Source organism: Nocardia salmonicida NBRC 13393 (assembly GCF_001613085.1).
GTDB lineage: Bacteria > Actinomycetota > Actinomycetes > Mycobacteriales > Mycobacteriaceae > Nocardia > Nocardia salmonicida.
The window spans coordinates 1-57,671 of sequence record NZ_BDBR01000057.1; the positions used below are offsets into that span (position 1 = coordinate 1).

At 68.5% G+C, this 57,671-nt stretch carries 29 protein-coding genes and 2 pseudogenes (1 of these 31 running past the window's edge); 27 read left to right on the top strand and 4 right to left on the bottom strand.

Annotated elements, in window-relative coordinates:
- The 14 genes and pseudogenes from NS1_RS35300 to NS1_RS35365 all read left to right on the top strand — a co-directional run.
- Positions 1-680 (top strand): annotated as a pseudogene (locus NS1_RS35300) (hypothetical protein); the annotation flags it as partial.
- A complete protein-coding gene (locus NS1_RS35305) occupies positions 680-1,504 on the top strand; it encodes an ESX secretion-associated protein EspG (protein WP_062991631.1) in 825 nt (274 codons plus the stop codon). The pseudogene NS1_RS35300 and the gene NS1_RS35305, both read left to right, overlap by 1 nt.
- Entirely contained in the window at positions 1,488-2,267 is a 780-nt protein-coding gene (locus tag NS1_RS35310; RefSeq protein ID WP_062991633.1) for a YbaB/EbfC family nucleoid-associated protein, read from the top strand. Before NS1_RS35305 ends, NS1_RS35310 begins: the two co-directional genes overlap by 17 nt.
- A gap of 33 nt (positions 2,268-2,300) precedes the next feature.
- Positions 2,301-3,926: a hypothetical protein gene (locus NS1_RS35315; protein ID WP_062991634.1), complete on the top strand. Its 1,626-nt coding sequence runs from the start codon at positions 2,301-2,303 to the stop codon at positions 3,924-3,926.
- The gene (locus tag NS1_RS35320; RefSeq protein ID WP_062991636.1) at positions 3,923-4,708 is read left to right on the top strand and encodes an ESX secretion-associated protein EspG; all 786 of its coding nucleotides are present in this window, start codon (positions 3,923-3,925) and stop codon (positions 4,706-4,708) included. Before NS1_RS35315 ends, NS1_RS35320 begins: the two co-directional genes overlap by 4 nt.
- A complete protein-coding gene (locus NS1_RS42075; RefSeq protein ID WP_255284818.1) occupies positions 4,701-5,180 on the top strand; it encodes a hypothetical protein in 480 nt (159 codons plus the stop codon). Before NS1_RS35320 ends, NS1_RS42075 begins: the two co-directional genes overlap by 8 nt.
- 5 nt (positions 5,181-5,185) lie before the next feature.
- Positions 5,186-5,485, top strand: a complete 300-nt coding sequence (locus NS1_RS35330; protein WP_062991638.1) for a YbaB/EbfC family nucleoid-associated protein — start codon at positions 5,186-5,188, stop codon at positions 5,483-5,485.
- A 125-nt stretch (positions 5,486-5,610) separates the two neighbouring features.
- Complete coding sequence (locus tag NS1_RS35335; RefSeq protein WP_063816359.1) at positions 5,611-5,928, top strand: type VII secretion target; 318 nt, start codon at positions 5,611-5,613, stop codon at positions 5,926-5,928.
- Positions 5,925-7,202 carry a hypothetical protein gene (locus tag NS1_RS35340; protein WP_062991640.1) on the top strand — a complete coding sequence of 426 codons (1,278 nt, stop codon included), beginning with the start codon at positions 5,925-5,927 and terminating at the stop codon, positions 7,200-7,202. Before NS1_RS35335 ends, NS1_RS35340 begins: the two co-directional genes overlap by 4 nt.
- An 11-nt stretch (positions 7,203-7,213) precedes the next feature.
- Positions 7,214-7,519: a PE family protein gene (locus NS1_RS35345; RefSeq protein WP_062991642.1), complete on the top strand. Its 306-nt coding sequence runs from the start codon at positions 7,214-7,216 to the stop codon at positions 7,517-7,519.
- Positions 7,520-8,548 carry a PPE domain-containing protein gene (locus NS1_RS35350; RefSeq protein ID WP_062991644.1) on the top strand — a complete coding sequence of 343 codons (1,029 nt, stop codon included), beginning with the start codon at positions 7,520-7,522 and terminating at the stop codon, positions 8,546-8,548.
- A complete protein-coding gene (locus NS1_RS35355) occupies positions 8,545-9,339 on the top strand; it encodes an ESX secretion-associated protein EspG (RefSeq protein WP_062991646.1) in 795 nt (264 codons plus the stop codon). Before NS1_RS35350 ends, NS1_RS35355 begins: the two co-directional genes overlap by 4 nt.
- Before the next feature lie 80 nt (positions 9,340-9,419).
- Positions 9,420-9,737, top strand: coding sequence for a WXG100 family type VII secretion target (locus NS1_RS35360; RefSeq protein WP_056820920.1), 318 nt, complete (start codon positions 9,420-9,422; stop codon positions 9,735-9,737).
- Positions 9,738-9,751: 14 nt separating this feature from the next.
- Positions 9,752-10,045 (top strand): hypothetical protein, encoded by a 294-nt coding sequence (locus NS1_RS35365; RefSeq protein ID WP_056820918.1) that lies wholly within the window; start codon positions 9,752-9,754, stop codon positions 10,043-10,045.
- A 57-nt stretch (positions 10,046-10,102) separates the two neighbouring features.
- On the opposite strand, the gene eccE is transcribed toward NS1_RS35365, so the two are convergent.
- Positions 10,103-11,788: a type VII secretion protein EccE gene (gene eccE, locus NS1_RS35370; protein ID WP_084504755.1), complete on the bottom strand. Its 1,686-nt coding sequence runs from the start codon at positions 11,786-11,788 to the stop codon at positions 10,103-10,105.
- Between the two features lie 130 nt (positions 11,789-11,918).
- On the opposite strand from eccE, the gene eccB reads away from it, so the two are divergent.
- The 4 genes from eccB (at position 11,919) to NS1_RS35390 (ending at position 15,316) form a co-directional block, all read left to right on the top strand.
- The gene (eccB, locus tag NS1_RS35375; RefSeq protein WP_062991673.1) at positions 11,919-13,328 is read left to right on the top strand and encodes a type VII secretion protein EccB; all 1,410 of its coding nucleotides are present in this window, start codon (positions 11,919-11,921) and stop codon (positions 13,326-13,328) included.
- A gap of 103 nt (positions 13,329-13,431) precedes the next feature.
- On the top strand, positions 13,432-14,478 hold the full coding sequence (locus NS1_RS35380) for a hypothetical protein (RefSeq protein WP_062991650.1): 1,047 nt from the start codon (positions 13,432-13,434) through the stop codon (positions 14,476-14,478).
- Positions 14,475-14,933 carry a YbaB/EbfC family nucleoid-associated protein gene (locus NS1_RS35385; RefSeq protein ID WP_062991653.1) on the top strand — a complete coding sequence of 153 codons (459 nt, stop codon included), beginning with the start codon at positions 14,475-14,477 and terminating at the stop codon, positions 14,931-14,933. The genes NS1_RS35380 and NS1_RS35385 overlap by 4 nt, the downstream gene beginning before the upstream one ends.
- Before the next feature lie 29 nt (positions 14,934-14,962).
- Positions 14,963-15,316 carry a YbaB/EbfC family nucleoid-associated protein gene (locus NS1_RS35390; protein ID WP_056820907.1) on the top strand — a complete coding sequence of 118 codons (354 nt, stop codon included), beginning with the start codon at positions 14,963-14,965 and terminating at the stop codon, positions 15,314-15,316.
- 19 nt (positions 15,317-15,335) lie between these two features.
- Here NS1_RS35390 and NS1_RS35395 read toward each other — a convergent pair whose 3' ends face one another.
- The 3 genes from NS1_RS35395 to NS1_RS35405 are packed head-to-tail and all read right to left on the bottom strand — an operon-like array spanning position 15,336 to position 19,545.
- A complete protein-coding gene (locus NS1_RS35395; protein ID WP_062991655.1) occupies positions 15,336-16,559 on the bottom strand; it encodes a hypothetical protein in 1,224 nt (407 codons plus the stop codon).
- Positions 16,477-19,221 (bottom strand): WXG100-like domain-containing protein, encoded by a 2,745-nt coding sequence (locus tag NS1_RS35400; protein WP_062991657.1) that lies wholly within the window; start codon positions 19,219-19,221, stop codon positions 16,477-16,479. Before NS1_RS35400 ends, NS1_RS35395 begins: the two co-directional genes overlap by 83 nt.
- Before the next feature lie 9 nt (positions 19,222-19,230).
- Positions 19,231-19,545 carry a hypothetical protein gene (locus NS1_RS35405; RefSeq protein ID WP_062991659.1) on the bottom strand — a complete coding sequence of 105 codons (315 nt, stop codon included), beginning with the start codon at positions 19,543-19,545 and terminating at the stop codon, positions 19,231-19,233.
- A gap of 249 nt (positions 19,546-19,794) precedes the next feature.
- On the opposite strand from NS1_RS35405, the gene NS1_RS35410 reads away from it, so the two are divergent.
- The 9 genes and pseudogenes from NS1_RS35410 to NS1_RS35445 all read left to right on the top strand — a co-directional run.
- Positions 19,795-21,300 (top strand): aspartate ammonia-lyase, encoded by a 1,506-nt coding sequence (locus NS1_RS35410; RefSeq protein WP_084504757.1) that lies wholly within the window; start codon positions 19,795-19,797, stop codon positions 21,298-21,300.
- 52 nt (positions 21,301-21,352) lie between these two features.
- Complete coding sequence (locus NS1_RS35415; RefSeq protein WP_062991662.1) at positions 21,353-22,855, top strand: MFS transporter; 1,503 nt, start codon at positions 21,353-21,355, stop codon at positions 22,853-22,855.
- 360 nt (positions 22,856-23,215) lie between these two features.
- Entirely contained in the window at positions 23,216-23,509 is a 294-nt protein-coding gene (locus NS1_RS35420) for a hypothetical protein (protein ID WP_157125576.1), read from the top strand.
- Between the two features lie 146 nt (positions 23,510-23,655).
- On the top strand, positions 23,656-24,315 hold the full coding sequence (locus tag NS1_RS35425; protein ID WP_062991675.1) for a response regulator transcription factor: 660 nt from the start codon (positions 23,656-23,658) through the stop codon (positions 24,313-24,315).
- A 6-nt stretch (positions 24,316-24,321) separates the two neighbouring features.
- Positions 24,322-25,701: a sensor histidine kinase gene (locus NS1_RS35430; protein WP_056820898.1), complete on the top strand. Its 1,380-nt coding sequence runs from the start codon at positions 24,322-24,324 to the stop codon at positions 25,699-25,701.
- A gap of 103 nt (positions 25,702-25,804) precedes the next feature.
- On the top strand, positions 25,805-27,454 hold the full coding sequence (locus NS1_RS35435) for a hypothetical protein (protein WP_157125577.1): 1,650 nt from the start codon (positions 25,805-25,807) through the stop codon (positions 27,452-27,454).
- Positions 27,455-31,324, top strand: a pseudogene (locus tag NS1_RS42675) (WXG100-like domain-containing protein); the annotation flags it as partial. It abuts the gene before it with no gap.
- A 4,413-nt stretch (positions 31,325-35,737) separates the two neighbouring features.
- Positions 35,738-56,680, top strand: a complete 20,943-nt coding sequence (locus NS1_RS35440; protein ID WP_373864385.1) for a C2 family cysteine protease — start codon at positions 35,738-35,740, stop codon at positions 56,678-56,680.
- The coding region annotated (locus NS1_RS35445) for a WXG100-like domain-containing protein (RefSeq protein ID WP_157125578.1) crosses the window boundary (this coding region is incomplete at its 3' end): on the top strand, positions 56,677-57,671 show 995 of its 2,036 nt. Its footprint extends 1,041 nt past the window's final position. The genes NS1_RS35440 and NS1_RS35445, both read left to right, overlap by 4 nt.

The window sequence follows — 57,671 nt, forward strand, 5'->3', positions numbered from 1 at the left end:
CCGGCGGCGGAAACGGCTCGGGCGGCGGCAGCGGCTCCGGTGGAACAGGTTCCGGCGGCGGAAGCGGCTCCAACGGATCAGGTTCCGGCGGCGGCCAAGGATCAGGCGGCGGCAGCAAGGGCAGCGGTAAGAAAGAGGACGACAAGAAGGACGAGAAGAAGAGCGGCGGTACCGGCACGTCGACCGGCAGCCCCGGGCAGGCAAGCGGACCGACCGGTCCGGCGACCGGGGCGAGCGGTTCCGCTGGGTCGAGTGGTGGAAGCGGCTCGACCGGAGCCGATCTACTCAGCTTGTTCTCCGAAGTCCTGCAACTTATCTCGTCTGGTCTGCCAAGTCTGGTCCAGCTGGGCAATCAGCTGATCGCCCAGCTCGGCCCTGGTCTGCAAGCCCTGGCCAAGGCCGTCGAGAACGGCTCGATGACGGTGAAGGACGCGATCGCGGCCGCCGCCGAACAGATCGGCGAGGATATCGGCGAGCTCGAGCTCGCCCTGCTTCCGCCGGGCGCGACCGGTCCGATTCCGGTGCTGGAACCGATGATTCGAGCGTTGCTTCCCGAGGGTGATCGAGGCGCGGGCGCGCCGGTCGAGCCGGTGTTCACCACCGCTCAACTGCGCACCGAGGCCGAGCCGAGGTCGAGCGTTCCCCTCGGGCGCCAGGTCACTGTGGAGGAACAGCGTTGATGGAAAAGACATGGCACCTCACCGGCCTCGAGTACCGCGTCTTGCGACAGCGATTGCTCGATCGAAACACGAACTGGCCCTTCATCTTCCGATCGGAAGTTCGACGCGCCTACGAGTACGAGTTCGTCAAGGCGCGGGTGTGGGGCGAGCTGCGGGCCAACTGGGACCCCGCGCTCGCCGAGGTGCTGACCAAGGCTCTCACCGCCGACGTGCGAATCGCTGTGCTCGGTCGCGACAAGCGCGATCCAGCGGACTTCAGCGGGAACATCACGGTGACGGCCAAGCGTTTCGGTGATCGGGCCCTGGTGATGCAAGGGTTTCACACAACTACCCGCGACAGTCACGACCAGCTCGTCTTGACCGAATGCGACGCGAGCGCCCTCACCGCACTGCTGGTGGCCGAGCTGCCTGATGTGGCGGCAGGCAGTCGGGGTCGCGTCGTGCTGCCGAGTCACGACAGCGCGGCCGAGTTCGACCATTGGCACGGGCGAAGCACCCTCTACGACGAGGGCGACGGCGACCACGAAGTGCGCGGTCGTGACTGGCAGCGCGCCCCCAAGGCGACGGTCGGCCGGATTCTGATCACGCACGGACACTCCGCGTTCGGGCCGCGTGGTCAGGTGAGGAAGGCGGTGTTCTGGGAGGACCACGTCGATGACGGTCGATATCTGATCGATATCGGTCCGCCGGTAGCCGCCATCGGCACCGATGCCGCCGGGCTGGCCAAGGCGATCGATCGGCAGATCGGTGAAGTGCTGTTGGTGCGTGGCGATGAGGCGCGCACCGGGTTCGTCCGGGGGAGCGTGTATGACGACGGGGAGTGAGCGCGGCGCGGCCGGTGACCGGCTGCGGGGTGAGGCCGCGCAGGTGCTCGACGAGGTGATGGAGCTGATCAGTGGCATCGCGGCCGCCCAAATCCACCAGCGGCAGTTGACCGCGACGGTGTCGGTTGAGGGTGAGCGGATCACCGTCGTCGCCGACGCGTCGGGCGCGGTCGATCGGATCGAATTCGCCGACGACATCGACGAATTGAGCTACGGCCAACTGGCAAGGTCTACGCTGCGCGCTGCTCAGCAGGCCGCCGAGCAGGTCCGCGCCCGAGCCGATGAGCTGCTCGCGCCACTGCGCTCGCTGCACGCGCGCCTGCCCAAGCTCAGTGATCTGGTCGACTGGCTGCCACCGCAGGACGAACTGCCATCGCCGCCGCGAGCCTCGCTCACCCCACTCGATGAGCGCGGTCCGCGCCCGGACCCCGTGCCCGGTCTCGACCCGGAGACGGTGGAACTCATCGAGCTGCAACAGCAACGCGCTCTGCTCCACGCGGTCGGCGCGGCGCAGGGTGGCCGGGTGACGGTCGCGGTCAACGCCGACGGGGTGATGATCGACCTGCGCCTGTCCGGCAATGTCGGCGATCTCGACTACGACGAGCTCGCCGAGGTGATCGTCGAGTGCTCACGCGTCGCGGTCGCCGCGGTCGCGCGCAAGGTCGCCGCGCTATACGGCACCGGCCGCGATGACCGGCCGCACTACGAAGGGCCGGCCGCGATGGTGGCCGAGCTGAATCTGTTCCGGGACCAACTGCGCTGAGGCGCGAAGTTTCTCACCAACACGGGAGTGGCAATGGCAGCTGACGAGAACGGTCCCGGCGGATCACTGTGGACCGACCTGCCGAAGGCGGCGGGTAACGGCCTGTTGCTGCTGGAACCGGGGGCCGCGCAGCGGGCCGCCACCCATGTCGAGACCATGCTCGAACTCGTCGTCGGCGCGCAGGACTGGATTCATCAGAACGTCGGCGTCGCGAGTCCGCCGGTGGCGGCGAGTGTTTCGGGTCAGTTGATGTGGACGATCTTCAACGTGAAGTTCGGCACCCAGCTTCTCGATCGAGTGAACAGCCACCGCGACATTCTCACCGTGATGGGAGAGACCTTCGTCGCCGCCGGCCAGAAGTATCAGCGCACCGAGCACGACTCGGAGGTCAGCTTCGACGAGATCTCCTTCGATGAGCCCAAAGGCACACTGCCAACAGGTGTCCCGCCCGTACTGACGGTGCCGAACGCGCCGACCGCGCCATTGCTGGGCACCGAATACGACGCTTTCAGCTTCGGTCCTGAGCTCGGCGCGCAACTGAGCTGGGAGACGCTGTGGGTGGTCTGCAACGGGATCGACGCGCCCGCCGTCGCGGCCGCCGCAAGCGTGTGGTCTTGGCTTGCCACGCATTTGGACACCGGCTTCACGACCCTGCGGACCAGCATCAACTCGGTGTCGGACCAGTGGAAAGGCGCGGGCGCGGAGCGGGCGATCGCCGCGACCGATCACTACGTCACCGTCTCCCAACAACTGACAAAGGATATGGGGCTGATGAGCGACGCGCTGCTTTTCACTTCGGGCTGGCTGCAACAGACCAAGACCAACGCCATGCCGCCGACCCCGCAGCCGCCGCCGGGGACGAGCATCACCGCGCAAATGCTCAACAGCGTCAACCTGACGCGGTATCAGGAGAACTTCCAGACCTACTACTCCAACAACTACGTGACGACAACGACGCGCATCGTCAAGCTCCCGGTGCCGACCGCGATCAACCCGCCGCCCATCGAATCCTACGACCCGCCGGAGAACCTGCCGTCGAACGAGACGCACGAGGAGGACGGGAACGAGACCTCGTCCGGCGGCGGTGGTGGTGGTGGCACATCACCTGGTTCGGTGCGCGATGACACCCCGGTCGATCAACCGCAGCGCGAAGGCGGTGATGGTCCATCGGGCAATCCGTCGCCGCTGACCGGAGATACACCGGGGGAGGGCACGAGCCCGGAACTCACGACGCCGGAGTCGACACCGGGCCTGTCGGAGCTGCTGAACCAGGACCTGAATCCACTGAACACCCTGGCCACCAATGAGCCCGAGATGCCCATCGGCGCACCTCTTCTGACGAACCCGATCCTCCCACGCGGTGGAATGCCGGTGCTGAGCGGAGGCGGGGGACCGCGCGGCGGTGTGGTCGCCAAGCTGGGCAATATCGAGCCCAAGCTCTTTCCCCGGGCCGCTGCCATACCGGAGGCACGGTTCGCCGGTCGAGCGGGCCCGGCCGGCGGATACGGACCGGGCATGCCCTTCGGTGGGATGCCCGGCCGCACCGGCAATGGTGACGAGCGTGAGAAGAAGCGTGAGGAGTACCTGAACTCGACCGAGCACCTCGATGAGGCGCTCGGCGTGCCCGAGCGCAGTGTGCGGCCGGTGCTCGACCGATGAGCCGCACCTGGCACCTCACCGATGTCGAGCTGATCGCCGCGTGGGACTCGCTGTTCAAGGATCGATTGCCGCCTCCGTTGTTCGCGCTCTATCGCGGCGAGGACGCCGATGGTTGGCAGCGCCTGGCTGTCGCCGCGCTCGACGTGCTCGCCGAGACCGACGACGGCGCGCTGTACGCCGCGCTGAACCGGGTCGCCAACGCGGACGTGGTCGTCACGGCGGAGGCCTTCGATCCACGCGATGCAGGCGATCCACTACGGCGGGTGCGCGTCATCGCAGCGAGACAGGGCGAGGGCGCGACCCTGATCCAGCAACTGCCCGGTGAAACCATTTGGCACAGTGGTGGTTTCACGGTCAGCTCGGGGTCGGGCGCGCGGCTCGCCGCCGCCGTCGTCGGGGCGCTGCCGTTCTGCGCCGCCGGGCGCGGACCCCGGTTGGTACTGAGTACCGCCGGGCGGGCGTACGGCACCGACTCGCGCTGTCGGGCGTCGCGGGTCTACGACAACGAGCTGGATGGCGAGCGGGCGAGCGCGACCTGGCTGAGTCAACCGGTCGAGTGCCTCGGCATGATCGAAACCCGGCTCGGCGCGTCGATTTTCGGTCCGCGCGGGGTGCGTCCCTATCGGATCGACTGGCGGGATCTGGTCGGCGACGGACGCTACGCGATCCTGACCGACGACGAGCAGATCGCGACCCCGGTCGACCGCGCGCACCTGGCCGAGTTGATCGGCGCCGATATCGCGACGGTCGACCAGACATTGGAGGACGAACGCTATGTATGACCGCGACATCGAACCGGATGCCTGGGACGCGGGGCTGCCCTTCGACGGATTCGCCACCGGCGATCCGGAGCCGCCGGCTACCGGCCCGGACTCGGCCGGTCCTGCGGGCGAGACCGTCGAAGGTGAGTTCGCCGAAGGTCGGTTCGCCGCCTACACCGTCGATGAGGCGGCACTGCGTGGCGGCGCGATCACGGTGCGTACCACCGACTCCGGCCTACCACTCGCGGTACGGGTGAACGCCGACCAGCTCCGGCGCAGCCCCGCCGACCTCGCCGCCGACCTGCTTGTGCTGTGTCGTCAGGCCGCCGACCGCGCGGGCCTGCGGCGGCGGGCCTACCTGGCCGACCTCGGCGTACCGCCGGACGCGCTCGACCTGCTCGGACTTCCGGTCCTGGCGCAGGTCGAGCAAGCCGAACTCGGCTTTGAGGCCGACCACGACTATGAGCCGCGCAGCTGGCTGGATCGGGCATAGGACAGATGTCGACTGATTTCGAGACACTGCACAAGACCGCGCGTGCCCGCCTCGACACCCTGCGTCGGCTCGATGACTCGCTCACCGCGCTGCGCGTCGCGCACACCGACGCGAGCGGCGCGATCACCGTCACCGTCGACGGCGGCGCGAAACTGCTCGATATCACACTCACGCAGGCGATTTCGGAGATGACTTCGGCCGAGTTCGAACGTGCTCTCGTCGAAACCGCCGCGCTCGCCGCGCGGCGAGCGCTCGCCGGACGCGCTGCGTTGGTCACCGAATTCAACGCCGAGATGAACGAATAACGCGCACGTGAACAGCTGGGTTCGCGCGATCCGAGCGGTTGCCGCCGACGTGTTTCTCACTAGATTTCCTGCTCGAACCCACTGTTTTCGAGTTCGCAGATCATCAGCCCGAGGAGGGTGCCGCGATGAACGTAGTCCATGTGGAGCCGCAGACATTCCGTCAGTTCGGCGACCTGTCCGAAGCCGGCGCGGTGGCGCTCGCCGCTGCGGGAGTGGCCGACCAGGTCGCGGTAATCGCCGCCGCGGTACCGGTTTTCGGTCTGATCGGCCAGGAGTTCCTCACCAGCTTCGCCTTCGCCCAGGCCAACCACTTCACCGCCGTCATCGACCTGGCGCAGACCCTTGCCGCCACCGGGCACACCGCGCACGCGGCCGCCGACGCCTACGAGACGAGCGAGCGGCACAGCGCCGAGTCGTTCACCCCGCTCGGTCGAGCGAAGTGACCTCCCCGCAAGCGGTACTCGCGGGGATCGGGTTGCCGAACTTGCCGCAACTGCCTGCCCTGCCGCCGCTGCCGGGGTTGCCGCCGCTGCCCGTGCTCGACCCCGCCGCGCTGATCAAGCCGGTGACCGATCTGTTCGGCGGCTTCGGTGACGGGAATCTGAACGGGACGGGCGCGGTGAGCCCGCAGGCAGTATTGCAGACCGTTGTCGACTCGGTGAGTACCGCGACGCAGCTGCTGTCGACGGGGCTGCAGCTGTTGCAGTCGATGGAATCGGCTGGGGCGAAAGCCGCAGCCGGGGCCGCGACCGAGACCATGGCAACCTCGGCCACGATCTCGGATCAAGCCATGCGCGTCGACCTGACAACGGCAGCCGCCGCGGGCACCGTCGCGACGGGATATGCGCAAATGGCTATGGTGGCAACGCGATTCGCGATGACATCGGTCGCGCTCGGGCCGACGCTCGTCACCCCGCCCGGACAGGCGGCGCTGTTGGCGAGTGCGATCGAGGCGGGGTCCGAGGCGATGGCCATCACCGCCGAGACCAAAGCGCGACTGGTCGGGCATACGGCCGAGATGACCGAGGCGGGCAAGCCGGTGCCGGTCAAGAAGCCGAAGGTGCCCAAGGTGGCGAACAGTGCGCGCGCGGTGGCGACTACCGCCTCGCCCACGACCGGAACGGTCAGTCGAGTTGCCTCGACCGCTGTGCCGGAACCACTGGGGGCGCAGACGACTTCGACAGCGGGCCAGGTCGACCTGCAGCAGGTGTTCAGCCAGCTCCAGCAGGTAGTTGCCCCGTTGCTTTCCCTCGTCGGGCAGGTCGGCACACAGGTGCTCCCACAGACCACATCCGGTACCGAGAAGCCGGCGGCGACGACAACCCCGAAGAGCGATCTGACAACGGCTGCGGCACAGCCACTGTCGACCGCCACGTACGGTGCGGGGCCGGTGACGCCCGCCGCGACACCGCTCGGCGCGTGGCAGGTCGACGGGGTGCTCACGGGGCCGACTCTCGGCGGCGCCGGGGTTGCCCCGGGCGCCGCGGTGACTGTCGGTGAAGTGCTGCCGCCGCTGCTGCCCGGATCGGGAACCGGCGGGCTCGCAGGGCTCGATCGCGCCCGATCCGGCGGCTCGCATGAGGAGTTCGTCGACGCCCGCCACGTCGACGAACTGGTCGGCGGACCGCCCGCTGACGCCTCGACGCCGGTCATCGGCGTCACCCCGACCGGCGACGCCGCCGGGCAGACCAACGACGACATCAAGTTCAGCCTCTAGGAGGATTTTCCATGAGCCGCATTGAAATCGATCACGAACTGGCCAGGACGGCCGCCGGCCGACTCGACCAGCTGGCCGACGGCCTCGAGGGCAGTCTGCGCCTGCGGACCACGTCGCTGAGCCCGGTCGCCGCCGCGCTCGACCCGGTCTCGCGGACAACCGCGCAGACCATCGGCACGGTCGGTGACTCGTTCCAGCAGTCTTACGCGGGCGGGATCGACCAACTGCGACAGGTCGCTGCCAACCTGCGGGCGCACGCCGACTTGGTCGAGAGCACCGAGAACGATGGCGGCGATCTCTTCCGGTCGCTGATGTAAATGCTCGAGCCGCCGCAAGCCGGGTTCACCGGCACGATGTGGAATGCCGTTCCGCCGCAGCAACTCGCGACCGAGCTGGGCACCGGGCCCGGCCCCGGGCCGATGGCCGAGGCGGGTGTGGCATATTCCGCGCTCGCGCTCGGCCTCGCCGGGGCAGGCACCGAGTACCGCGCGTTGCTGACCATGATCGGCACCGCGTGGGCCTCGGAGTCCAACGGTGACGGGCTCGCCCAATTGGCGCTGCTCGCTGACTGGTTCGACGACATCACCGCGGCGGCGACCGAGAACGCGGCCGTCGCGGCCGAACAGGCGGTGTCCTATGAGATCGCGCACCTCGCTATGCCGCACCTCGGCGAGCTGACCGCCGCGATCGACGCCGCGAAGGAACTGGTGAGCGGGACGTTGCTCGGCGCCCCGCTGGCCGGGATGCTCGATCAGGCCGAGCACCAGGTCGACGAGCTCGGCGACCTCGCGGCGAGGGTGATGGCCACCTATGAGTCCGCGAGCACCCAACTCGCCACCCCGTGGGAGCAGGATCCCGCGCCCATGGTCTCGGCGGCGGCCGCGCTGCTCGCCGAGCAGGCGTTCGCCCGGCCATCCGACTCGCCGCAAACACCCGAACCGAAGACCGCGACGGTCGCACCGGAAACCTTGACCGGCTCGGTGCCAACCATCGACCTGTCGAACCTGCACCTGCCTGCCCCGACTCCGACGGTCGCGGTCGGGCCCGAAACGCTGGTCATGACCCCGGTCGTTTCCCCGCCCGCGCCGATCACGACAACCGTAGCGCCACAGCTGGGTTCGGCGATATCTGCGGCGTCCGGCGTCCCGCCGCTGGTCGCGCCGCCGACCACACCGGCGGCGACCTCGTCGACGACCCCGTTCGCGAGCGGGCAACGGGCGAGCGCGGCCGAAGCCGAGGAATCGGCCAACTACAGCATGGTCGAAGCCGGTTTCGCCACCGCGCCCGCCGTGCTCGGTGGCGTGCGCGCGGCGGCTGGTTCGGGCGATGGTGCGGGTGCCGCATGACGACGCTCACCGTCGACGGCGTGCTCACCGTCGCGAATATCCTCGGAGTTCAGGTACTTCCGCCCGTGCTCGCCGTCCGCAACACCCATCGGACACCTGGTCGGTTCGCGGCAGCGCGAGCGGCGACGCTGTCAGACCTGCGTGCCGACGGCGTGCTCGATGACGAGCACACCGTCGTCGACGACGACCTGGCCGCCGCGTTCGCCGTGCTCGCTCGCCCCGAACGCGCGCTCGTGCTGCGGCTGCGGCGCGCCAACGCGATGACCAGGGTGTGCCTGGCGCGGCGCGGGTTCGCCCACGCCATCGCGATCCGCGCGGGCGACGGTCTCGACGTGCGCTCGGTCTGGGGCGATGAGGACCCGGTCGAACTCGCCAAACCCCTGGTCGGTGTGCTCGGTCGGTGCCCGCCGGCGGATGTGCCGACACTGACCGCGCCAACCGACGACCTGCGCGCCCGCTTCGATGATCCGGCAATCGACCACGCCGAAGCGGCCTACCACCTCGGGCTCTCCGAACGCGACGCCACCACGCTCGGACTCGCCCTGCGAGAGCGGACCGCACTCGGCGAACTGGTCTGCTACCACAACGGCGAGGGAACTACGGCGTGGGCAAGCCGGGCGCCCGCGACCGCCGCCGTCTACGACACCCCGGCCGGCCGCGTGATCGCCGGTGGCCGGATCGCCGAGGACGGGCGCGCGTGGACAACCCTCGCTCCCGGCAGCGACCGCCGCCTCGTGCAGGTGATCGCGGCGATTATCGAGTCACTGCCCACCGGTCGGTGGATGCCGTGAGTCGTCGCTGAATTATCCCCCCGATAACGTCCGGAGAATCTGCTCCGGCAATGTCACATCCCTCGATGAAAGGACCCCTGATGGCCGGTCAAGATGCTGTGCATCTCGATTTCGCGACTTTCCAGAAGCACGCGAATGAATACGCCGCGGTGATAGCCCCGATCGACAAATCGGTCGACGGTCTTTTCGACGCGGTGCAGGATGCGAAGCCGAAGTGGGAAGGTAGCGCCCAAATAGCGTTCGAGAAGGCCGCCAACCTGTTGCAAGATCGGATTCGCGACGTCAACAAGGATCTCGGACTTGTTTCCGAAGCGCTGATGGCAGGCGAGAAAAAGGTCGCAGCCGCCGATGACGAGAGCATGGACGGCTTCACGACGCTGAGCGTCAACTACAACTAGAACGGAACGAGTACATGCTTTATGATCCCGCGGGTGTCCAAGTCCTGATCGCCGACCTCGGAAAGTACGAAACCAGTATCACCGAGGAGCAGCAGAAAGCCATCGCCGCAGAAAAGTCCTTGACCGGCATCGCCTGGCAGGGTGGCGCCGACGGCGGCGCTGCCGCGTTCAAGCACGCACACGTCAAGTTGATGGGGGATATGGACGACCTGTTGATCAACCTCAAGAACCTCAAGGGCGCCGTCGAGAAGGCGCTCGCGCACGCGCAGGCCACCGACGGCTCGGTCGCCGACGACTTCTACTTCTAGCCGTCGATCAGCAACGACATGGGCCCGTCGCCAAGTGGCGACGGGCCCATGTCGTTGTCACACCGCGGCCAAGGTCGGCTCGCTTTCCGCCCGCTCGCTTTCCGCTTCGGCTCGGGTCTCGGGCGGAGTCAGATAGGCGGCTTCGGCTGCGATCGAGACGACCGCGACGGTGAGTTCCTCGCCCTGCGTGCGCACCCGAACCGTGGTCGGGTCGGTCGCGTCCTCGATCAGGACAACGTCGGCTCCGAGCAGCGCCGACGGTGCCTCGATGGCTGCTCGCACGTGTACGGCGGTCGCTTCGGAAACCTGGCCGGTCGAGGCGACACCGTCGTAGACGATCATCGTCGCCGCCGCGGTGTGCTGGGCGCTGCCCGGCGAGGAGACCGCGAGGGCGGTGGGGGTGCCGACCGCGTCGACCAGGTAGGCCCAGTCCGCCGGTCGCGAGCTGTGCACGATCACCTGGGCGCCGACGGCGACCGCGCGCAACACCATGAGCATGGCGAGCCGGCGGCTGCCGACGATCTCCACGCGCCGGATATCGGGGCCGAACAGCGGCACCGCGACACCGAGTCCCTCGCGCGTCGCACCGATGACCTGACCCGACCCGGCCGCGGCGACCGTGAACTCGGCCAGTTGCTGCGGCGTCGTGCGCAGGAGATCCGCGGCTTCCAGCTGGCCGCCGTCGAGCAGCACCTGACGCTGGCAGCCGCGCAGCGCCCGCAGGCCGAGCGCGCGGGGCGTGCCGTCGTCGTCGTGGTGGCCGGTGCCGGCCAGGTCCCGCCGGACAAGTGCCGACACCGCGACCGAGCTCGCACGCGAGCCGGGTGCGGTCGCCGCCGTCGGCGTGAGTCGAACTCGGGTGAGCACCGATTTGGCAGGCAACCGCCACACCGCGCCGAGGGTCGTGGCGTTCAGGCGGTCGGGGGCGAGACCGAAACCGGCGAGCTCGAAGCCGTTCGTCCGTAGCGTGCGCCAGCTCTCGACCCACTCCCGCGGCGCGATGTCGTGGAACATCACGGACTCTGCTGTAGTGAGTTCGGCGGCGGTCAACGCGGTGACGCGCACCCGCTGACTCGCCAGGCGCGCGGCGACCCGGCGGGTCGCGACAAGCGCGGTCCGGACCGTGCCCTCCTGGCCGCTGCCGCGGATGTCGATCGCCTCGACATTGTCGAGCGGGTCGAAACGCAGGACAAGCCATACGGTTTGGGTCGCGGCAGCGGGCAGCGGACCGAGCAGGCGTTCGTAGAGCCGGACCACATCGTCCGGGCCCTTGGTGCGCATCCCGAGGGTGACAACGTCGATGGCGGCGAGGCGGATATCGAACTGGGCGAGGCAATCGGCGGCATCGGCGAGCGAGAGCGTGACCCCGCTGCTCGGCCCGTCGGTCGCGAGCAGCGTCGGCGTGACCGTTGTCCGGTCGAGCGCGAGCATGGTGATCAGGTGCGTGCCGTCCCAACGCATGCCGCACTGCGCGCCGGCCGAGTCGGGAACGGCGATATCGAACGGCTCGGCCGGGGGCACCGGCACCGCTCCTCGGCGATTTCGCAACCAGAGGTCGATGCGCATGTGGAGAATTCGCCAAATATTCGTTTGGTGAATTCTTGTCGCACCGAGCGCGGCGATTGCTGTGCCGAGCGCAACAGCCGACCACAGCGGTGCGCGTAAACTGATTGCCCCGGTCGCGGCTACCGTGCCGGCGCCCATTGCCGGTAGTACAACGGCCAATGGCAGGCGTGGAATCATGGGCGGTATCTCGTTATTCACTCTCGGTCATCTCCAATCGCACGCGTCCTTGTGGTGCGGTAGCCTCCCACAGGTCGATCAAAAGTGCGGGTTCACGCACACACTGTTCACGCGCGTAGAGGAATTGCTCATGCCCGCACAATTGACAACCCGCGCTCAGGTAAACGGCTATCGCTTTTTGCTGCAGCGTTTCGAACACGCGCTCGTGCGCCGAGACGTGCGCATGTTGCACGACCCGATGCGCGTGCAATTCCGTTCGCTGATGACCGGGTTCGTGCTCGCGATCCTGGTCACCGCCGGATGCGCGGTGCTCGCCTTCCTGCGTCCGCAGGGGCAGGTCGGCGATGCGAAGATTCTGCTCGGGTCGGGCAGCGGCGCGGTCTACGTTGTTGTCGACAAGACGCTGCATCCGGTGCTGAATCTCGCCTCGGCGCGGCTGATCACCCAGAGCGACGAGGCGCCGACCTCGGTCAAGGACACCAAGCTGACCTCGATGCCGCGCGGTCCGCTGCTCGGAATTCCCGGCGCGCCATCGGCTCTGCCGGGTCCTCGCGATCGCGATAGTTCGGCATGGACGGTGTGCGAGGACTCGATCGACGGCTTGCGGACAACGGTGCTCGACGGCACGCCGCGCTTGGGATCTCAGGTCCGTGCCGCGGCGGCCGACGAGGCGCTGCTTGTGACACGGGACGGCGCGACCTACCTGATCTACGAGGGCAAACGCGCCCGCGTCGACATGAACAGCGATGCGATGGTCGCCACCCTCGGTCTGCGCGGTGTCCGCCAACGCCCGGTCGGGACGAGTCTGCTCAACGCGACGGTCGCCGTGCCGGACCTGGCCGTGCCGATCGTGCCGGGTGCGGGCGGCCCGAGTCGGGTACGCAACGGGAACTTCGTTGTCGGCACGGTGCTTCGGGTCGAGACGGTGACCGGGTCGCAATCCTACGTCGTGCTCGCCGAGGGGGTGCAGAAGGTCAGCGAGTTCACCGCTGAGCTGCTGCGAAGTGCGGATTCGATGGGGCACAACATGATTCCGCTTGTCGCGCCGGACGCCATCGGCGGTTTGCCGGTGCTCGATGTGCTGCCGGTCGGGCAGTTTCCCGCGAAGACCCCGACCGTGGTGTCCACCGACACCGACCCGATCGCCTGCGCAGCGTGGTCGCGCACAGGCGAGGCGCAGGCCGCGCGACTGAATGTGCTCGTCGGGCGGGCACTTCCGCTCGACGCGGCCGCCGCGCCGGTGGCCACGGTCTCCGGTGAGGGCGCCCGATCGGTCTATTTGCCCACGGGCACCGGCGAATTCGTGCAGGCCACCGGGATCGAGCCCGACAGCACGCGCCGGGACGCGCTGTTCTACGTCACCGATACCGGTGTCCGTTTCGGCATCCCCGACACCGCGACGGCCACCGTGCTCGGGCTCGGCAAACCCAAACTCGTGCCATGGCAGTTCATCGGTCAACTGCCTGCCGGGCCGATGCTGGAGCGATCGGCCGCGCTCGTCGCCCGCGACATCGTCCGTGCTGATGGCAATGTCCCGTGAATCCAGTGACTGGCAGATGAACGTCGGGTGCGCCGATTCCGGCTCGACTCGCCCGTCCCGGTCGGGCTCAGTACGGTCGCCTCACCCGAGATAAGGAGCGGATATGCCACGGCTACTCGGCAAACACGCCGACGGGACCATAGTGGTCGCTGTCGGCGGCACCTGTGTGACCATCGCCCCCGGCGCCGTCGATGCGACCGGCAGATGCGCGACCGACGCGAACGACCTACATGTCAGCCTCGGCAGCACGGCGGCGGCCGAACCACGGTTCCTCGCCACCGACGAAGTGCTGCCCGACGGGCTGCTCTCGACCGACCAGATCGCAGCCGCCCTGGCCTGGGAGGTCAGTTTCGTCGGGGAGCTCAGTGCCGCCGAAGCCGAGCTCTACCTGCGGTATCGCCCGAACACCGGCGATCCCTATCCCGACTTGTCAGTCGTCGAGGCGCCTGATCAGCCGTTCTCGCTCGGTGGGTTGATCGCGCAGGAGGCCGCACCCGCGACGGCCGAGCCTGCCGACGCCGAAGCTGAGCCGACGCTGGTCGTGCAACTGTGCGCGTCGATGATCTACATCGATGACCTCGCCGACCCGCAGTTGATCGTCGACGCGGCCGACGACCTGATCGACCGGGTCAGCTACGCCGCGACGGTCGAGCAGTTCTATCCCGCGCTGGCGCACGCGGTGGCCGCGGGCGCGCTGCCGGTCACGACCGTCGAGCTCGCGGGCGGGTTCACCGAGGAGCGGATCCTCGACTTCCTCGGCCGACTCGTCGCCGAACTCGACCGCCGCCGACCCTGGCTCGACCCGGCGCTTGTCTCGATCGATCCACGACAGTGGCCATCGCTCGGCGCGAGCACACCCATCGGCTGGGTCGACATCACCATCACCGACCTGGAGTGGGCGGTGAAGGCGCCCTTCGCCGATGTCGCCGAGGACGACCAGCCGCTGCTCGTGCTGCGGATGCGCGATGGTCAGCTGGTCGCGCTCGTCGGTGAGCCCGAGCCGTACCCGACGCGGTTCCTCGTGTTGTTACCTGACCTGGCCGGGCAGCGCCCGGCCGGTGATGTCGTCGACTACCTGGCTCGCTACGCCGGGTTGCGCGTCGAGTCCGACGGACTCGCGCAGGCGTTGGCCGAGGTGCGCGCGTCGTGATCCGGCCGGAGAACAACCGCGCCGCCGCCGAGGCGGCCGACCTGATCGACTCGGTCACCGAGACCCTTGGCCGAATGGCGGGAATACGTGGTGCCGCAGCGGCATTGACCGCGACCGCCTCGGCCGAACACGGCCGAATCACGGTGACGGTCAACTCGTCCGGGTCGATCATCGAGACGGTCTATGCCGACGAACTCCGCGGTGTGAGCTTCGGCCAGGTCGCCAAAGCGACGGTGAAGGCCGCGCAGGCAGCGGCGGCCGAGGTCGAGACCAAGAAGGCCCAGTTGCTCGCTCCACTGACCGCGCGCATGAACGGCATGCCGCAGATCACCGACCGGTTCCCCGATCTGGCCGCCCTCCGCGCGCACATGCCGCAACCACTGCGCGCGCCGCTGACCGCACCGTCGACCAACGCCGAACAACCCAACGACCGACACCGGATTCTGGATCGCTGACCCCGATCTGTGCCGAAAGGAGCCTGCGCGTGGACGATTTCGCCAAGGCGGTCACCGACTTTCAAGCGAAGATGGCCGACCTCACCCGAATTCAGGAAGAACGCACCCAACTCGTCGGCGTCGGCACCGCGAGCCGTCGGCGGGTTCGGGTGACGGTGAACGCCGACGGGATCGCCGTCGACATCACGTTCGCCGGCGACATCGGCGCGCTCGGTTTCGCCGAGATCGCGGCCGCCGTCACCGAGGCATCGCGCGCAGCGGTGCTCGACGTGGCCGGGAAGTCGACCGCGCTGATGGGCGCGACCATCCTCGAACAGCAAGCGCCGCCGCCGATGGACGATCTGCTCGCGACCATCAGGGGTCTGCGAGACCAGTTGGGCTAGTCCGGAATTGGTGTCGGCCTCAGAGGGTGACACCGGCCAGCGCGAGTTGGCCCCACGCGGTGTCGGTCTCGGCATCGGGAGTGGTGTCGAAGGCGGCGCGACCGATCTCGCGGGTCACCGTGCCGAACTCGGCCGCCTCGACCAACGTCGCGACCGCTGATCGAATCGCTGTCGGGCCGAGGACGGCGCACACGATATCGACGACCGTGCGCGGGGTCCACATACCGGGAATCGCTGGGCCGATGGTCGTGGGGTCCGGTGACTGGCCGCACGCCCACCCGGAGCCGTCCCACCAGTAGCAGAACGACATCTCGCCGGTGAGCGCGCGTGGATTGAGCACGCTCAGGTCGAGCCAGTCCGGGGCGCCGGCGAAGAATCGGGGCATGGCATGGCCACTGTGGTAGGCGTCGTCGAGTTCTCGCGCGTTCCACAGCCCGCCCGAAAGCACCGCACGGCCGCGTGGCAGGAGTGAGAGTGTCGCGCCTCCGCCGTCGGTCGCCTCGAAAACCGCTGATGAGCCGAGAATCCTTGGGCCCCATTCGCTGCCGACCGTGACTGCGGCGGCCGCGAGCACGCTCCAACGCGCGAAAAGGGTCGTCGGTTCGAGGAACCGGACCGCCGTCGCGACCGCCGCCGGGTCAGCGCGGGCGGCTGCCAGGGTCGATCCCACTCGCCACCCGTTGTCGACGGCCAGGTGGGCGGCCAACCAAACCGGCAGCCGCTCACGCGGGTAGACCGCGAGATCGGCGCGGTAGGCCGCGGCAGGCAGCAGGCGTTCGGGCGGGAAAGGGTGTTCGCCGTAGCCGAAGTCGTAGGTGGTCATGGCTGAGTTGTCGCGTTCGATGGCCGCGTACCACCAGGGGTAGGTCCGCAGATCGATGGTCGCCAGCCGCAGGACCTGGATCAATTCGATGGCCTCGGTGGGTATTTCGACCTGGACCGCACGGTTGTCGGCGGCGGTGAAGATCGCGTCGGCGGTGATCGTGGTGGTGGTGACCGAGGTGCTGATGTGCAGCGATCGCCACTGTGGGGGACCGGCGGCGATCACGATGTCGGTGATCGACGTGGTGAGTCGTGTCGCGGTACGGCGCGCGTCGGCGATGGGATCGGACGGGGCCGTCGCGACCGGTTCCGCGCGCAAGGTGAAGGCGAAGTCAGGGTCAGCAGTCGGGTTCGGGCGGTTGGTCGGGCTCGGGGTCTGGATGCTCGTCGTCGTCGGTTGGGAGTGGCGCGGGTTGTGCATCGGGTCCCCCTGTCAGCCAGAAGTCGAAGCCCGTCGGCGGGAGCGGGGCGCTGAATGGATCCGGCATGGTGTGGTCGAGCGGGAGCTTGCGCGGGCGTGGTTTGCCGCTCATGTAACCGCCGTCGATCATGCTTCGTTCGGTGCGCGAGCTCGCGTCGAGCGCGGCCAGCTCGGCCTCGATCCGGCGTTCGGCGACACCGGATTCGATGCGCCAATTGTCGTGGTTCGCGGTCAATTCGTCGAGCTCCGCGCGCAGTCGCGCGGCGTGGTTCGCGAACTGTTCACCTTCGCCGCGACCCGGACCCGACAGGTCGTCGACGGCCTTGCGCGCCGCGGCCATCGCCCGGTCCTGCTCGCCGGCCGCCCGGTCGAGCGGGGCGCGTACGGTGCTCAGCTGCTGCTCGGCGATCGCGACGCGGGCGACGGTATCGTCGATATGGCGGTCACGGGCGGCGATCTGGCGTTCCAGGTCGGTGGTGGCCGCACGCATCGTCGGCCTGAGTTCGTCCGAGGCGAACTCTTCTTCACCGCGCCGGCGGACGAGCATCTCGTTGTCGGCGTCGTTGAGGCGCTTGGCGTGGGCCAAGTCCGCACGCGCCAGGTCCCTACGCGTAGTCGCCTGCTCGAGACCTCGGGCATTGGCTTGATCCAGCGCTCGGGCCGAATTCACCTGCGCGGATTTGAGATCGGCGATGTGGCCGTCGGCGTTGGCGAGTTCGGCCGCGGCTTCGCGCGAGAGTGGCGCGTCGGTCGAATCGTCGTCAGTGCTCCGACGCGGTGCCGATTCGACAGTCGAGTCGTGTTCCGCGGAGCCCTCGTCGGTGGAACGCCGTCGAGCGTGCGACTCATGTTGCGACGAACTGTCTATATCACGTTGTGGTGGTGTGGTTTTGGGTCCGGCGACGCCCGCGCTGTCGTCCGGCTGACCGGTGTCACGTGGCGGTGCAGGAGTGATCGCTTGGTCCTCGCCCGCCCCGGCCCGCCGGAGTGGCGGCAGCTCGGTCAATTCGATGGCATCCGATGCCTCGGCATCGGCTCGGTTGCGCGAGGCGGAGACCGGGCCTGGTGCGGCTGAATCGAACAGGGCGCGTTCGGCATCGGAGCGAACACGAGCGTCGGCGAGTTGTGCGGCCCCGAGTCGCTCGGCGGCGAAGGTCAATTCGGGGTCGTCGGGCGTTGTCGCTCGACTGCGCGCCCGCACATGATCGAGCTCGGCGTTGAGCACGGCCCGCTGACTGCGCGACAATTCGCTGATCGTGCTCCGCTGCTCGGCAAGATGGGCATCGCGGTGCGCGCGCGGTTGCGCGGGTGGGGTATCCGATCGCATGGCCGCGTGATCTCGGTCGCGGGCCTCTCGATATCCCGACACGTCGCGGGCACGAACCTCCTGGATCAAGTCCGAGGTCGACTTCGTCGGTGCCGCTTGTGGTTGGGCCGGTCGGCCATTGCCACCGGGGTGGTCGGCCGAGCCCGGGACGCCGTCCGTCCGGGTTCCGCCGAGGGCGCGGTCGGTCGCGATGACCACCCCGTCATCGCCGCGTGTCGCACCCGGCTCGAGCCCACGCATGCCGATATAGCCGCGTTGCAGACCCATGATCGAGTTGGCCGACAACGCGCCGATCAAGCCGACGGTCGGATCGAACGACCCGGTGAAACCCGCCGCGATCCCACCGCCGACCAGGGTGGATACCACGGTCGGCACGGTGCCGGCCGCCATCCCGAGGCCGGCGCCCCACAGCCCAGCTGTTGGATCCTTGCCGAGCCCGGTGAGGAACTTGGCCCCGAACCGGCCGACATGGGTCGCGACGAGCGCGCCCGCGTACCACCCGCCGACGGAGGCCGCGATCGACATTCCGAGTTCGGTGGTGTTGAACTCGTCGCGGTGACCCTCGGCCAGCTGAATGCCCTGGACCATCACGTCGAGCCCGCCGGAGACGATGACGTTGTTGATGCCCTTCTCCAGCAAGAACTTCACGGTGTCGGCGGGCAGTTCGGCCAACGCGCGCGCGGTGGTGCCGCGTAGTCCGGCACCGACGAAACCCTCGTAGAGACCAGGAGTTGCTCTGGCAGCCAGGGCGGTTGGTCGCTGGGCGAGAACGCGCGCCACGCGTCCCGGCTCATCGGCCAACCGTGGCAGATAGCGCAGTACCTTCACCAATTGCTCACCCAGATGAGGGATCTCGCCGATGACCGCGAGCGCGCGATTGCTCACCCGGTACACCGCCGCGCGCGTGGCGCCGATCGCCGCCGCCTCGACCGCCGGCGCTGTCGGCGGCCACAACCACGCCCCGGCGATCTGCGCGGCGAGCATCGAGACCGACAAGATGATCATGATCTTGGTCTCTTCGATGGTTGTCGCAGCATGCCGTGTCGAGGTGCCGATCTGGCGGAAGTTGGCAGTCAGCTGCTCGATCGACTGCTCCCCGACCACCAGTTTGTCGAGTTCGGCGGCGATGAACGCGCTCCCACTGCCACTGACATAGCCACGAAGCGCTTGGTGCTCGGCAGCGCGCAGCGCGGGAGCGACGCTCGACTCCATGGCGGCGGCGGCATCGAGCCAGCCCTGGGCCATGGCGAACATCTTGTCCTCGTCACCGTCGGGCCAGACCTGCCCGACGACGTAGGTGAGTAGCCGTAACTCGGACGGCCAATGCAGCGACACGGATGCGCCTCAGAAGCGTGCGGTATTGCCGGCCTCGGTGCGGTCGGTTCGGTCGGCCGCACCGATCAAGCCGGTCCCGAACTCGCCGATCGTGGTAGCGAAATCACGGCCGCCGTCGAGCAGATTCGTGCGGGAACTGCGATACCCGGTTTTCCCGTCGGCGAATTGCCGACCATAGGAATCATCACCCCAGGTTTCGGTGCCGTTGGCGGCGACCACCGTTCGCAGGGTGGCCAGAACGGCATCCAAGCCGGCTTTCGCGGCGAGTAGTTCGTTGCCGCCGGCGCGTACTTCACCCGGCGAAATAATGATTGTTTCAGCCATGGTTTCGCCTCACTTGTCGTCGAGCAACGGAGCCTACCGGCGCGACAATCACCTAACCGTCGAGTTTCCGTTAATTCCTTGTTAGGCGAGTGTGTTTCCCTCGTTGGTGGTGTTCATCCAGATGAACACCTCGTCCACGAGGCTCTCGCGCGACGTCGGCACTGTCGCGCCGATGCTTCAATCGGTCTCGACGTCGTGGCGCCGAGCGCGCTGCCGCCGACGTTGAAACGACAATCGCAAGGAGTGCTGATGTCGACCGCGCAATCGTTGGCCGAGCCCCGAGTGGAACATGATTCGATCGGCGATCTCGCCGTGCCCGCGAGCGCCTACTACGGCGTGCACACCGCACGAGCCTTGGCGAACTTCCACGTCACCGGCGCCGCGATCGGTGATTTCCCGCTGCTCGTCGGGGCATTGGCCGCGGTGAAGCAGGCCGCGTGCCGAGCCAACCGGGAATTGGGACTGCTCGACCCGCGTCGCGCCGACGCGATCAGCACGGCGTGCGCGGAGATCAGGGCTGGGGCGTTGCTCGACCAGTTCCCCATCGATCCCATTCAGGGCGGCGCCGGCACGTCATCGAACATGAACGCCAACGAGGTGATCGCCAACCGGGCCCTGGAGCTGCTCGGTTTCGCGCGCGGCGACTACGACCAACTGCACCCGCTCACCCACGTCAACCTCGGCCAGTCGACCAACGACGTCTACCCGACCGCGATCAAGCTGTGCCTTGTCGGCTACCTGCGCGAACTCGTCGCCGCCCTCGCCGCCCTCGCCGATGCCTTCGACCGCAAGGCAATCGAATTCGCCGACGTCATCAAGATGGGCCGCACCCAGTTGCAGGACGCGGTGCCGATGACCCTCGGGCAGGAATTCGGCGCCTACGCCACCATGGTGCGCGAGGACTGCGACCGGCTCGCCGAGGGGACGCTGCTGCTGCTCGAGTGCAATATCGGCGGCACCGCCATCGGTACCGGCATCAACGGCCACCCCCACTACGCGGAGCTGGCCTGCCGCCATCTGCGCAAGATCACCGGTGAATTGGTGACCCTCGCCGACAATCCCATCGCGGCGACGCAGGACTGCGGTGCCTTCGTACAGGTTTCGGGAATCCTCAAGCGGGTGGCGGTCCAACTCTCCAAGATCTGCAACGATCTGCGGCTCATCTCCTCCGGCCCGCAGGCGGGGTTGCGGGAGATCAATCTGCCGACCGCTCAAGCAGGTTCGTCGATCATGCCGGGCAAGGTGAACCCGGTCATCCCGGAGCTGGTGAACCAGGTTGCCTTCGAGGTGATCGGCAACGACCTCACCGTCACCATGGCCGCAGAGGGCGGACAGCTGCAGCTGAATGCCTTCGAACCGGTCATCGTCTACAGCATGATGAAGTCGCTGACCCACCTCACTGCGTCCGTCGATACCCTCGCGACGGCGTGCGTGTCGGGCATCACGGCCAACCGTGAGCATTTGGCCGATGGCGTGCGCCGATCGGTCGGGGTCGTCACCGCGCTCGCGCCCGAGCTCGGCTACGCCGAATGCGCGAAAGTCGCTGCACAGGCCCTTGCCACCGGGACGAGCGTGGCCGATCTGGTAGTAGCCGAAGGTGTGTTGACCCGCGCCGAGGTCGACGAGCTGCTCGCGCCACGTCGATTGGCGGGATTGCCGCCGATGGTCGAAACTGCTCCGCAGGGGAACCGCGCGGCCAGTAAGGGTACAAGTGACAGTTCGGAGCCTCCGCTCGACCAGGTCCGCACCGGCTGAACCCGCGCCGAAACAGGTCAGGCCACGTCGACGCTGGCCGGTCCTGTTGATTGTGTGCGCGACCGGATTCTTGGTGAGCAAGGACATCTCGATGCACGCCATCGCGGTGCCGACGTTGCTCCAGCAGCTCGGTGACCGCGATGTCCTTGCTTTCTCGCTGTGGATTCCGAGGTCGTATGTGATCTCCCACGTGGCGTTTCTGATGCTCGGCGGCGTGCTGTGCGACCGTTTCGGCCCGAAACCGCTGCTCACCTACGGCTACCTGGGATATCTGGTCGGCCAATTCGCCCATCTGGCCCTCGAATCGACCTCGCTGCCGCTGATGATCGCCCGGATCTTGATGGGCGCGAGCGCCGCCGCGATGGTGCCGGCGGCGTTGGCGACGCTGTTGCGAGTGAGTGCCCCCGGCCTGCAACGGGCGCAAGCGATTCTGCTGTGGGGTGCCGCGGTCGCGGCTGGGGTGACGGTGGTGCCGCTGATCAGCGCGTTGCTGCTCGGGCACGTGTGGTGGACGCGGGTGATCGCGGTGGAATCGGTGATCGCGATCGCGTTATTCGTCGGCATTGTCGCGCTCGTTCCCACCTCGCGGCCGGACCCGGACGCGGTTGTCGACTGGCCGAGTGTCATCGCGACCGTCGCCGGCGCGGCGCTGCTCGCCTTCGGCTTCATCATCGCGCCGGACTGGGGTTGGACCGCGCCCGCTGTGCTGGCGTCGCTGCTAGCCGGCTTCGGCTTGCTCGTGGTCGCCACCATGACGCGGCGGGCGGGCGAGCTGCCGCACGACTGGCTGTTGCGGGCCGAACCGCGAGTACGCCCGGCCATGTTCGCGCTCGCCACGTCGGTCGTCGCCACTTTCGGCATGGTGTTCCTCGTCGTCCAGTACCTGCAGGCGGTGCGCACCGAGCACCCGGTTCTCGCTGGTCTCGCGATCTTCGGACCGACTTGCGCGGCGACGGGTTTCGGCGCGTGGGCCGGCTCGGCGCTCTACCGACGCACGAACACGATCGTGCCGCTGATCGTCGGTCTGACGACCGTCCTCGACGGGCTCGCTGTCGGTTTGCTGGCCGATGTCAATGGCGGACTCATGCCGATCGTGGTGATGGCGACGGTGGTCAACGCCGGGCTCGCCATCGTGATGACCGTCGCGCTCGGCGCCATCAGCGCGGCGCTGCCCGCCACGCGCCACGGTATCCCGTTCGCGGCGCAGTCGGTTGTCGTGCAGCTCGGCAGCATGCTCGGGGTCGCGGTGGTGAGTGGCCTCGTCGGTGAGGGGTACAAGGCGAAATTCGTGGTGCCGGCCCAGGTCGCCGCCCGTGACGGGCTCGCCGTCACCGGTGAACCACTCGGCCGCAGTGTCGCGACCGCGATCTCGGTCGACGATCAACTCGGCTGGCAACTGGCGGGCGCGGTGCGCACCGCGTTCCTCGTCGGCTTCCGGCACGGGGTCGTCGCGATCCTGCTCGTCGTTGCCGTGATGATGGCGGCGATCCTGATTCTGGCCGCGCGGCTGCCTGCGGCCGAACGCGCGCGGGAGCAGGCCGACCAGTCGAGCTGACCGCTACCCGGATGCGCGATTTCGCACATCAGTCGCCGCCGACATAAAATAACCGGTTGTTTTGTGTCGACCGAGTTACGGTCCTATTTGCCATGCGTAATCAGGCCGGGTCGCATTTGTTGACGGGGGCAATCCTCAAGGGATTACAGGGTTTCTCAAGGAAATCTAAAGATTCCAAGGTATCCGCAGTGGCATGCAAAGTGAATACTAAAAAAATGGCTTGACTATTGACGTCCATGGCAGGGGAGCGCTTAATTCGATATGGGTTCGAGAAATATCGAAAGGTTGGGTGTTGTGATGCGCGACGTCGAAAGGGTCACTTCGGTTCGCCGCCGGAGTGCCGAATTCAGCGCTCGGTCGATGCCGGGACGGACGCCGGCTGAAGAGACGCTCGCCCGCTCGCGAGCCGAGCGCGCGCAGTTCGAGCAAGGGCGACTTTTCCAGGCCGACCTGATCGAGGAAGCCGAACAGTTGCACGAGGAGATCCGCCTGCTGCACGAGGAACTGCGTGAGGTGTTCCGGCAACTGAGCAATCTTCGTCGCCGGTTCACCAGCTTGCCGCCGGCGCCGCGGTTGGTCGGCTTCCAGCCGATCGCCCTCCCGCCACAGCTCGGCGCAGGCAGTGCGGGAACGGTCGGTCGCGCCACCGCCTGACCCGCCAGTTCGCGCTACGATGTGACGTTTAATGGCAGTGTGTCACTACCCGATAGTTAGCGATTCTGTCAAGGCTGGAAAATCTTGGTGTTGTATCCTCACCCCTTGTTCGGGTAGCTCCTGGACGTGTGGAAGGGACCAGGGTCGTGCGGGTAGTGGTTGTGGAAGACGACGCTGGTGTCGCGGCGGCGGTCGTCGAAGGGCTTCGCGCGCATGGTTTCCCCGTGGTCGACCACTTCGCCAACGGGCTCGAAGTGCTCACCTCGCACACCGGTTACGACGCGGTCGTCCTCGACCTCGGGCTGCCGGATGTGAACGGGTACCTGGTATTGCGCCAGCTGCGCAAGGTCAGTTCCATTCCGGTCATCATTCTCACCGCCGAAGGTGACGAGCTCGCGGTCGTGTCCTGCTTGCGGGCCGGCGCCGACGACTTCATGGTCAAGCCGCCGCGCGTCGGCGAGCTCGCCGCGCGCATCGAGACCATCGTGCGGCGCGCGAGCCCGGTCGACGAGGTCGCGACGGTTGTGCACACCGGGGATGTCCGCATCGACCTGGCGGCCCGCCACGTCGAGGTCGCCGGTACGCCGGTCTCGTTGACGCAGAAGGAATTCGCGCTCGCTCGCGTCCTCGCCGACCAGGTCGGGGTCGCGGTCAGTCGCGAATCGATCATGCTCGAGATCTGGGGTGAGAAGACCTCGTCGACCTCACGAGCGCTCGACGTGCACATGGGCGCGCTGCGCGCCAAGCTCAACCGGCCCGGGTTGATCACCACGATCCACGGCTTCGGTTACCGCTGGTGTCGGTGAGCGGCGATGCGCGTTCGGCTGGTCACCTCTTTCACGTTGCTCGCGGCGATTTGCATGATCTGCTTCGCGACCGGAATCGGTTACGCGATCGCGGGTAGCCGCACCCAGGGTCTTGTCATCGCGCGGATCCAAGATGCCAATCGGTTCGCCGCGATGGCCTCGGCGAGCCCCGGTGTACTCGAGGCACAAGCGCAGTCGTACTACGAGCAGACCGGCAATGGATTGCTCGTGATCGCCAACAGCGGTCGGGTAATGGTGGATCTCGGGGTCGACCGAGGCAACCATCGGGTGGTGGAAGTGACGACCAATGCCCACCAATTCGTGCCCCCTGAGCCGCTGTACCCGTGGACCGAACGCCCGATGATCGTGGCGCAGCCGATCGGGACCTGGCCGCAGGCGGGCGGGGTGGTGGTGATCGCGATCTCGACCGAAGCGACGCGGCACGGGATCGCCGACAGCTGGATCCAACTCGGCTGCGTGACGTTGACCGCGATACTCGTCTTTCTCGGGCTCGCGCTCGGGGTCGCCGGGTGGATCTTGCGGCCGGTGTCGAAACTGTTGCGCGAGGTCGGGGCGCTGACCTCGACCCTGCCGGTGCGCGCGGACGGGGCACCGGCCAGGCGGTCGGCAGGACCGCCCGAGATCGCCGAACTCGCCGTGGGGGTGCAGACGGTGACAAGGGCGGTGGCCGAGTTGGCCGCCGCCGAACGTCAACTCGTCGCCGATACCGCGCACTCGCTGCGAAATCCATTGGCCGCGTTGGCTGTTCGCCTACAGGCTTTGCGGCCGATGGTTGCCCACGATCAGGCGGCCGCGACCTTCGTCGGGGTGGTGAGCGAAGTCGACCGGTTGTCGCAACTACTCGATGGATTGCTCAGCAATGGCGGAGAAGCCGGGTCGACGGTGCCCGCCGCGCCGCGCTGTGATCCGGTAGTGGTCGTGCGCGAGCGGATCGATGCCTGGCTCGACGCGTACGTGCGCGCGGGCATGGCATTGACCTCGGACACCGTGGACGACGGGCTGATCGCGACGGTGCCGGCGAGTGTGCTCAGTCAGGTACTCGATGTGGCGCTGAGTAATTCGGTGCGGTACGCCGGGCGTGACGCGCGCACGGTGATCAGTGTCGGCCGCGAGTGCGAATCGGTCGTTGTCTCGGTGTCGGACAACGGTATCGGTGTCTCGGCCGATGAGCTCGACCAACTCACCACCCGGTTCTTTCGCGGGGCGCAGGCCACATCGGGCGGGTCGGGGCTCGGGATGTCGATCGCGGCGACGCTGGTCACGCAGTACGGCGGGCTCTTCTTCGTCGATATCGCCGAACCGCACGGGCTTGTCGTGACCGCGAGTTTCCCCGTGGTGACGGCCGCCGAGCTTACGGTTGGGTGAACTGCTGAATCACAGGTGAACTCCGCGTTCGCCACCGGACGCGCTCGCGCGGTCAAGGCGACGATGGCGGAGTGTGTGACGCGGCGGAGAACAAGAGGCGACGGTGACCTCGCCCTTTCCTGACCCCGTGCGCAGTCCGTTCCTGCCCCAGCCCAACGGGTCCGGAGGCTGGAACTTGCCTTTCGGTCCCGGCGGTCGTTTCAGTTGGCCCGATGCTGATGGGCGGGTGCGGTGGCCGTGGGAGCCGCACGACCCGAAGCGCCCGCACGACCCGAAGCACCCGCACGATCCCAATGACCCGAAGCATCCGCATGATCCCCATGATCCGAAGCACCCCGGCGGTGGTGAGTCCGGAGGCGATGAGCCCGGTCACGGCTCCGGCAGACCTTCGGGCGATTCGCCGACTCCGCCACCGTCACAGCCGAGCCAGGAGGACGACCGTGACGACGAGTCGGGTTCGAGCCCGGATACGCCGTCTTCGGGAGGGTCTGGCGGTGGCCCGTCCGGTGGTGGCAACTCGGGCGGTGGCCCGTCCGGTGGTGGCAACTCGGGCGGTGGGAATTCCGGTGGTGGCAATTCGGGCGGTTCGTACACGGCGCCGTCGAACACTTCTCGTGCGCCCATCGAGGTCGAGCCCGACAAGCTGATGGAGGGCGGCAAACGCCTTGCCGAGTTGCCGAGCCTCTCAGGTGGGCTCTTCGACATCCTCACTCGCCTCAGCGACAACCTGGACAGACTCGGTCAGCCCTGGGGTGACGACGAACTCGGCGAACAGTTCGCCGCGGGCGATCAGGGTTACCTCTCGGCGGTAGACGCCCTTGTCGGCAATGCGAGTACCGGGTCGAATGCCGAGGGCGCGATCCCGGTGTTCGGTCAGCTGCTGGTGAACTACGGGCGGTCCGTCGAGGCGGCGGGCAAGGCGTTCTCGTTGGGTGAGGACCTGTACGCGCAGTGGATTCTGACCAACTACGTCAACGAGGACGCGCACGGCAATCCTGGCCCGTACAAGGGCCCACTCAGCTCGGACCCGAACTTCGGCAAGAACCCCGATGCCGACAACCCGCCGAAATCCGGTGGTGGCGGCGGGCAATCCGGCGGCGGCGATTCCGGTGGCAGCGGGGGCGGCACCTCGGGTGGAGCGTCAGGAGCCGGCGATGGATCAGGGTCCTCGGCGCCCGGCGGCGCGGGAGCTGGTCTCGGCAGCGGTGGCGCACCGGTTGCCAACTACGCCCAGTCGCCCTCACCCGATGGGTCGACCGTGTCCGGTCTCGCCGATACCGGCAGCGACCTCGGCAGTTCGCTCGGGTCCGTGTCCGGCTCACCCATGACCGACGGCATCACGACGGGAACCGACGGTCAGCCGGGTGTGGTTGCCCCGCTCGGCTTTCGCGCTATCGATCCGACAACCGGTCTGCCGGTGGACAAGAGCGCACCGGGTGGCGGGTCGCCGGGTGGCGGACGTGGCGGTCCGAGCGTGCCGGGCACGCTGCAGGGTCGCGTCACCGAGGCCGCCTACGACGGCGAGAAGTTGGCCACCAGGGCGGCGACGACCGGGCAGCGCGCCGGCGTCTCCGGCACCATGATGCCGCCTGGCATGCCGGGGATGCCGGCGACCGGCGCGTCCCCGCAGGGCGGTGCGGCGGGGGAGAGCAAGAACAAGCGAAAGGAACGGCGCAAGCCGGCGCAGGAGGTCGAACAGGAGACGACGACGCAGGACGCGTGGCAGCGGGCCGGTTGGCGGAGCGGGCAATAGATGGCAATTCCCGACGCGATCGCCAAATCCGACCTGAAGATTCCCGAGGACCTGCAGTTCCTCAGCTACCTCGCAGGCGGCGCCTGGCCGCAAGGCAGCGAGAACGGCATGTTCGCGCTGGCCGATGTGTGGTCGGGGTCGGCTGCCGAGCTCACCGATCTGGTCGAGAGCCTCAGTGATGTCATCGACGACATCATCGCCAGCTACAGCTCGGCCAAGGGCGGCTCGATGGCGAAGACGTTGGAGAGCCTCATCGACGAATCCGACACCTCGTCGTTGCAGGCGATCGCGGCGTCGATGAAGAACGTCGCGGCGACGTGCGACAAGGTCGGTTGCGCCATCCAAGAGAACAAGATCATGATCATCGCCGGTCTGGTGCAGTTGGTCGTCGAGATCGCGATCGCGTGGTTCTTCCCGCCGACCGCGCCCGCCGTGCAGACCGCGGCGATGACGTTTTGGCAGTTGGTCTTCGCCTGGCTCAAGCGCATGTTGCTCGAGGTGATCCAGGCGGCGTTGAACGCCATGCTCCAGCAGGTGATTCTCGACCTGCTGATCCAGCTGGGGCAGATGGCCGCCGACCACCGTGACGGGGTCGACTGGAACGCGGTCGGGCAATTCGCGCTCGGTGGCGCGCTCGGTGGCGCGTTCGGTGCTCTGTTCGGCAAGGTGACCGGTGACCTGATCAAGCACGGCGGCGCCAAGATCACCGGGACCGAGTTCAACAAGAAGTGGCAGCAGATGCTGCAACTGGGCGGCCAGGGCGCCGGTGGTGCTTTCGGCGGTATGGTCGGCGGTGGTGTCGCCAAGCAGATCCTCGAGGGTGGACCGTTCGAACTCGACCCACGCATGCTCGGCGCGGGCGCGGGTGGTGCGCTGGGCGGTGGTATTCGCGGATTCCGTTCGGGCGGTGGGAATGTCCACGTCGACGTGAACGTGGGCGCGCACGACGGTGGTTCGACGCCGCCGCCGCGCACCGATGGGGTCGGGCCGAAGCCCGGATCATTGCCGTCCGGTGACGCGGCGACGCCGTCGAAGTTGTCGGCCGAAGGTGATGTGCCGAATGCGAATACCGCGAGCAAGGACGCAACCGACTCCGGCGGATCGGTCACCGATGACTCAGGGACGACCGGCGACCGGTCGGTCGGCCACGACGGCACCGATACCACAAACTCGACCAATTCCCGTGACACAACGCATGATTCGGCCGCGAGTCCGCGCACCGACGGTTCGCGTGACACGCCCGATGGTTCGAGTACTCGCGCGGGCGCGCATGATGGCGACACGGCGTCGGCCACAGCGCCCAAGAGTGATGGCTCGGTGAGCGATTCGGTCGTGAGCCAGCAAACGCGGCCGATCGGACACCAGGAACAGCTGAGTCGACCTACCGGTGACAACACTTCGCAGAGCTCGGCGAAGCCGCAGTCGACGTCGGAGCGCTCGGTTACCCAGCCGTCGGGTCCGCGCGGCCAGGGCGCGGATTCCCGGATGACGCGTCCTGAACCGGAGTTGACGCGCGCCACCCCGCAGTCGCAAGTCCGCGATTCGGCGAGCACATCGCACGAGTCGACTATCTCGGCCGGCCACCGGTCCGATGAGGTCACACCGGTCTCGCGGCGCGGCGATGACAGCGCGTCCGTCACCTCACGGGTCGAAGCCGAACCGGTCAACAGCCACCGCGACGGCGCGGAATCGGTGGGGCACAGCCGCCCCGAATCGGACATCGGCGCCGGGTCGAAGGCGCAGGCCGACAAGCCGAGCGAGTCGAGCGAAGCGGGCGAGCGAGCGGGGTCGAACGCGGGCACCCACGATCCGGTGACCGGCAATCGCTGGCGGCTTGTCGATTCGGCGTTGCTCGGGCCGACCTGGCCCGGGTTCAAGCAGTTCGCCCGTGGCGTCATCGGCTTCCAGCAGATCTGGGAAGCACTGCACGGCAACAAGTCTCCGCACGATGGACGCGAACCGTTCCGGCAGTACCGCGACGGTGATCAACCGTTGCGTCCGCTGTTCGGACAGGAGAAGCCGTCAACTCCGCCCGTGGAGGGTGCGGGAGAGGTGCGCGGCCGTGACAAAGCGTTGTCGCGCGGCGTTTTCCGGTTCAACACCGACGAAATGTCGGACTACCGCTACAAATTCGACGCCGAGAACAACATCTGGACCAAAGACGGGACGCAACCTGCCCCCAAGGCCGAGGGCGCGAAGGAGGCGAGCAGGGCAAGTGACGCCGAGAGTCGGGGGCGGGCGCGGCCCCAAGGCGAGGACGGCGACGAGGTCATCGCCAAGAACGGCCGCAGCCAGATCGATACCCCGCGTAGCGGACCGCTGCTGCAGCGCTGGGCCGGCGGTACCGCCGACGCGATGCGCACGATCGTGGTCGATCACGACGGGCAGTGGTACGTCAGCAGCACGGTGCAACACGAGGCATTCCACAACGCCGGTGTGTATGCCGCGTTCCGTGGTCAATTCGTCAAGGGCGAGCTGATCGCGGTGCACGACTGGGCAGGCGCCTATCAGCCGGCCCCGGGCCGGGTGAAGGCGGCGCTCGACGAGCTCGGCATCTACGACCGGGTCCAGCATTTCGATCATCAGGGCACCAAGCACACCGACGCCGACACCTGGCCCGAGGCAGCGCCGCGTCGGCCGAGCGTCGACGAAGAGACCCTCGACTCGCTGCACACGCTGCGCGGCGACGAAGCGGTCGAGAACAAACCCGACGGGCCGCCCCGCGACCTGATGGCCGAGGCCGAGGACATTCTCGCGAAGTACGACCCGGTGGAGTGGGGCAAGCGGACCCCGACCGAGCTGGCTGAGGCGTTGGCAGGCAGCGCCAAGTGGGCGGCGCGTGATGCCGAAGGGGTGGCCGAATACCACAAGGCGGTGACCGCGGCGACCGAAGTCATCCGCCGTGGCACGACCAAGTACGACGCCGACGGCGCGGTCATTCAGAACGGCAAGACGATGTACGCGACCCAGGTGATGGGCGCGATGGCCATGCGCAACGGCCCGATCAATATGGCCGCCGGTGAGGGCAAGACGATGGTGTTCCTCGCCGACGCCATGATGAAGGCCGCCGGTGGAAAGAACGTGCACGTCTTCACCACCCGCGACACGCTCGCCAATGACGCGATGCGACTCTACGAGCAGGTTTTCAAGGTGCTCGGCGATGATTCCTACAACCTGGTGCGGATGTCGCCCCATGGTGTCGACGGGGTCGGTTCGGGAAACCCGGACCGGGCAACGGTTTTCGTCGGCACGCTCAGTGACGCCGGCTTCGGCCATTTGCGCAACAAGAAGATGGACGGCGATATCGCCGTCATCGACGAGATCGACGAGGCGCTGCACTACTCCGACACCACCTGGATCATCGCCGACGGGCCGAGTGACGCGACGCCGCAGGTCAAGGAACGCGTCGAATACGCGCACGAGTTCCTCACCGCGCAACTGAACTCCGGCGGCCTCACCCCCGAGCACTTCGGTCGGACCGCCGACCAGCCGTCGGGCCCGGCGACGATGACCAAGGAGGGCGCCGAGACCGTCAAGGAGCTGATCGAGCAGGACCTCCCGAACGCGACGCCCAAGGACGTCGATGACCTCCTCGCTCGGGTGCAGTCGGCGGCGACCGCGCGCTGGGAATTCGTCGAGGGCGACCACTACGTCATCGGCCCCGACGGCAAGGTCTACATCATCGACCAGATGACCCACGCGGTGATGTTCGACCCGAAGACCTCGACCGAGAGCCGCTGGAACGGCGGGTTGGCACAGGCGATCGAGGCCAAGCACGGCGTCCACATCCGCGGTGACTCGGCCTCGAGCCAGTCGCTGACGGCCAAGGATATGCTCGGCGAGAACTACACGTCGCTGACGGGCGCCTCGGGCACCGTCGCCGGGCTCTCCGACATCCTCGTCACCAAATACGGTATGTCGGAGGTCATTTCGATTCCGCGTCGCGAGGAATCGAAGTTGGCCACCCTCGATGCGCATACAGCGGTCGACCAAGCCGGCAAGCATCGGGCGATCGCGGCCCGGGTGGCGGCGGCCTACGAGGCGGGCAAGATGCCCGATGGCGGTAATAACGCGCTGCCGCACCTGATCATCGCCAATCGCAACAGCGAGGTCTCGGCGATCTCGAAACTGATGGAGTCCATGGGGATTGCGCGCGATCGGTTCGAGTCGGTCGACGCGGAGTGGATGGTCAGGCATGGGGAGAACTGGGAACGCGATCTCGCCGATATCCTGGCGACCGCCGGTGAGCGGGGCAAAATCCTGGTGATCAACCGGCAGGGTGGCCGCGGTGTCGATATCGAGGTCAGCGCGCAGGTGGACAAGGACGGTGGCCTGCAGGTCAAGATGTCGGGTAAGTCCGAATTTCGCGATATCGATGTGCAGGCCGAGAACCGCGCGGCGCGCAATGGGCAGAAGGGCAGCGTCGAGTACTTCTTGGCCGCCGACGACGCCCTGTTCGCCAAGGCACCGCACCACGCCATCACCATCACCCGCTACACCGACGCGGTCACCGCGCACGAGGACGCGGTTACCGCGGAGAGCGTGACCAAGAAGGCGCTCGACGAGGCCACTGACCAGGACCGACCCGCTGCCGAGGTCGCCCATACCGCCGCGGTGAAGGACCTCGCGGACGCGCTCGCCACGCGTCGGGCCGCCGAGACCGACATTGTCGCGCTCGCGACAACATTGCAGGCTGACAACGCGCGCCGGACCCTCCTCGACAACGGGGTTGTCCCCGCGTTGGCCGGCCCGGTCGACGGCCGGATCGAGCTGACCGATACGGCGTCGCGTGACCGGCGGGTGCCGCCCCCGGACTTCGAGCACCAGTCGGACGACACTGCCGACCGCGACCCCGACCGGCGCTCAACCGTTGATGATTCCGTCCGGGCCGAGCGAGTCGTCCTGACCTCGGTCGATGGTGTCGAAGCGCCGGATGGCCGGGTGTGGGAGCGCGCATCGAAGCCAGGCACCGACGGGCTGATCGAGATACTCGAGCGTGCTCAGTGGCTCACGGAGCCCGACGCTCGGCGGGTCGCCGCGTTCGAGGCGTTGCGCACCGATGGAGGGTCAGTGGGGACGATGTCGGAGCGGCACGCTGCGGCCGCCTCGTCGCTGAGCCTGAACTTGGATGTCCACCATCCCGACGGCAGCGTCACCCGACTGCGCCACGGGAATGACGCCGACCCGGCGACCGTGCTGTTCGCCGAGCGCGACACCGACGGGTACCTGTGGTCGGCGGTGCCACCGGGACATGTCGCGGCGCAGTCGACGAGCGAAGTCGCGCCCGGATTAGAGTCGGCCGCAATCGATCTCGGCGCTGCCGCGTTCACCACCTTGGAGCTCGTGTCGCACCAGATCGTGATCGACGCGGCGACCGGGCGTTGGGTTACCCCCTTCGGGCTGCCCGCGCAGACCGGGTGGGGACAGCTCAACTCGCCACGCACCAGGCGGGCGAATGCCGCCGTCACCGGCGATGGCCGCACCTATCTGCTGCCCGGCGACGCAACCGGTGACCCGAGCCGATGGCAGCGCGCACTCGACGAGGTCGGGGCGAGCACACTGCTGCAACTCGAGATCCACGACGGCATCACCTACACGGCCGTCGACGAGTTCTTCGGCAAGGCGCAGAACAGGGCGCGGATCGACCAGGCGCTCGTCGGCTGGGCCGCGCAGGGCCTGCATGTCCACGCCGATTTCCATCAACTGATGATGGATCTGACGTCGCTGAGCACGGAACAGTTCGCCGCGCTCGAGGAGCCGGGCGGCTGGCACGCGGTCGGTCATATCGGGCGACCAGCGGTGGCTGTACTTCGGCGGCTCGACGCCGACGGACAGGTGCCGGTCGTGCATTCCTCGCCCACGCGTACCGAGCAGGTGCCGGACACCCGAGCGCGCGCGGCGGCCGACCGAGCGCGGGCGATCGAGCGGCGGTTGGCGGTCGATGGGTCGATCCCGTTCGTCGGGATCGATGCCTTCGCCGTCGACACCGATATCCTGTTGTCGCCCAACCGCGCTACCTCGCTCGCGCCGCAGCTGCGTTCGCGCGAGGACGTCGCCGTTGTCGCCGACGCCGAGGGAATTCTTACCGTGGCGGCATCGACGGCCATCGAGTACCTGGTTGTCGGCGCGAACGGCGAGCACTGGGTGACCGGGCAGGCATTGACCGCGAGCGGGTTCGCGTGGGATTCGGCGCGCGAGGGGTTCGCGCGTAGCGTGACGGTCGGCGGCGTGACCTGGTGGGAGTACGAGAGCGTGGTCGTCGACCCACGGACGGACCGACCTGGCCAAGTACTCGTGCGGTTGCCGGGCGGTGTGCACTGGCTCGGCGAGGCGGACGCGGCGGCTGTCGGACTCCTGCGCCCGGATCGCTTGCCACGCCCCCTCTTCGGCGGGCACAAACCGGCCGCGACCGATCTGGACACGCTCCCCGGGTGGCCCGTCGTCGAGCAGTTGCGCGAACACGCGACGCGCCCGGCGGCGATCGGGTCGATGCTGCGATTCGTGGTCCGCGCCGGAGACCGACATCTGCGCGTTCCGGGTTCGGTGGTGGACGCCGCGAGCAACTGGGTTGACGACAACGGCGACATCATCGGTGGCGACGGCGCTGTGGTGCTCAGAGACGCCGACGTCATCGCGATCGAGGTGTTGCTCGGAGTCGCAGGCGAGCCGCGTTGGGTGGCTGTCGACCGGTTGAGGACGCTGGTCCCTGGCGCACACGAGGCAGCAGCCAGTTGGCCCGCTGTGGTACTCGCCGCGAATGCGATCGTCGCCGAGCATATTTCGCGGCTCGCGCCGTTCGATGCGCCGTCGCTATCGGAAGCGATCGCCCCGACGACGACACCGACCCTGCTCACCGCGCCGATGACCGATGCCGAGATCGAGCTGTTGGTCGGCGGCTGGACTCCGCCGTCGCGGTCACTGCCGCGGGCGGTGCCCGCGGGTGCTGTCGCGCCGACTGTCGTTACGGGCCACCCCGGTCGCGCCGTCGCCGCCATGTTCGGGGCCGCAGTCGCATTGCCGTTGGTTGCCACAGCAGGGACGATTACGACGGTGGTCCGTGCTCCGGCGGGGTCGCGGCCCACGTTCATCGAGTCGTCGAATGTGCCGGTCCCCGGGGACGTCGGCGCGATCCTGCTGCCGGAGGACGGGTTCTTCCCGAGAGCCGATGGAGTCGACCATATCTTGGTGGCCGGGCCGAAGGGTCGATCGTGGGTCTCGCCGACCGACCTCGCGGCGGCCGGGTACCGGTGGCAGCCGGACAAGCAGTGGTACGCGAGGCCGGTCACCCTGGCCGAAGGCGTCGAACTCTTCGAGCACGACCTGGTCGTTGTCGCGCCCGGTGCCGACGCGACAACTGTGCTGCTCACCGTCGGCGACACGACGCACACGGTGTCGGCCGAGGTCGCGGCAGGCGTCGGCCTGGTACCGGACCGGGAATTGCGCGGCCCCATCTTCGGCACCGCGGGGCCTGAATCGGCTGACCTCGAACGCTTTCGGGGCGTCGCGGGCACGGTCGCCTGGCCAGTGCTCAACCAACTCGCGGCGTTGGCGACCGACCCCGCCGTGATTCTTTCGATGACCCGCTTCGTCCTCGCCGACGGAACAACTACCGGGCATGACGATCCGCCGGCCGACGGTGATGTCGTCGGACTCGATGTGCTGCTCATGGTGGGTGGCACACCGCAGTGGGTGCGGGTCGACCGCTCGACGAAGCTGCCGCTCGACTGGTTCGGCGAACAATCGAATAGTGCTGTAGCACAGCCTATTTGGCCAGCATTGCTGCTCGCGGCCCAGTCGAGCGCGCTCGCGATCGCGCAAGACGCGGCGATCGCCGAGCTCACCGCTTACGCGGCGACCCGTGGTCGCCAGGGGCGACTCGTCGCGGGCCTGTCCGAAACGACTGCCGACGAGGCCGCCGACACCTCGGTCGCGGTCGATCAACCAGTGCAGCGGTCGGCTGACAGCGACGCCTTCATGGGCAATTTCAGCTTCTCCTACGACGAGTTCGAGTCGGCCCCGGTCGGCGTCGCGGTCCGCGCGGTCGCCGACGACGTCGACCAGGTGACCGACCCGGCACCCGCGGCCGAACTGGTCGTGTCCGCCGACGGGCTGGTCATCGGTACCGGCGCCGACGCGATCCATCTCGCCTCGGGCGACAAGCTCGCCGCCCGCTGGGAACTCGCCGCGCCCGGCGAGCGAGCCGAGCACATCTGGGTGCGAAAACCGGACGGCGGTCAGTGGCGCCAGATCTCGGCGACCGAATTGGCGGGTCGAGGGCTCGTGATGCCTCGGCTCGCCGTCATCGACGCCGCGATCTTCGGGGCGCAGATCTCGGCCGCCGACGTCGTGCAAGGCGCTCTCGGCACCTGCTACCTGCACGCCGGACTCAGCGCGATGGCCTTCGCGCGCCCGGACCTGGTGCGGCAGATGTTCGATGTGAACCCCGAAACCGGTGAGATCGCTATACGTTTCGTCCGCGACGGTGTGGCGGTATGGGTGCCGGTCGACCGTCGCTTCTACGTCTACGAGACCGGTGATGGTAGCCGCATGGCCTACGCGCTCGCCGAACCGGGACAGCCGCTGTGGCCCGCGTTCGTGGAGAAGGCGTGGGCGATTCACCAGGGTGGCGCACTCGGGTACGCGGGTGTTGTCGGCGGAAATTCCGGCGCGGTCGCCACCGCGTTGCGGCCGGTCGTGACGGTCACGAGCCAGGGGCGTGCACAGCCGAGTCGCGGCGTCGACGACGGCAACTTCGCTCATCCGATGTCGCTCGGCCCGGACGCGCTCGCCGATCTCATCATCGCCGCGAACGACTCGACCGTCACCGCGGCTGCCGCGCTCGCGATAGCGCACACGGTGCTCGACCTCGAGCACGAGTGGCTCGCCTGGACCAAGAGCTGGCTGAGTTCGGTCACCTGGAGCGCCGAGAACGCGATTCGCGAGGTGATGGGGTACTCCACCGTCGACCGCGAGACCTGGTTGCGTAACAACAACGTGCGCACCGGCGTCGGCTTCCGGACGTTCCTCGCCGAGAAATTCGGGCGGGATTGGGCCACGGCCGAACCAGTACTCGCACCGGTCATCGCCCTGATGACCACCTGGGAATCGGGGACCGAACTCGACGACACTCACCAGGCGACCCGCGTGCTCACCCGCTGGGCAGGCGACCGCGTCAAAGCGCTGCTCACCCGCGGCGACGCCGTGATGGTGGCAACCAACCCGACCTCCACCGGTACCAACCACCCGATCACCGACCTGCAACCCGACCACGCGTACACCGTGATCGGACTACGGTCCGACCCGGCCGATCCGAGCTACGTGACCCACCTGCTCCTGCGCAACCCGAACGGGACGGCAACCGACCTGTCGGTCCGCCACTTCAACCAGCTCCTCTTCATCTCCTCCGCCGGACCGGCCACCCAATTCGTCCTCGGCGATGGCGAGCTCGCGCTGACGGTGCTGCCGTCGAGCATTCAGACCAGGCAGCCATGGGCGATCGATCCGCCGACATTGCTCGCCGATCAACCCACGGGTGCGCAAGCCGCCGCGACAGCGGTGGCGCACACGGTCGATATCGTCGGCGAGCTCGGCGGCCGGCAGCGCCCGCGACCCCGATATCAGCGGCCGCCGAAGCTTCCCTCCGACCTCGACGCCAACGGCTCGCTCACCGCCGCGACAACCCGCGCGCGCCAGGCCGCGCACTGGTGGGAACGGCACGGGCGCGCCTGGTGGGCCGCGTTGCGCTTCGACGAGCTCACTGACGCCGACCAGTATCGGCTGGTCACCGAATATCATCGGTTGCGCAAATCCGACGGCCTGCCGGTCCGCGTCCGCGACACGATGAACCGCGGCTTCCTGCGCCACGAATTGGCCCGTTCGCGCGCGAGCGCGGGGACCGGAAAGACCGCTACCGCGAACGCGCTGCGCTCGGCCGTGCTCACCCGATTCGACCGAGCGGTAGCGACCGCGGACGCCGAGGCCGCCGCGCTCGCCGGCCGCTCAGCCATCGCCGCGCCACGCGCGTTCCTCCTGCGCGTCGAACCGTCGGCGTTCGACGGCACCGGGTCACTGGTGCTCAGCATCGGCAACCCGATCACCGCGTCGGTCCTCACCTGGCATGTCCCAGGGGAGACCGTCGCACCGACGGCGGCGGCGAAGACCGGTGTCGAGCTCTACGCGGCGACCGCGCAGGAGCTGGCCGGCAGCAGGTCGACCGCGACCATCGTCTGGCTCGATCGCGCGGCCATTCCTAAAGCCTCGGTCGCCAACTGGATCAAATCAGCGGTCGCGGCGGCTCCTCGCGACGGCAAGGCCCGCCTCGAATCGGCCATGGCCGCACTGCGCACCGGCCGCGTACAACGGGGTGGGAGGGCCCCACACATCGAAGTGGTCGACGACATGTGGGGTACGCCATCGGCGCGCTCATCGCGCGCGCACCCCGTCGACCGGCCGATCAATCACCTACTCGCCCAGCCGCGTTCGTGGCCCAACCAGCTGACAACGCTCGGCCGCGACGAATACGTGCTCTTCGGTTCGAGTGGTCGACCAGACGTGAGCGACCTCGCTCCCGACGGTGTCGAACCGCATGCCGCCGCCCTGCGCGCGCTCATCGCGCGCCACCCTGGCTGGATCGCGCAGTTGGTGCGCGAACGCGCCGACGGCAATTTCGAGGTGGTCTTCCACCGTGCGGACGGGACTGTCGCACGCGTCGCGGTCGATCGGCAGTTTCCGGTCGTCAACGGCAACGCCGACTATCGCGCCGCGACCCCCGGCCAACCGCTATGGCCCGCGGTCCTCGCCAAGGCACTGGCGGTGTACCAGGACAACGAACCGGCGGCCGACCTGCTCGGCGAGTCGTCGGCAACCGAAACCGGCCCGCTCCCCGGCTATCGCGCCGGCGAACCGACCGCGATCCCGGCCGCCCTCACCCCGCCACACGGGTGGAATCCGGCGGGTCAGCTGTCCTCGCTCACCGGTACCACCCAGCGCGTCCTCACGCACCCGATGTACCTGAGCCCCGAACTCCTGAGAGCCCTTTACGGCGCCGATATAGCGACGGTGCTGACCACCAGGTCGCGTCGCGTCGCGCCGGTCGTCCTGTGGGACGCCGTCGCCTTCGCGCAATCCGAGCACGACGTGTGGGAACAGGCACGAGCCGCCTTCGCGCGCGCCCCTGACCCGGCGCGCGCGGTCGGCCAGATGCTCGCGTGGCTCGCCGAGTACCCGAGCACCGCCGAGCGCGCCTTCGACCGACTGTTGCGCGACATCTACGGACCCGGCACGCATATCGAGATCGCGGCACTGCGTCGACTGCGCGAACTCCTCATCCGCGCCCCGCAGGCGATCCCGCTGCTCACGCCATTGTTCGATGCCATCGCCGCCGCGAACACCGACGCGAGTCCGAGCGCCGCGCTGGCCGACGTACTGCGCCGCACGCACGTCACGACAGCGGACGGTTTCGAGAAGTTCGTCCAACGGCTCGCCGGTGCCGCCGCCCCAGACCTGCGCCCGCTACTCGCGACCATGCGCGCGTGGGAAAACGGTGTGCCGCAAGGTGAATCGGCGCTGACATGGTCGGCGGGGACGTTCATCCGGGAGATGTTCGAACGGACATCGATGCTCGTGGTGGCGATCAAGCCCGGATCGACGCACCTGCCGACAGTTGTCGGGCTTGTCGCCGACTCGGCCTATCGGGTCGAGTCCATTGTGGTTGACGGTCTTTCGCGCGCGGTCGTCGAGATCGTGGTTGTCGACGCGACGGGGGCGCTCATCACGGTTCCCGCGCACGCGCTCAACCAGCTCGCGAGCGTCACCTCCTACGGATACACGCCCGAGCCGAGCCGCACGGTGACGGTCGCCGCGCCGTCGGCGTTGGCGAGCGACCGGGTCACCCTGCCCGCCCTCGGCTCGCGCCCCGACGAGTCGGCGGGCGAGCACCTCCCGCCGGTCGGCATCCCACGGCAGGTCATCACGACACATCCCCCGTTCGTCGTCACCGGTCACCTCGTCGAGCCGCGTCCCGGCGGCGTGTTGCCGGTGCTGCGTGAGTACACCGATGACAACGGCAACGAGCTGTTCGAGATCGACGCTGCGAACGGGCGGGTGAACGTATCGCGGGAACAGCTCGGCGACTATCACTTCTACTGGAACGAGACGCTCGGTCACTTCGGCCGTGGACTCCGATTGGCAAGCGGCGACGTACTTTTCGAGACCGACTCCGTCTTCGTCGGACCATGGCAGCCCGACCCGACGCGGGTCGCGGTGCATACCCGTCGCGGCCGGGTGTGGACGACAGCCGGCGAGGCGCACTGGTTGCGGCTGTCGCGGGTCAGCGGCACCAAGATGACGCTGAGCCGCCCCGCGCTCGTCGCCGTATCCGACGAACCCGTCGAGCCGTTGCCCGACGCGACGCTCGCGGCCCCGCCCGACCGCCCGACCCGCAGCCCCGGCGGTGCGGTCGAAGTGGCGGTGATCGGGGCCAACGGTCAGCACTGGGTGACCTCGGCCGCGTTGACGGCGGCGGGCTACCGCTGGGACCAACTGACCGGCGCGTACGGGCGGATTGTCGAGCTCGGTGCCGACCTCGCGCTCTGGGAGCGCGAGCGCGTCGTCGTCGACATCGCGGCCGACCACGGCGAAAAGGTGTTGCTGCACACCGAAATCGGATCGCACTGGATCGATTCGACGATCGCCGACCAGGTCGGGCTGCGGCGGCCGGACCGGCTGGCGGGCCCGATTTTCGGTCCCGGTGGTCCCCGCTCCGCCGATGCCGCGTTCCTGCCGACCTGGCCGTTGGCGCGGCGACTGCGGGCGATGACGCCCCAGCAAGTCATGAACATCATGCGCTATGTCGTCGATGATGGTCGTCAGGTCACGGCAGTCCGAGCTGATGTCGTTGCCGCCGTTGGCAATACGGTCGACGGACTGGGCAACGTTGTCGATGGTGCCGGCGCGATCGTCGTCAGCGATCGGCAGGTCGTCGGCGTCGATGTGTTGCTCACCATCGACGGGCGCAACCGGTGGGTGCGGGTCGATCGGGCCTCGACCATGCCGGTGTCGAACGACCCGAACGCACCGACCTGGGCATCGCTGATCCTCGAGGCGTACGCGGCCGCGGTGATCGGCGCCGCTGACCCGGTGCTGCCCGGTTATCCCGAACCAGCGACTCCGCCCGCGATGGCGATTCCCGCCGCGCTCGCCGTGCCGTGGGCCGACGGGTCGGGTCGGCGATGGGTGTTCCGACCTGGGACGAAGGTCGCGGTCCGGCGGGACCCGGTGACCGATCAGCTCATGATGCGCTCGCCCGGCGCCGACGAGCAGTGGCAACCGGCCGCCGAGGAAGCCTTCACCGAAGCGGTCCCCGTCCTGCGCACGGTCGACACGCCGCTGTTCGGGCCGACCATCGACGCGGCCGATGTGCGACAGGGCCGGGCAGGCACCTGCTATCTGCTCGCCGACCTGATCAGCCTGGCGAACACCAACCCGCAGTGGATTGCCCGCATGATCACCGAACTGCCCGATAACGCCGGGTTCGCGGTGCGATTCACCGAACCGGACGGATCAACCACGACGATCGTCGTCGACCGGCAATTCTACACCTTCGTCGACGCCAACGGCGCCGAGTCGGCCTACGCCGCGACCGATCGCGCGCTGTGGCCGGCGGTCATCGAGAAGGCGTGGGCGGTCTATCGTGGCGCCGGGCGCGGCTACGCGGGCATCTATGGCGGTCAGCCGGGCGCGGCCGCCGATACTTTGCGACCGCCACAACCGGTCGGTGAGCGCACGGGCCGGGCGCAAGCGATCCGCGCCGTCGACGATCACTACTTCGCCCATCCGATGACCATGAGCCTCGACGCGCTGACCGACCTGCTCGGCGACCAGGACGCGGCGCGCGCGATCCTGGGATGGGAATCAGACTGGCGGACAATCCTTCCCACCCGGCCGGAGCTGGCGACATCGGCGGGATTCGTCGCATTCCTCGGCGAGCGGTCGGCCGAGCACGAGGTGCCCGGCACCGTGCTCGCCACGCTCGCGCGGGCGATGGATGACTGGGAATCGACTGCTCCACAGGAAGATTCGGTGCTCACCCGATGGGTTGGCGATCGGATAGCCGCCCTCTTCACGCCTTTCGACACTCGACTCGTCCCCGGCGACACCCGGTTCCTCGACACCGACGCGGTCCTCAGCTCCGGCGACATTCTCACCGTGCAGACCAAGCCGATCCCGGTCGGCCAGGAGCGCCTGCTCGGCCGGTTGCGCGGATCGCACGCGTACGCGGTCGCCGGTGTGACCGTCGAGGACATCGACGGCACGCCGGTGGTGACCTATGTGCGGCTGATCGACCCGCACGACGGTGCCGCGATCGAGGTCAGGGCGGCCTACTTCAACCGTTTCCGCGCGATCGGCTCGGCCGGCTCGCGGACCGCGTTCGTCATGGGCGCCGACGACGCGCCGATCCCGCCGACCTACCCACCGGCCGCCGGTCTCACCGCGACAACCCCGACACCCGGGACGGCGTTCCCGCGACTCACCGCGGCGCAGCGTGACGCCTACCGAGTCGTCGTCGGTGCCGACGGATTGCTGCGCCGAGCCGGCGACAAAGGACTTTTCGACACCACCTGGGGCGCCCGGCCGGGCGAGGGACGAACCACGACGGGCAACGCGCAGTGGCATCAGGACCCGGCGAACCGGCGGGCGCTGTTCGTGGTCGACGTCTTCGGCTCGATGTACGCCGTGCCCGAGTCCGCGCAATCGGGCCCGCACCGGATCACCCACGCCACGCTGCTCGACGGCGCGGCCGCCGTGGCAGCGGCCGAGATCGAGGTGCGCGCGGGCAAGGTACGCACGCTCGTCGATCGCGGTGGCGAATATGCCGCGGACCCGACGATGAACGCGCGATTCCTCGTCGACGATCTCTCCGCCTCCTTCCGCCGGACCACCGACCCCGACCACTTCGCGCACCTGCGGCCGCGTCCCGATGTCGCGTCGGAGGACGAAGCGGTGGGCCGGCCGAAGGTGACCGGCGACGACCAGCTCGCCGTCGTGCCGGCGGCGATCACCGCCCCCGTCGTGGTCGACCCGCCGGTCGCACTCGTACCAACCGGGACCGTGACTCACGCGCCGGCGCGCCGGGTCGCGTTGCTCGGCCGTCGTGTCAACGCACCGGCGACCACCCTGCTCACCGACACCGGTGTCGAACTGCGCCCGATCTCCGGTGGCCTGTTCAACCATGTGCCGGGCGAGGCGACGATCCGGCAGGCCGCCGGTCACGCCTGGCGCTGGGTGAGTGGCGCGAACGGAACCGGGTGGGTGGCCGAAACAGCGCTGTCCGCCGCCGGTTTCGAATTGCGGGCCGACATCGGCAGATTCGCGCAGCTCGTCGATGTGACCCCCGCCACCGGGGGAGTCATGCGGGTGTACGCGGCCGAAAGGTTGCGGGTCAGTTGGCTCGACGCGTCGTCGCTGTGGGTCGAACGCCCGAACGGGGTGAGCTTTGTGCTCACGCCGGCCGAAGCGGCAAGGCACGGCCTCGCTCCGGTATCGGCGCTGACCGGCATGCTCTTCGCGCCGACCGGACCGAACGTCGCCGACCTGCCGGACCTGCCCGACTCGGCGCTCCTGCGTCAGCTGCGCCGACTCATCGCCGATCCGGCGGGCCGGCGAGCCATTGTCGCGATGGTGCGTCACGTGGGCGACGAGATCGATGTGCACCTGATGGTCGACGGCAGCCCGACCTGGGTCCGGGTGCCACGCGCGACCGACCTGCCTGCGCCGTCGTGGGCGGACTCCTGGCACGGTGTCCCCGCGTGGGCCGCCGCGATTCTCGAAGCGCACGCGGCGACCAATGGTCAGCGCGAGGACGAGGCGCTCGCCTTCTCCGACGCGGAAGTCGCCATCGGCACCAACCGGCCGCTACCGAGCTACCCCGACCCTGCCCGCTATCGAACTCTTTCCGACCGAATTGCACAGTGGCAAAACGATATTCGTGATGCCGGTGTGCGCGCCGAGACCACGACGGATAGCGACGCGCCGACGATTCCCGCCCAGCCGGTCGCCCGGCCGAGGGTATGGGACGAGGAAGGCACCCCCGCCGTCAACCACCGCGCCGCCATGGAACCGACGCCGCTCGCCCTGGTCGGTGCCCGACAGTTCGACGCGGGGGAGCAGGTGCTACTCGGCGACGCGACGCACCACCACTACACCGTCCGGATCAACGCGACCGGGTCAGCGATCGAGGTTGTCGACCACAACGATGTCGCCGTCGTGATCGGCTCCGAGGGCATCGACGGCTTCCTCCGCCTGCGGGCACTCACCGTCGCCTGGGTCGCGAACCCTCGCTACGACACCGAATCGAGCGCTGACGAGGACTCCTCGCTCGACGAGACCAGCGTCGCACCCACCGCGCCCCCGCCCATCCCACGCGCAACAAGGCCGAACCCGCTCACCGGGTGGCGAGAGGCGCAGGTGCTCGACCTCGCCGGGACTTCGGTTCACTCCGAGGCGGATTCGCCCTTCGTCGCGGGCGCGATGTCCAGCCGACTGGTCAGTGCGGCAACAGGTATCACCGTCCATGCGGCGACGGCCGGGCCGACCACGCATGTGCTGCCGGGGACAAGGACCGAGCCGCAGGCGCAGTTGCCGGTCTCGATGCCGACCGCCGTGGTGAGTGCGCCACGGGGGCGCCTTGTCGTCAGCACCGAGTCGGGGGCGCTCGCCACGATCGACGTCGGCAAGTCCATCCCGGTCAGCCAGACGTGGAGCGATCTGCAGGGTACCTGGTACGAAATCGAGTCTTTTCCAGGATATTTCGCCACGATCTCCGCCTCGGTGCTCGCCGCGGCGTTCACCGAGCACAACCGAGGCGGCAAACGCTTACTGCGGGCGAAGGTGCACGGGCTCGTCGTAGCGACGGTCGAGGGCGCCGCGCATCTGGCTCCCGGCTCACGAATTCCGTTGCGGCTCAACCCAGCCGACCCCAACGTGTTCGAGATCGACCCCGGCGACGGTCGATGGCTGCGCTCGAGCAACCCGTTCCCGCTCAATATCGGGTCCGCGCGCGCGACGGGACCGCTCTTCGGCATCGATGGCCGCGTGCTGCCGACCGATGTCAAGCAGGGCGCGGTCGGCGACTGCTATCTCATGTCCGCCCTGATCAACCTCGCGACACACAGTCCGGACATGATCGCGGACATGGTCACCGAGACCGTCGGAGCCGACGGCGCGCGGACCTTCTCGGTGCGGTTCAACGACCCCGAGCAGGGGTGGGTGTGGGTCAAGGTCGACGACACCTTCTACACCGACAGCGCGGGCGCGATGAAATACGCCGCGCACACCTCGGGTCAGCCGCTGTGGCCCGCGGTGATCGAGAAGGCGTGGGCCGCGTACCACGGCCGCGACCACGGGTATCACGGCGCCGAGGTCGGCCTGCCGGGTGCGACTGCGGGGAAGTTGCGGCCGAGTACTGTCGTCGGCGATTCCGGCCGTGTCCAACCGACGCGCAGTGTCGATGAGATGGTTTTCGCCTGGCCGTTGCAGTTCGACCAGGACCTGCTCGCCGAGCTGATCGGCGACCACGATGTGGCGCACTGGCTGCTCGCGTCGGCGCAGGCGCCGTCGTCGACGAATACGACCGTGCCCTTGCTCGACCGGGTGCGCGCGGCGGCTGCGGCCGCCGTCACGGCAGTCACCGAAGTGATTGCACGCGAGGGACTTTCGCGGACCATCACGCTGACAGCAGCCGAGGTGACGGACCTTTTCGATGCCGCCGGACTCACTCGTATCGTCACCTCGGCTCAGACCGCATGGCAGGCCGATCCGCACGGCCACACCACCTTCGCGGCTTTCGTCGCCGACTACCTGGACAGCGCGCTGACAGCGCTCGAAGACCAAGTCCGCGCATGGCGTTCGGGCAGGACGATGCGCGACATAACAGTGGCCCGCTGGCTCGCCAAACGCACCCAATACCTGATCGAGCGAGGCGACACTGTCACCGCGAACACCAAATCCGCGCTGCCCCGCAACCCGATAGCGAATACGTTGTTCCCCAAGCACGCGTATTCCGTGGTGCGCGTGGTGTGGTCGGGTGGTGTCGAGCGTAGTGGGTCGCCGACGGGGCTTGTCGTTGTCGACCCCTACTCGCCCGCCACGCAACTGACCATCCCGCTCGCGAACCTCAACATGTTCTCGGCAATGAGCTCATCGGGGCCGGGCACGCACGGCGCGTTCGGCGTGACACCGCAGCTCGCGGCGCCGACGGCCGAACCGGTCGCGAACTGGGATTCCGACAGTGATTCGAGCTGGCACGCAGGCCCGATCAGCGGATTCGACAACTACGCCGTCCATTCCGAGATCGGCTCGGTCTATTCCCTCGACGAGATCACCGAACCCAGCCTGCCACTGCCACTACCGATCGGTCCGATCGCACTCGCGCCGATCGGCACGTGGACGAGCGCCACCTTGACCCCGACGGCGCGCACAGTCCACCTGTCGGCCCCGCTTTCGGTCACCACGATGCCGAGGCAGGAACCTTTCGGCCTCGCCACGATCACCGTGACCGAGCTGGTCGAGCTGCCGGCGGGCACGTCGGTGCTGCTCAGCCCTGACCCCGAGAACGCGGGCCAGCTATTGGTCGCCAGTGATACCCAGGTCTACGTGCTGCCGACCGCGCAGGCGTCGACGGGCCTGCTCCGATCGATCGGCGGCCTCATCACCGCACCCCAGGGCGCGCGAGCTGAGGATCTGGAGCCGTTCCGGCGTAGCGCGGCCCTGTGCGCGCTCGGGTTGACCGAGGCCATCGAGCAGTTGGCCGAGTTGGCCGATCAGCCGGCGCACCTTCTGAATTCGATGATCCAGTCCTTCGACGACGGCAGCATCTACGTTCTGCTCTCGGTGTCGGGCCGGGCAACCTGGGTGCGGGTCGATGGCATGACCGGACTGCCGATCGACCTGCCGCTCTCCGCCCCGATCTGGCCACTGCTCTTCCTGCACGCCCAACAGCTGGCCGACATGGACTCGGCGAGTGCAGCCGTATTCGACAATGCCGTCGCCTGGCGGTCACTGCGCGCGGCCACCGACCACGGATCCGACCTCACCCAACTGCTCGCCGAGGTGCCGCCACCAGGTCCGCGGCATACCGTCACCCTCGGAACCACGAACGCGCCGGTCCCGCCCGAGCGAACCGAGGACGTGTACGAGCTCCCCGGTATCTTCCCCGACAATGACCCGGCCGATATGACGATGTCGGACGACGCCGTAGCCGACCTGCGGGTCGTCATCGGGCCGGATGGACTGCTGTACCGGGCAACCGACGGCACCCTGCTCGACACCACAGCCGATCTCGGCGGACGCGCACGGATGGTGATGGACCCACGCGCCAACATCTACGTCTCGGGAATCTCGGCGGCTACGGTCACGGTGACCCCCGCGACGATCCTGCGCGGTGAGGCCGCGGCGGCGGTGGCCGAAATCGAGGTCGTCGCGGGAGCGTTGCGCCTGATGGCCGACGATTCGACCGAATACGGCAGGCCGGTCCCGAGGATCAACGACAGCTCGCTGCACTACCTCGTTACCGAACTCGGTCTTGTGGTCAGCGACGATTTCGTGCAGATCGGGGGACGCTCGACCGTCGTCGCTCATGACACCAACGGCCAGGTGACGACCGTGCCTGCGGGCATGCTCACCATCCCGGCAGCGGGTCTGACCTTCGTCTCGGCAGGCCGGTCGGTGTCGTTCGCGGGTGGGGCGATCGTCGCGGTCCGGCTCGATCAGGCCCGACCGGGCGAGGTGGCGCTCGCCGAGCCGACCGGCGCGTGGCATTGGGTCGGTGCCGACCTGCTCGTGGCCAACCGTCTGCCGGTGCTCGGGCTGGTCGAGGTCGACAACCCGCTGTTCGGGGCAACTGGGCGTCCATTACCGGGCGATGTCGTCCAGGGCGCGGCCGGAACCTGCGGGGTCCTCGCCGTGCTGATCGGCGTCGCGCAGACACATCCGGAAATGATCGAGCGCATGATCCGCGTCGAAGGTGACGGCTACGCGGTCCGATTCTTCGACAACGGGCAGGAGAAACCGACGAGCCACCGCGAGGTCTGGGTCCCGGTCGATCGGAATTTCTACACCTTCAACGGCACGTCGGCCTATGCCGCGCACCGGCAGGGGCATCCGCTGTGGCCCGCGCTGATCGAGAAGGCCTGGGCGCTCTATCAAGGAAAGGAACGCGGATACGCCGGGGTCTACGGCAACGACGAACAGCGGGTAGCCGGCGCGATCTGGCCACGGACCGTGATCGGACGCTGGACGGGCCGCGCGCAGGGAGTGCAAGCGGTCGGTGATCCGTCCTTCGCCCATCCCATGACCCTCGGCGTCGACGCGCTCACCGAGCTCCTCGGCAACGCCGCTCTCGCACGCCGGATCGCCGGGTTCGAGAACCGGTGGTCGGGATGGACCGATTCGTGGCGCGACGCGAGTAGCTGGAAACGCGCGACGGACGAACTCGCGCGGTTGCGCGCCGATCAGTCGGTCACCGACCCCACCCTCGCGCTCACCGCGTGGTTGAAGACACAGAACGCGTCGACGTGGACCGGGTTGTCCGCGATGCTCGTTTCCGCCCTCGGCGTCGAGGCAGTGCGCACCATGGGCGCTGGTTTGACCAAGGCCGAACGCGCCGCGTTGGTCGAGCAGCTCGGCGCTGCCGAATTCGCCGCCATCACACCGGCACTCGAACCGCTGCGGATTGCGATGGAGCAGTGGGCCTCGACCGACCCGTTGACCGACACGGTGATCGCGCGCTGGGTCGGCGAGCGGATCGCCCGCCTGCTCAGCCACGGCGACACTGTCACCCTCAGCACCCGCGCGACCGCGCCGGGGCTCGACTACCTGCCGCACACGATGCTGCGCGGCCACCACGCGCACACCGTCGTCGGCGTCGAACGCGACGCTGTCACCGGCGAGGTGGTCGGGGTGTTGCTCGCTGATCCACACGGTTCGCGCGGGGTGCACCCGGGCGCGATCGTCGTGCCACTGCGTCATCTCAATCAATTCGCGCGACTCGCCTCGGCGGGAACGGGCACGCGCGCCGCCTACGGCAAGGACGCGCCACGCGTTCAAGAGATCATGACCTACGCGCCGGCCAAGGGCGTCGGGCCGGACAAACGCGGTGCCGACGATGAGCCGACACCGGAGCCGTCGGCGAAACGTCAGCGCGGCATCGAACTTCCGTCCTGGCACGAGAGCGCGCGCTTCGACCTCGGTCTGGCCGCGCGGCTCGCCACGCCGGCCGAGGTGCTGGCCGGGCATTTCCCGGCCGGTACCCAGATCGCGTTCGGCACCGGAAACAGCTATCTGGTCGCCACCTCGCACCCCGAAGGGATTGTGCTGCGGTCGCGGCTCGACCCGACGCCGGTCACACTGCCGCTCGACGAGTTCGTCGCGTTGCTCGACATCGACGGCCAGGCATTCGTCGTTGTCGGTGACACCGAACCGGTGGGTTGGGGTCAGACCGGCACCGATATCGGGCCCGATGTCTGGGGCCCAGACGGCATTCCCGGCGGCCGTGGCGATGTCGGCGCCCTCGTCTCGCTCGGCGCCATGACGGTGAATCAGCGCGTGTTCCTGCGCACTCAGCAGTTGCGCGCGATCGAGGTCGACGCCGACGGTGACTGCTTCTATCGCGCTGTCGTGCGTGCCATGCCGGCGCACCTGCGTCCGGCCGGTGATGAAGCCACCGCCATCACCGCGTTGCGGCAGCGGCTCGCCGAGGTGGCCCGCACCTCGCTGCGAGCCCTGCCCCAGGGGGAGAACTACACCGACGCCGACGTCGAGCGCATCGCCGTCGATCTCGCCACCACCGGACGGTGGGCCGTGGACGCGGGCGACCTCGCGCCGATCCTGGTGGCCATCGCCTACGACCTGCGGGTATTCGTAGTCACCGAGCAGGGCGTGCCACGGCAAGCCCATCAGCAGGACAGCGTCGGGGTGGCCGGGCTGTGGTTGTTGCGCACCGGCGAGAACCATTACCGCAATCTGGTCCGTGAGAGCCAGTCCTTCATCATCCCGAATGTCATCGAGTTGACCGATGATTCGAGCGACGACGATGTCGAGATGGCGAGCCGCTCCATTCAGCGCAGCGATGCGCCGTCCTCCGTGACCGATGCCCCCGCCGACACGGCGTCGGCCGCGATCGATGAGGCCGCATCGGCGATCGATGACACCGCGTCGACCGCGACCGACGGCACCGCCTCATCGGTTGGCGAGGACATCGGACCCGTCCGGGTCCGAGCGACGTCGACCACGTTCCCCCACCTCGCCGACCGCGCCGACGCCCGCGTGGTCGTCGGCGCGGACGGGCTCTTGCGCTACACGACGACCGGTGCTCTCGTCGACACGACGGCAGCGCCTTCGGGGTGGTTGCCGATCGTCACCGACCGGCTCTCGGTGACCTTCGTGCCAACCCTCGAACAAGCCGGGCATGCCTCACACGCCGCCTTGCTCGACGGCGGCGCGGCGAACGCGGCCGCCGAGATCATGGTCGACCAGGGCGTTCTGGTCGCGCTCTCGGATCGTGGCGGCGAATACCCGATCACGGCCGAGCACAATGACGCGCTGCTCGCCGAATTGCGCAGGGCGGGACTGCGACTGGCCGACGATTTCGAACAACTCACCCCCGATCCGGCAGACCCGTCCTTCGACGTCGACCGCACGCGACCGCCGACTGACCCCGACCCCGTGCGTGCCACCGGCCCACGCTCACGAGTCGCGTTCTCGCGCTTCGCGCTCGCCACCATCGACGGCGTCGCCCTGCGCCCACACCAGGACGGCTCGCTCACCCACGAGCCGGGCCCGACCTCACGACGCCTCGTCGACGGCGCCGAGCAGGTGTTCGTGCGTGGCGCGCGCGGTTCGGGCTGGGTGTGGCTCAACTCCTTGCGCGCCAACGGATATCACACAGATCCCGAGGACACGGTCCTGCACCGCACGGTCGAGCTGCCGGTGAACAGCCCCGAGACCGGGCCGACCGTGCTCACCCTGCGCGGATCCGACCTTGTCACGATCGAGGCGACCCCGCACTACGAAGCTGATGAGCCCTACCTCCGGCTGACCCACGCCGGGCGCGAATGGCTCGTCCGGCTCGATCTGTGCGAGATGTTCGGGCTGCGCGCACCCAACTATCTGCGTGGCCGACCATGGAATGCCGACGGCCCGGTCGCCACCGACCTGGACGACCTGCCCTACTCGCCCGACCTGGCCGCCCTGCGTGCCCTGGTCGAGCAGGACCCGGTGGCGATCCGGCGCATGGTTCGACCCGACTACGACACCATGACCTACGACGTCCACCTGCTCGTCGACGGCGTCGCGCGCTGGCTTCGCGTCGAACGCCTGACCAGCCTGCCCTGGGCCGACGAAGACGCCGTGATCTGGCCCGCGATCGTCCTCGAAGCCATGGCCGCGGCTGCCGCGCTCACGCGAGAAGCCGGAAATGGCAATAGTTTCGGGCTCGTCGCGCCGGTGCAGGCGCCGCCGCTGCCAGTGGTTCCCGCGGCGGCGATGCCCATCCGCTCACGGGCCGGGGTCGCGGGCGAGCGCTTCCCGCTGATGTTGGCACCCCCGCTACCGGCACCGATCGCCAACCCCGTTGTCTACCCACCGGGCCGTGGTCCGCTGCCCGACATCCGCGTTCCCTCGATGCCGATCGTGTGGGGGGGCAACGCCTATGTCGCGTTGTCGAACGCGCAGGTGGTCACCGACCGCGGCCAGGTGCTGCGACCGATGGACGATGAGACCTTCGGTCACAACGAAGGCCAAGACGCCTCGCACACCGGGCCCGACGGAACGTGGCTCTATGTCACCGGGGCGAACGGGTCAGGCTGGGTCCGCGAGGACGACCTCTACGACGCGGGCTTCACCAGTTACTCGCCCGAGAATCAGGAATTCCAGCGCCGCTGGCTGCCGGCAGGCGCGCCCGACGGCTTCGACGACGGGGACGCGATCTACCTCGACCCAACCGCGCGCCACCCAACCCAGCCCGACCAACTCCTCGTGCACCGACCCGAGAACCACGAGCTGGCCCGCCAGGCGGCGTTCTGGGTCGACGCGCACGACGCGGCCCGCGCGGGCCTCTACCGGCCGCGCCCGCTGACCGGCCCGCTGTGGCACGCGAATGGCCCATCGGTCGAGGACCTCATCGAATTCCCCGTAACGCCAGCGGTTGCCGCGCTGCGCGAGCTGGTCGGCACCGATCCCGCCGCGATCCGCGCGATGATCCGGGTGACCGACGCGACCGACACGTCGCCGGCTCGGATCGACGTGCTGCTCGCGGTACAGGGTGGGCCGCGCTGGGTGCGGGTCGAGCCGTACTACGACGGCGAACTCGAATGGCCGAGCACCCAGGCCAGCTGGCCCCTGCTCATCCTGTTGGCCAACCGCGCCGCCACCGACTACATGGTCGACCAGGCGGACGCGAGCCGCGCCGAGGACGGCGGCACCGAAGTGTTCTGGAACGGCCGCACCGAGATCATCGACGGCGTCGACCACTACGACGTCCGCGACCCGGCCGACCCCCGCACTCGACGTCTGGTCGATGATGTGTGGCTCGCCGAGTTCAACGCGCGTTTGGTCGAGGAGACCGCACTGCCCGACTACGCCGCCACCAGTGACGATCAACGCCAGCTCGCCGGTGCGCCCGTCTACGTACCGGGCGTGATCCCCGCCGGACCGCTGCGGCTGACAGCGAGCGACGTGGACCCGGCCGACCCGGTAATCGACCTGTCGACGGTTCTGGTCGATGGGGCGTGGCGGCTCGGCCATCCGCTGTGGGGGTCGAGCGGGCCGCTCCCGCTGGCGCGCACCGGTCAGGAGGGCGCGGCGTTCGCCGAGCACCGCGACGCTGCCGCGCAACTCAGCGCGCTCGCGGCCGAGAGGCCGGAGATCATCAGGGCCTCGCTGCGGGAAAACCCGGACAACCGGGCGACCGACACCGTCGAGGTCCGCCTGGTAGTCGACGGGCGGCCTCGCTGGGTTCGGGTCAATCGAGTGAGCGGGCAGTGGCCGATCGCCCTGTCGACGTCCTCGACCCCGACTCCCGTGTGGGCGCATTTCGTCATCGCCGCGCAGGCGGCGGTGTCGCGCATGGAATTACCTGTGGCACAACCGATTACGAATATCGTCTCCCTGGCCGGGTATTCCGGTTCCGCTGTGCTGAGTCACGCGTGGCTCGCCGAACACCACGACCTCGTCCAGCCGCAGGCCGATGTCGCGCCTCCGAGCTATCGCCCCGACCACGTCGGCTCGTCGTCGCCGCACCGCGCGCCGACTCAGGTCGGCCTCGGCGTCGCGCGCGGTGAGCTGTACAACGGATCGACGCCGCGACCGACCGATGTCCGCCAAGGCGGGGTCGCCGACTGCTACCTCCTGGCCAACCTCATCGGCCTCGCCGAGGACAACCCGACCCTGATCACCGACATGATCACCGAGGACCGCACCGACGGCGAGCGCACCTTCACCGTTCGCTTTCACGATCCACGCACGGGCGGCCCGACCTGGGTCACCGTCGACGACACCTTCCCTGTCGACGCAGACGGTCAGATGATCTACGCCGCGCACGACGAGCACACGCCGCTGTGGGCGGCTGTGATCGAGAAGGCGTGGGCCCAGTTGCGCGGCGACGGGCTCGGTTACGCGGGCATCGCCATGGGCGCGCTCGGCGATGCCGCCGAGTGGTTGCGGCCACCGTTCGCCGAAGGCGCGGGCGGACGACGTCAGCCGACCAGGGCGATCGACGCGCCCCTCGCGGCCACGGCCCTGCACCTCGACCTCGACACCATGGCCGACCTCATCGGCAGCGTCGGCGTCGCGCGCATGGTGGCGAACTGGTCGACGGGCACACTCGCCGAGCTGACGGTGATCCGCGACGCGGCAGCGGCGGGCGCGGTGCTCGACGCGGCGATGGGCGCTGTCGTGACCGGCGTGACCGAAGCGATGCGCACGCGGGATCTGGCACCCGACGCCATCACCGGGCTCGATCGGGCCGCGCTCATCGAACTGTTCGGCGACGAGGCGGTCGCCGAGGCCATCGCCGAGCTCCTCCCGGTCTGGTCGACGCACCCGCGCGCCAACGACCTCCCGACGTTCGCCGCCTTACTGTCCGAGCGATGGGGTGCGGCGACCGCGAAGCTGGTCGCCGAGCTGGCCGCGTGGGAGTCGACCGAGGCGCTGAGCGCCGATCCGGCCAAGCGCTGGCTCGCCGACCGCATCGACTACCTGCTCGACCGTGGTGACACGGTCAACCTCGGCACCAAAGCCGTGCTCCCCGAACAGCTCGCGAACGAACTCGGGCTGCGCCCCGCACACGGTTATTCGGTCGCCGCGGTGTTGCGAACCGGTGGTCGGCGCAGCGAACCGGTCGCCATTGTCCTGCGCGACCCCCTCGGCGGATCCGAGATCACCGTCGCGATGGACCGCGCGAACCTGTTCAGTGTGCTCGGGACGGCGGGCCCGGGCACCCTCGCCGCTTTCGGGTCCACGCCCGCACTCGGCGCACCCGCCCCGATCCAGGTCGGCTCGATCGCCGCCCGCCTGAGTCGAGCGCTCCGCCGACTACGCCCGGCCCCCGTCCAGGTTTCCGCTGAAGCGGAACTGGCCCAGCATGATTCGCGACGTTTCGGCTTCCGTCGCTGGTGGCGACGGTCGACGCGCAGCACCCAACCGATAGTGGCCGCGCCGCACACCGAACCGACGAGCGGCGCTCAACCGGTTGCCGACACCGTCGCGATTCAACCCGCACCGACACCGCAGTCGGCGATCCCGATGGTGATCGACGGTTCGGTCCCGCTCACTCGACACGACCCGGACGCCACCGAGATGCTCGACACCGGTGTCGTGGCAACCACCCCGACCACCCCGGCGACCGATTGGATCACTGCCTACGACCTCGACGGCCTCGCCCGCGGCCTCGCCGGGGAATTCCCCATCGCGGCGGTCGGTATCTGGGCGCTCAACCGGCACCTCGCCGAACGCTGGGGCTGGCTCAGGCCGACCGCTGTGCCCACGCCGACACCAGGTCTCGGGATGAGCATCGCCGCGGCGATCGGCGGCCACGAACTCGTCGCCGTGATCAACAGTCCCTATCCGGTCTCGGCTGTGCGCAAGTGGGCCGCCCGACAGGACATCGCCGAGCTGAAACATGCTGTGGGCGGGCTTCTTCAGGCGGTCGAGCGCGGCGAATTCGGTCCGTCGGCAGCGAACACAGCACCGGCGTCCGCGCTGCGCGCACTCGCCGCGCACCCCATTCCACAGGCGCTGTTGAGCGACACGATGGTGACCGAATTGGCCGCGTGGCTGGGTCGACAGACGGCGGGTGAGGTCGCCACCGCCGTGAAGAGCCGAGTGCGCGGCACGCGGACGCGAGTACTCGACCCCGGTACGAACTCCGTGCCGATGGACGGCGCACTCGCGCATCCGAGCGCCCGGCAAGCTACTCGCACCGAAGCGCTCGTCAACGAGATCGGTATCGCGGTCGCCGACCTCGACCAGCTCGTCGGCACACCCGAGTGGCTCGCCCGCATCCCCGAGCCCCTCGACATCGACGGGCTCGCGCGCGCGGTGACCGGCAACTACCCGGTCGGTTCCGTCGCGGCGTGGGCTGTGCGCCGATACCTGTGGGAATGGGCGAGTTGGGCCGCCGACAAGGCACTCGGCCGCACGGCCGCCGACCCCGGCATCGGCGCGCTCGCCATCGAGCGAATCGGCGGCCCCGAGTTGTCCGCTGCTGTGAACGGACCGACCCCGGTGAGCTCGGTACGGGACTGGGCGGGCGCGCAGGACCCCGCGACGCTGCGGCGGAAGGTGTCGGGCTTCCTGGCCGACGTCGAGGCGGGAACCTTCGCCTTCCCGGTGTCCGACCATTCACTCACCGAACGGGCGCTGCGTTACGTCTCGGCGCACGACCTGTCGAAAGCGCTACTGAGCGACACGGTCTTCCTGGGATCGGCCGCGTGGGTGGCTCGCCGGCTCGCCACGGAATTCGGCGCCGGGCCGACCGTGTTCGGGCGTCGTCCACGACATGCCCGGGTGCGGCACGACGGCGCGGTCGACCGAACGGTGGTCCCAGCCGCCGTTGTCGCGAACCCGCCGGTCATCGAAACTCCAACGACCCCGATCCTCGCCGAATACGACATCGACGGCCTCGCGAAGGCGCTGTTCAGTGACTACCCGGTGAGTTCCGTCGCGTCGTGGGCCCTGTGGCAGTACGGAAAGTACTTGGCACAGTGGGCTTTTGCGGACAACGCCATGCCAGTGGACGAATTGCTTTCGTCAAGAGCGGTTGTCGTCGAACTCATCCGTCGCGTCGGCGGCGATGACCTGCTCGCCGCGCTCGCCGGTCAGCACCCGGTGACCGACGTTCGCGACTGGGCGCTGCGCCAAGACGTGACGACCCTGCGCACCCGGCTCGCCGCCGTACTGCGTGCGGTACGCACCGGTGAATTCGCTCTGCCGACCGGCGTGCCAACCGAACTCGCGGCAGCGGTCGCCGGACACCAGATCACCAAAGCCCTGGTCAGCCCGCTCCCGGTCACTCGCATCGCGGGCTTCGTCGTCGGCCAGGTCACCAAGGAACTCGGCGGCTCGATCTGGCGTCGAGTTTTCGGCCGCGCGAGCAGGCCCACCGTCGACGGCAGTAGGCCATACCCGGCGGTGGCCGTCGCGAACGCTCCGCGAACGAGATCGCGACACGCCGTGCACCGTGAGCAGTGGGGCGAACACGTCACCGTCGAGATCATCGAGCACGACGACCCGACAATGCCGCCCGCGCGCAAGATGCCGGGACAGTTCGCGCACGCGAGTCAGCGGGTGTTCACCAATCCGGTGTTCGGCGACGTCGTCGGTCCCGCCGATGTGCGACCGGGCCCGCCCGGGGAGTCCGCACTGCTCACGGCACTGCTGGACGCGGCAGCCACGCGACCCGGCCAGGTCAGGGAGCTGATCACCGTCCTCGGCGACGACACCTTCGAAGTCCGGTTCACCGCCGCCGACGGCACCGCTGAGTACATCACCGTCGACCGCGCCTTCCACACCGAACCCACGACCGGTGAGCCCCTCTACGCCGCCATCGACGACGACCAACCCCTGTGGGCCGCCATCATCGAGAAGGCATGGGCGAGCTACCTCGGTGGCTACGCCGCCGCCTACGAAACGGGTACCACCGTCGACTTCGTGGCCGCGCTCGGCCTGGCATGAGCATCCACATCCCGCCGGACCTGCGCTGGCTCGGCTGGCTCGTCGGCGTCGACCCGCCACTCGGCGACGAGGACACGCTCTTCGACATGGGCCGAGCCTGGCAACGAGCCGCGAAGGAGATTGTCGCGCAAGTAGACCCGTTGACCCAGGTGCGGCGGACCGCGAGCGGTTCCTACCGCAGCGGGGAGGGTGCGCAGACCATCGACGCGTTGTTCACCGCCTTGCTCGACAGCGACAGCTCGCTAGCCGACCTGGCCGCGAGCTTCGACGAAGTCGGTAATGCCGCTTTCGATTTCGGCACCACCGTACAAGCGGCCAAACTGATGATGATCGTCTCCTATGCGCTGCTGCTCGCCGAGATCACCTGGGCGTGGATGTTCCCGCCGACCGCGCCCGCGCTCGAGGCGGCCGCTGTCTCGGGTACGCGGTCGAGTCTGCGCGCGCTCGAGGACGCGGTGGTCGGCCGGATCGAGCAGGCGATCCTGAAGGCGGTCGGCGCGGTCGGGCAACGGGCGTGGACCAAACTCGTGGTCAAGAATCTGGCGACCTACACCGTCAAGGCGAGCGTGTCCGGCGGGCAAGCGCTGATCATCGACGGATTAGTGCAGGGCGGACAGCTCGCGGCAGGCACCCGCCGCCACTTCGACGGCAATCAGGCGGCGCTCTCGCTCGGATCGTCGATGCTCGGCGGCGTGTTCGGGCGCGCCGCCGGACATTGGGGCGGCATCGGTTTCGACGCGTCGATCGGGCGGTTGACCAATGGGCTCGGACCCGTCGCCGGGGTCGCGCGCGGTGTGGCGATCGGCGCGTTCGCCGGTGAGGTGAGCACGCTCGGCGGTGCGATGGCCTCGGCGCTGAACACCGGCGACTGGCAAGCCGCGTTCAGCGGGAGCGGATTCGCGGCCTCGCTGGTCGGCGGCGGGGTGCGCGGCGGGGTCGCCGGTGGCGCGCGCGGGCTGTTCCAGCTGAATCGGGTGCCGAAGGGATCGGC

Coding starts and splice junctions, on each gene's coding strand:
- NS1_RS35305 (WP_062991631.1), top strand. CDS start 680: ATGGAAAAGACATGGCACCTCACCGGCCTCGAGTACCGCGTCTTGCGA.
- NS1_RS35310 (WP_062991633.1), top strand. CDS start 1,488: ATGACGACGGGGAGTGAGCGCGGCGCGGCCGGTGACCGGCTGCGGGGT.
- NS1_RS35315 (WP_062991634.1), top strand. CDS start 2,301: ATGGCAGCTGACGAGAACGGTCCCGGCGGATCACTGTGGACCGACCTG.
- NS1_RS35320 (WP_062991636.1), top strand. CDS start 3,923: ATGAGCCGCACCTGGCACCTCACCGATGTCGAGCTGATCGCCGCGTGG.
- NS1_RS42075 (WP_255284818.1), top strand. CDS start 4,701: ATGTATGACCGCGACATCGAACCGGATGCCTGGGACGCGGGGCTGCCC.
- NS1_RS35330 (WP_062991638.1), top strand. CDS start 5,186: ATGTCGACTGATTTCGAGACACTGCACAAGACCGCGCGTGCCCGCCTC.
- NS1_RS35335 (WP_063816359.1), top strand. CDS start 5,611: ATGAACGTAGTCCATGTGGAGCCGCAGACATTCCGTCAGTTCGGCGAC.
- NS1_RS35345 (WP_062991642.1), top strand. CDS start 7,214: ATGAGCCGCATTGAAATCGATCACGAACTGGCCAGGACGGCCGCCGGC.
- NS1_RS35350 (WP_062991644.1), top strand. CDS start 7,520: ATGCTCGAGCCGCCGCAAGCCGGGTTCACCGGCACGATGTGGAATGCC.
- NS1_RS35355 (WP_062991646.1), top strand. CDS start 8,545: ATGACGACGCTCACCGTCGACGGCGTGCTCACCGTCGCGAATATCCTC.
- NS1_RS35360 (WP_056820920.1), top strand. CDS start 9,420: ATGGCCGGTCAAGATGCTGTGCATCTCGATTTCGCGACTTTCCAGAAG.
- NS1_RS35365 (WP_056820918.1), top strand. CDS start 9,752: ATGCTTTATGATCCCGCGGGTGTCCAAGTCCTGATCGCCGACCTCGGA.
- eccE (WP_084504755.1), bottom strand. CDS start 11,788: ATGATTCCACGCCTGCCATTGGCCGTTGTACTACCGGCAATGGGCGCC.
- eccB (WP_062991673.1), top strand. CDS start 11,919: ATGCCCGCACAATTGACAACCCGCGCTCAGGTAAACGGCTATCGCTTT.
- NS1_RS35380 (WP_062991650.1), top strand. CDS start 13,432: ATGCCACGGCTACTCGGCAAACACGCCGACGGGACCATAGTGGTCGCT.
- NS1_RS35395 (WP_062991655.1), bottom strand. CDS start 16,559: ATGCACAACCCGCGCCACTCCCAACCGACGACGACGAGCATCCAGACC.
- NS1_RS35405 (WP_062991659.1), bottom strand. CDS start 19,545: ATGGCTGAAACAATCATTATTTCGCCGGGTGAAGTACGCGCCGGCGGC.
- NS1_RS35410 (WP_084504757.1), top strand. CDS start 19,795: ATGTCGACCGCGCAATCGTTGGCCGAGCCCCGAGTGGAACATGATTCG.
- NS1_RS35420 (WP_157125576.1), top strand. CDS start 23,216: ATGCCGGGACGGACGCCGGCTGAAGAGACGCTCGCCCGCTCGCGAGCC.
- NS1_RS35430 (WP_056820898.1), top strand. CDS start 24,322: ATGCGCGTTCGGCTGGTCACCTCTTTCACGTTGCTCGCGGCGATTTGC.
- NS1_RS35440 (WP_373864385.1), top strand. CDS start 35,738: ATGCCTCGGCTCGCCGTCATCGACGCCGCGATCTTCGGGGCGCAGATC.